Source organism: Pseudanabaena sp. UWO311, assembly GCF_006937785.1.
Taxonomy (GTDB): Bacteria; Cyanobacteriota; Cyanobacteriia; order Pseudanabaenales; family Pseudanabaenaceae; genus Pseudanabaena.
The window spans coordinates 1-57,671 of sequence record NZ_SJEE01000004.1 but is presented as its reverse complement, the minus strand read 5'-3'; the positions used below and the strand labels follow the sequence as shown (position 1 = coordinate 57,671).

At 41.0% G+C, this 57,671-nt stretch carries 56 protein-coding genes and 2 pseudogenes (1 of these 58 running past the window's edge); 34 read left to right on the top strand and 24 right to left on the bottom strand.

What is annotated here, in order from left to right; translation table 11 throughout:
• Positions 1–201: the 5' portion of a ribonuclease III family protein gene (locus PseudUWO311_RS04940; protein WP_142654105.1), read on the bottom strand. The gene continues 519 nt to the left of window position 1, outside the view; the window shows 201 of its 720 coding nt (coding positions 1–201); the start codon lies at positions 199–201; its stop codon lies beyond the left edge, outside the window.
• A gap of 59 nt (positions 202–260) precedes the next feature.
• Here PseudUWO311_RS04940 and PseudUWO311_RS04935 point away from each other — a divergent pair, with 59 nt between their 5' ends.
• The 13 genes from PseudUWO311_RS04935 (at position 261) to PseudUWO311_RS04875 (ending at position 13,517) form a co-directional block, all read left to right on the top strand.
• Positions 261–1,580 (top strand): ABC transporter substrate-binding protein, encoded by a 1,320-nt coding sequence (locus PseudUWO311_RS04935; RefSeq protein ID WP_142654104.1) that lies wholly within the window; start codon positions 261–263, stop codon positions 1,578–1,580.
• A 140-nt stretch (positions 1,581–1,720) separates the two neighbouring features.
• On the top strand, positions 1,721–2,113 hold the full coding sequence (ebsA, locus tag PseudUWO311_RS04930; protein WP_142654103.1) for a type IV pilus biogenesis protein EbsA: 393 nt from the start codon (positions 1,721–1,723) through the stop codon (positions 2,111–2,113).
• A 154-nt stretch (positions 2,114–2,267) separates the two neighbouring features.
• Positions 2,268–2,531 carry a hypothetical protein gene (locus PseudUWO311_RS04925; protein WP_142654102.1) on the top strand — a complete coding sequence of 88 codons (264 nt, stop codon included), beginning with the start codon at positions 2,268–2,270 and terminating at the stop codon, positions 2,529–2,531.
• Positions 2,532–2,722: 191 nt separating this feature from the next.
• The gene (locus PseudUWO311_RS04920; RefSeq protein WP_142654101.1) at positions 2,723–3,163 is read left to right on the top strand and encodes a hypothetical protein; all 441 of its coding nucleotides are present in this window, start codon (positions 2,723–2,725) and stop codon (positions 3,161–3,163) included.
• 39 nt (positions 3,164–3,202) lie between these two features.
• Positions 3,203–4,069 (top strand): hypothetical protein, encoded by an 867-nt coding sequence (locus PseudUWO311_RS04915; protein WP_142654100.1) that lies wholly within the window; start codon positions 3,203–3,205, stop codon positions 4,067–4,069.
• Between the two features lie 81 nt (positions 4,070–4,150).
• Entirely contained in the window at positions 4,151–5,077 is a 927-nt protein-coding gene (locus PseudUWO311_RS04910; RefSeq protein ID WP_142654099.1) for a hypothetical protein, read from the top strand.
• 37 nt (positions 5,078–5,114) lie between these two features.
• Complete coding sequence (locus PseudUWO311_RS04905; RefSeq protein ID WP_142654098.1) at positions 5,115–6,380, top strand: glycoside hydrolase family 19 protein; 1,266 nt, start codon at positions 5,115–5,117, stop codon at positions 6,378–6,380.
• Between the two features lie 96 nt (positions 6,381–6,476).
• Positions 6,477–7,256, top strand: coding sequence for a Uma2 family endonuclease (locus PseudUWO311_RS04900; RefSeq protein ID WP_142654267.1), 780 nt, complete (start codon positions 6,477–6,479; stop codon positions 7,254–7,256).
• Entirely contained in the window at positions 7,249–7,830 is a 582-nt protein-coding gene (locus tag PseudUWO311_RS04895; protein ID WP_142654097.1) for an AAA family ATPase, read from the top strand. The genes PseudUWO311_RS04900 and PseudUWO311_RS04895 overlap by 8 nt, the downstream gene beginning before the upstream one ends.
• Positions 7,831–7,898: 68 nt before the next feature.
• Positions 7,899–8,465: a type IV pilin-like G/H family protein gene (locus PseudUWO311_RS04890; RefSeq protein WP_142654096.1), complete on the top strand. Its 567-nt coding sequence runs from the start codon at positions 7,899–7,901 to the stop codon at positions 8,463–8,465.
• A 172-nt stretch (positions 8,466–8,637) separates the two neighbouring features.
• On the top strand, positions 8,638–9,294 hold the full coding sequence (locus tag PseudUWO311_RS04885; protein ID WP_142654095.1) for a type IV pilin-like G/H family protein: 657 nt from the start codon (positions 8,638–8,640) through the stop codon (positions 9,292–9,294).
• A gap of 175 nt (positions 9,295–9,469) precedes the next feature.
• Entirely contained in the window at positions 9,470–11,674 is a 2,205-nt protein-coding gene (locus PseudUWO311_RS04880; RefSeq protein WP_142654094.1) for an O-linked N-acetylglucosamine transferase, SPINDLY family protein, read from the top strand.
• A complete protein-coding gene (locus tag PseudUWO311_RS04875; RefSeq protein ID WP_142654093.1) occupies positions 11,667–13,517 on the top strand; it encodes an O-linked N-acetylglucosamine transferase, SPINDLY family protein in 1,851 nt (616 codons plus the stop codon). Before PseudUWO311_RS04880 ends, PseudUWO311_RS04875 begins: the two co-directional genes overlap by 8 nt.
• Positions 13,518–13,562: 45 nt before the next feature.
• On the opposite strand, the gene PseudUWO311_RS04870 is transcribed toward PseudUWO311_RS04875, so the two are convergent.
• The 4 genes from PseudUWO311_RS04870 to PseudUWO311_RS04855 all read right to left on the bottom strand — a co-directional run bounded on the left by PseudUWO311_RS04870 (position 13,563) and on the right by PseudUWO311_RS04855 (position 18,477).
• A complete protein-coding gene (locus PseudUWO311_RS04870) occupies positions 13,563–14,537 on the bottom strand; it encodes an FkbM family methyltransferase (protein WP_142654092.1) in 975 nt (324 codons plus the stop codon).
• A gap of 49 nt (positions 14,538–14,586) precedes the next feature.
• Entirely contained in the window at positions 14,587–15,420 is an 834-nt protein-coding gene (locus PseudUWO311_RS04865) for an FkbM family methyltransferase (protein ID WP_142654091.1), read from the bottom strand.
• 102 nt (positions 15,421–15,522) lie between these two features.
• Positions 15,523–17,103, bottom strand: a complete 1,581-nt coding sequence (locus PseudUWO311_RS04860) for an FkbM family methyltransferase (protein WP_142654090.1) — start codon at positions 17,101–17,103, stop codon at positions 15,523–15,525.
• 42 nt (positions 17,104–17,145) lie between these two features.
• Positions 17,146–18,477, bottom strand: a complete 1,332-nt coding sequence (locus PseudUWO311_RS04855) for a class I SAM-dependent methyltransferase (protein WP_142654089.1) — start codon at positions 18,475–18,477, stop codon at positions 17,146–17,148.
• A gap of 127 nt (positions 18,478–18,604) precedes the next feature.
• Between PseudUWO311_RS04855 and lnt the strand changes: the two genes are divergently transcribed.
• Positions 18,605–20,143 carry an apolipoprotein N-acyltransferase gene (lnt, locus tag PseudUWO311_RS04850; protein WP_142654088.1) on the top strand — a complete coding sequence of 513 codons (1,539 nt, stop codon included), beginning with the start codon at positions 18,605–18,607 and terminating at the stop codon, positions 20,141–20,143.
• On the opposite strand, the gene PseudUWO311_RS23915 is transcribed toward lnt, so the two are convergent.
• From PseudUWO311_RS23915 to PseudUWO311_RS23910, 4 genes are all read right to left on the bottom strand, one after another.
• Positions 20,144–21,772: a TPM domain-containing protein gene (locus PseudUWO311_RS23915; protein WP_223807442.1), complete on the bottom strand. Its 1,629-nt coding sequence runs from the start codon at positions 21,770–21,772 to the stop codon at positions 20,144–20,146.
• A 46-nt stretch (positions 21,773–21,818) separates the two neighbouring features.
• Entirely contained in the window at positions 21,819–23,069 is a 1,251-nt protein-coding gene (locus PseudUWO311_RS04835) for a family 3 adenylate cyclase (RefSeq protein ID WP_142654087.1), read from the bottom strand.
• Between the two features lie 104 nt (positions 23,070–23,173).
• The gene (locus tag PseudUWO311_RS04830) at positions 23,174–23,863 is read right to left on the bottom strand and encodes a response regulator (protein WP_142654086.1); all 690 of its coding nucleotides are present in this window, start codon (positions 23,861–23,863) and stop codon (positions 23,174–23,176) included.
• Positions 23,864–24,108: 245 nt separating this feature from the next.
• Positions 24,109–25,677: a hypothetical protein gene (locus tag PseudUWO311_RS23910; protein WP_190303395.1), complete on the bottom strand. Its 1,569-nt coding sequence runs from the start codon at positions 25,675–25,677 to the stop codon at positions 24,109–24,111.
• Positions 25,678–25,796: 119 nt separating this feature from the next.
• Here PseudUWO311_RS23910 and PseudUWO311_RS04815 point away from each other — a divergent pair, with 119 nt between their 5' ends.
• The 5 genes from PseudUWO311_RS04815 to PseudUWO311_RS04795 all read left to right on the top strand — a co-directional run bounded on the left by PseudUWO311_RS04815 (position 25,797) and on the right by PseudUWO311_RS04795 (position 28,463).
• Positions 25,797–26,096 carry a hypothetical protein gene (locus tag PseudUWO311_RS04815; protein WP_142654083.1) on the top strand — a complete coding sequence of 100 codons (300 nt, stop codon included), beginning with the start codon at positions 25,797–25,799 and terminating at the stop codon, positions 26,094–26,096.
• Positions 26,097–26,168: 72 nt separating this feature from the next.
• Positions 26,169–27,503: an ATP-binding protein gene (locus PseudUWO311_RS04810; RefSeq protein WP_142654081.1), complete on the top strand. Its 1,335-nt coding sequence runs from the start codon at positions 26,169–26,171 to the stop codon at positions 27,501–27,503.
• A 93-nt stretch (positions 27,504–27,596) separates the two neighbouring features.
• A complete protein-coding gene (locus tag PseudUWO311_RS04805; protein WP_142654080.1) occupies positions 27,597–27,848 on the top strand; it encodes a hypothetical protein in 252 nt (83 codons plus the stop codon).
• Positions 27,849–27,862: 14 nt separating this feature from the next.
• Entirely contained in the window at positions 27,863–28,222 is a 360-nt protein-coding gene (locus PseudUWO311_RS04800) for a DUF6972 family protein (RefSeq protein WP_142654078.1), read from the top strand.
• Positions 28,185–28,463, top strand: a complete 279-nt coding sequence (locus PseudUWO311_RS04795; RefSeq protein ID WP_142654076.1) for a hypothetical protein — start codon at positions 28,185–28,187, stop codon at positions 28,461–28,463. Before PseudUWO311_RS04800 ends, PseudUWO311_RS04795 begins: the two co-directional genes overlap by 38 nt.
• Positions 28,464–28,507: 44 nt before the next feature.
• Here the strand turns inward: PseudUWO311_RS04795 and PseudUWO311_RS04790 are convergent.
• Both PseudUWO311_RS04790 and PseudUWO311_RS04785 read right to left on the bottom strand, forming a co-directional pair.
• Positions 28,508–28,784, bottom strand: a pseudogene (locus PseudUWO311_RS04790) (type II toxin-antitoxin system RelE family toxin).
• A complete protein-coding gene (locus tag PseudUWO311_RS04785; RefSeq protein ID WP_142654072.1) occupies positions 28,781–29,002 on the bottom strand; it encodes a hypothetical protein in 222 nt (73 codons plus the stop codon). Before PseudUWO311_RS04785 ends, PseudUWO311_RS04790 begins: the two are co-directional and overlap by 4 nt.
• A gap of 129 nt (positions 29,003–29,131) precedes the next feature.
• Between PseudUWO311_RS04785 and PseudUWO311_RS04780 the strand changes: the two genes are divergently transcribed.
• A complete protein-coding gene (locus tag PseudUWO311_RS04780; protein WP_142654070.1) occupies positions 29,132–30,958 on the top strand; it encodes an HNH endonuclease in 1,827 nt (608 codons plus the stop codon).
• 114 nt (positions 30,959–31,072) lie between these two features.
• On the opposite strand, the gene PseudUWO311_RS04775 is transcribed toward PseudUWO311_RS04780, so the two are convergent.
• From PseudUWO311_RS04775 to PseudUWO311_RS04750, 6 genes are all read right to left on the bottom strand, one after another.
• Positions 31,073–31,357, bottom strand: a complete 285-nt coding sequence (locus PseudUWO311_RS04775) for a type II toxin-antitoxin system YafQ family toxin (protein ID WP_142598197.1) — start codon at positions 31,355–31,357, stop codon at positions 31,073–31,075.
• Entirely contained in the window at positions 31,354–31,578 is a 225-nt protein-coding gene (locus PseudUWO311_RS04770; RefSeq protein ID WP_103667283.1) for a hypothetical protein, read from the bottom strand. Before PseudUWO311_RS04770 ends, PseudUWO311_RS04775 begins: the two co-directional genes overlap by 4 nt.
• 106 nt (positions 31,579–31,684) lie before the next feature.
• Entirely contained in the window at positions 31,685–31,882 is a 198-nt protein-coding gene (locus PseudUWO311_RS04765) for a type II toxin-antitoxin system Phd/YefM family antitoxin (RefSeq protein ID WP_142654068.1), read from the bottom strand.
• A gap of 7 nt (positions 31,883–31,889) precedes the next feature.
• A complete protein-coding gene (locus PseudUWO311_RS04760; RefSeq protein WP_142654066.1) occupies positions 31,890–32,138 on the bottom strand; it encodes a type II toxin-antitoxin system RelE family toxin in 249 nt (82 codons plus the stop codon).
• Between the two features lie 419 nt (positions 32,139–32,557).
• Complete coding sequence (locus PseudUWO311_RS04755) at positions 32,558–33,832, bottom strand: cation:proton antiporter (RefSeq protein ID WP_142654064.1); 1,275 nt, start codon at positions 33,830–33,832, stop codon at positions 32,558–32,560.
• A 30-nt stretch (positions 33,833–33,862) separates the two neighbouring features.
• Entirely contained in the window at positions 33,863–34,747 is an 885-nt protein-coding gene (locus tag PseudUWO311_RS04750) for a bifunctional helix-turn-helix domain-containing protein/methylated-DNA--[protein]-cysteine S-methyltransferase (RefSeq protein WP_142654062.1), read from the bottom strand.
• Between the two features lie 366 nt (positions 34,748–35,113).
• Between PseudUWO311_RS04750 and PseudUWO311_RS04745 the strand changes: the two genes are divergently transcribed.
• On the top strand, positions 35,114–35,740 hold the full coding sequence (locus tag PseudUWO311_RS04745; RefSeq protein ID WP_142654060.1) for a Uma2 family endonuclease: 627 nt from the start codon (positions 35,114–35,116) through the stop codon (positions 35,738–35,740).
• Positions 35,741–35,791: 51 nt separating this feature from the next.
• On the opposite strand, the gene glnT is transcribed toward PseudUWO311_RS04745, so the two are convergent.
• Both glnT and PseudUWO311_RS04735 read right to left on the bottom strand, forming a co-directional pair.
• Positions 35,792–37,099 carry a type III glutamate--ammonia ligase gene (gene glnT, locus PseudUWO311_RS04740; RefSeq protein WP_142654058.1) on the bottom strand — a complete coding sequence of 436 codons (1,308 nt, stop codon included), beginning with the start codon at positions 37,097–37,099 and terminating at the stop codon, positions 35,792–35,794.
• A gap of 100 nt (positions 37,100–37,199) precedes the next feature.
• Positions 37,200–37,793: a DUF3782 domain-containing protein gene (locus PseudUWO311_RS04735; RefSeq protein ID WP_142654056.1), complete on the bottom strand. Its 594-nt coding sequence runs from the start codon at positions 37,791–37,793 to the stop codon at positions 37,200–37,202.
• Between the two features lie 144 nt (positions 37,794–37,937).
• On the opposite strand from PseudUWO311_RS04735, the gene PseudUWO311_RS04730 reads away from it, so the two are divergent.
• The 3 genes from PseudUWO311_RS04730 (at position 37,938) to PseudUWO311_RS04720 (ending at position 42,631) form a co-directional block, all read left to right on the top strand.
• Complete coding sequence (locus tag PseudUWO311_RS04730) at positions 37,938–38,582, top strand: Uma2 family endonuclease (protein WP_142654054.1); 645 nt, start codon at positions 37,938–37,940, stop codon at positions 38,580–38,582.
• Between the two features lie 125 nt (positions 38,583–38,707).
• Entirely contained in the window at positions 38,708–40,567 is a 1,860-nt protein-coding gene (locus tag PseudUWO311_RS04725; RefSeq protein ID WP_142654052.1) for an AAA family ATPase, read from the top strand.
• Positions 40,568–40,573: 6 nt separating this feature from the next.
• Positions 40,574–42,631, top strand: a complete 2,058-nt coding sequence (locus PseudUWO311_RS04720; RefSeq protein ID WP_142654050.1) for a nuclease domain-containing protein — start codon at positions 40,574–40,576, stop codon at positions 42,629–42,631.
• A gap of 143 nt (positions 42,632–42,774) precedes the next feature.
• Here PseudUWO311_RS04720 and PseudUWO311_RS04715 read toward each other — a convergent pair whose 3' ends face one another.
• Together PseudUWO311_RS04715 and PseudUWO311_RS04710 are read right to left on the bottom strand one after the other, a co-directional pair.
• On the bottom strand, positions 42,775–43,779 hold the full coding sequence (locus tag PseudUWO311_RS04715; protein ID WP_142654048.1) for an alpha/beta fold hydrolase: 1,005 nt from the start codon (positions 43,777–43,779) through the stop codon (positions 42,775–42,777).
• The gene (locus PseudUWO311_RS04710; RefSeq protein ID WP_142654046.1) at positions 43,776–44,801 is read right to left on the bottom strand and encodes a fatty acid desaturase family protein; all 1,026 of its coding nucleotides are present in this window, start codon (positions 44,799–44,801) and stop codon (positions 43,776–43,778) included. The genes PseudUWO311_RS04715 and PseudUWO311_RS04710 overlap by 4 nt, the downstream gene beginning before the upstream one ends.
• Positions 44,802–45,089: 288 nt before the next feature.
• Between PseudUWO311_RS04710 and PseudUWO311_RS04705 the strand changes: the two genes are divergently transcribed.
• From PseudUWO311_RS04705 to PseudUWO311_RS04685, 5 genes are all read left to right on the top strand, one after another.
• The gene (locus PseudUWO311_RS04705) at positions 45,090–45,602 is read left to right on the top strand and encodes a HAMP domain-containing protein (protein ID WP_142654044.1); all 513 of its coding nucleotides are present in this window, start codon (positions 45,090–45,092) and stop codon (positions 45,600–45,602) included.
• Positions 45,572–47,050, top strand: a complete 1,479-nt coding sequence (locus PseudUWO311_RS04700) for an ATP-binding protein (RefSeq protein ID WP_190303394.1) — start codon at positions 45,572–45,574, stop codon at positions 47,048–47,050. The genes PseudUWO311_RS04705 and PseudUWO311_RS04700 overlap by 31 nt, the downstream gene beginning before the upstream one ends.
• Positions 47,047–49,305, top strand: a complete 2,259-nt coding sequence (locus PseudUWO311_RS04695) for an EAL domain-containing protein (RefSeq protein ID WP_142654040.1) — start codon at positions 47,047–47,049, stop codon at positions 49,303–49,305. Before PseudUWO311_RS04700 ends, PseudUWO311_RS04695 begins: the two co-directional genes overlap by 4 nt.
• Positions 49,306–49,444: 139 nt before the next feature.
• Positions 49,445–50,167, top strand: coding sequence for a creatininase family protein (locus tag PseudUWO311_RS04690; protein WP_142654038.1), 723 nt, complete (start codon positions 49,445–49,447; stop codon positions 50,165–50,167).
• 136 nt (positions 50,168–50,303) lie between these two features.
• Positions 50,304–50,858 carry a hypothetical protein gene (locus PseudUWO311_RS04685; protein ID WP_142654036.1) on the top strand — a complete coding sequence of 185 codons (555 nt, stop codon included), beginning with the start codon at positions 50,304–50,306 and terminating at the stop codon, positions 50,856–50,858.
• Positions 50,859–51,016: 158 nt separating this feature from the next.
• Here PseudUWO311_RS04685 and PseudUWO311_RS04680 read toward each other — a convergent pair whose 3' ends face one another.
• Positions 51,017–51,655: an NADPH-dependent F420 reductase gene (locus PseudUWO311_RS04680; protein ID WP_142654034.1), complete on the bottom strand. Its 639-nt coding sequence runs from the start codon at positions 51,653–51,655 to the stop codon at positions 51,017–51,019.
• On the bottom strand, positions 51,652–52,368 hold the full coding sequence (locus PseudUWO311_RS04675) for a type 1 glutamine amidotransferase domain-containing protein (RefSeq protein ID WP_142654032.1): 717 nt from the start codon (positions 52,366–52,368) through the stop codon (positions 51,652–51,654). The genes PseudUWO311_RS04680 and PseudUWO311_RS04675 overlap by 4 nt, the downstream gene beginning before the upstream one ends.
• Positions 52,369–52,502: 134 nt before the next feature.
• On the opposite strand from PseudUWO311_RS04675, the gene PseudUWO311_RS04670 reads away from it, so the two are divergent.
• From PseudUWO311_RS04670 to PseudUWO311_RS04650, 5 genes are all read left to right on the top strand, one after another.
• Positions 52,503–53,414, top strand: coding sequence for a LysR family transcriptional regulator (locus tag PseudUWO311_RS04670; RefSeq protein WP_142654266.1), 912 nt, complete (start codon positions 52,503–52,505; stop codon positions 53,412–53,414).
• A 202-nt stretch (positions 53,415–53,616) separates the two neighbouring features.
• The gene (locus PseudUWO311_RS04665; RefSeq protein ID WP_142654030.1) at positions 53,617–54,972 is read left to right on the top strand and encodes a nicotinate phosphoribosyltransferase; all 1,356 of its coding nucleotides are present in this window, start codon (positions 53,617–53,619) and stop codon (positions 54,970–54,972) included.
• Between the two features lie 2 nt (positions 54,973–54,974).
• Positions 54,975–55,562 (top strand): nicotinate-nucleotide adenylyltransferase, encoded by a 588-nt coding sequence (locus tag PseudUWO311_RS04660; RefSeq protein WP_190303393.1) that lies wholly within the window; start codon positions 54,975–54,977, stop codon positions 55,560–55,562.
• Complete coding sequence (locus PseudUWO311_RS04655; protein ID WP_142654026.1) at positions 55,538–56,281, top strand: NUDIX hydrolase; 744 nt, start codon at positions 55,538–55,540, stop codon at positions 56,279–56,281. Before PseudUWO311_RS04660 ends, PseudUWO311_RS04655 begins: the two co-directional genes overlap by 25 nt.
• A gap of 266 nt (positions 56,282–56,547) precedes the next feature.
• Positions 56,548–57,168, top strand: coding sequence for a hypothetical protein (locus PseudUWO311_RS04650; RefSeq protein ID WP_142654024.1), 621 nt, complete (start codon positions 56,548–56,550; stop codon positions 57,166–57,168).
• A gap of 161 nt (positions 57,169–57,329) precedes the next feature.
• Here the strand turns inward: PseudUWO311_RS04650 and PseudUWO311_RS24830 are convergent.
• Positions 57,330–57,533: pseudogene (locus PseudUWO311_RS24830) on the bottom strand (putative toxin-antitoxin system toxin component, PIN family); the annotation flags it as partial.
• Positions 57,534–57,671 lie beyond the last annotated feature (138 nt).

Genomic DNA, 57,671 nt, shown 5'->3' with positions numbered 1-57,671 from the left:
GCGCAGCACGCTATCGCCTACAAACTCTAATTGATCATTGTTGTAATCATTTGAGAAACTGGGATGTACCAAAGCTTGATCGATTAATAACCAATCAAATCCAGCGGAATTAACTCGTTCTAGGGTTGATTGCTCTAGCCCCATCCGCTCCAACAAGCGGACTAGTTCTCTTTGGCGGCGTGGATCAATGGTAGATGTCATGAGACTTTGCAGATACAATTACAGCAACTTCGTAAATATGATCGTAGTCCATCGTAACCATGACTAAAAGGTTTTTCTCTACACTCTGTCTAGCACTGCTGGCAACAGTGACCACAATTTGGATTGTGGCTTGTCAGCCAAGCACTACAGTTACTGACTCTAAAACCCCATCTACAACTTCACCTGCAACAAGCTCAGGTAGTGGTGGCGTTAAAGACACCTTACGTTTAGGTGCATTGCTTCCGATCACAGGCGATCTATCCTCGATTGGTGCACCAATGATCAAATCGATTGATTTTCTTGTAGAAACAGTCAACAAATGCGGTGGCGTGCTTGGGAAGCCAATCACTTATCTTAAGGAAGATGATCGCACCGATCCACCAGCAGGGGCTGAGGCGATGACTAAACTCGTCAAAGTGGACAATGTTGGTGCTGTTGTTGGTTCATTTGCCAGTAGTGTTTCTACAGCTGCCCTTGCGATCGCAGTGCCAAATAAAGTCGTGATGATCTCACCAGGTAGCACTAGCCCAGTCTTTACCGAACGTGCCAAAAAAGGCGAATTTAATGGCTACTGGTATCGCACTGCCCCACCTGATACATACCAAGCTTTAGCTTTGGCTAACCTTGCCTATAAAAAAGGAGCGCGAAAAGTTGCCACTCTCGTAATTAACAATGACTATGGTGTCGGTTTTGAGAAATCCTTTGTAGATGCCTTTGAAAAACTTGGTGGCACAATTGTTAACAAGAGCAAACCAACACGTTACGATCCAAAGGCTACGACATTTGAGGCAGAGGCTAAGGGGGCATTTGGCAGTAAGCCCGATGCTGTTGCGGCGGTTCTCTATCCTGACTCTGGCGGTGCGGTAATTAAGGCAGCTTTTGAGCAGGGCTTAACCAAAGATGTCAAGATTTTGCTCACCGATGGTGTCAAAACTGAAGACTTTCCTAAGCTAATTGGTAAGACCCCTGAAGGTAAATTGATCTTGGCGGGTGCGCTCGGTACTGTCCCTGGTGCTGATGGCAAGTCTCTTGCAGAATTTACCAAGACCTACAAAGAAAAAACTGGTCAAGATTTGGGTGCTTTTGTGCCCCATTCCTACGACGCAGCAGCTCTAGTTGCGATCGCTGCTGAAGCTGCCAAAGATGGTACTGGCGATGGCATCAAGAGTAAAATTCGTGAAGTAGCTAATGCGCCTGGCAAAGAAGTCAGCGATGTCTGCGAAGCGATCAAGCTAGTCAAAGCTGGCACAGACATTGACTATCAAGGCGCTAGCGGCAATGTTGATTTAGATGAATATGGCGATGTCAAAGGTAGCTATGACGTTTGGGAAGTCCAGCCCGATGGCAAAATTACTGTAATTGATCGCGTTTCCCCTTAATTTATTAGTAGGGTGGGCATTGCTCACCCTACTCTCTTACTCTCAAGCTAGGTTGCACAAACATTTAATTAAGGCAAAAACCTGCTAATCTTTTTTGTAAAAATTCACAGCAACACTTATTAATAAAGGCGCTAACATCTATGGCGATCGAACTTAAAGCTGCTCCACCGCAAGAAGTTTCAATCTACATGCCCTATTATCGAGAGCCTAACAAGCGTCAAGCTCTCCCCTATGCTATTTCCTTGTACAAACAAGGTGAAATTACTGGCGAGCGTCATGTAGAAGGAAGTTCACCTATTTCTTTTATGGCGGTGTGGCGTGTAGCAAATTTGCCTTCTGACCTAGCGTTATGTCGATTGACCTTCGAGGGCGATGCTGACATGAGCTATGAAATGACATTAGAAAATTCAGAATTTGTTGGTTATTTAATCGAAGTTGTCTCGAATATTCGCGACAAGGGCTATGTGGATTTCCCTCAAACCTTCTACAGCAAGCTATTTAGGATTAAACTTGCTAGTGCTGATGGTAATTAAATATTTTGCTAATTTTTACTCATTTCACAGCCCAAAAAATATCAACTCATGTATAATCCTTAGCTCAAATCTTGCTAAAAAAAACAAAGTCAGCTAAAGTCCTGATGCAGCTTTTTATAAGGCAAATAATAGTCAAATTTAAGGGGTTTACATTGTGTCATATGCCGCCCAGCGCCTTGAACAACCAGAGAGACAGCCAGAACCTGTAATCAAAAAAGTCGATCCAATGATTATCAGAGCTGCTAAGCAGATTTATCGCTATTATGCTGATTCCTATGCCGCGCAACTACCTCGACCAATGGGAATAGCGATTAATCGCATAGATATGACTGGCAAACTTATATACTCTCAACTGATTTTGTTGCCACAAGAGAGTTTTGTGCCAATGGAATTAATTGAGCTGTCCGACTATCATTAAGATTGTTTAGTGAAATCATTTAAGTTACTTTTGTCAAAACTAATTTACAAAAGATTTATAGAAAACTTAACTTATAAAAGATTTTAACAAAAGATTTTATTGTGAAAAAGTCTATGTTTAAGTGCTTAAAATAGTAGTCAGTTATCTGTCTTGATCACAATTCATCAGGATTTTTATATTAGGTATTATCTATGACGTACTCAAGTTCTTCGTCGGTATCAGTAACTGCGTCTGTACGTTTTCAAAGCAAGCTCAAAGAAACCAAAAACTTTGGTGATGCTTTGATTGAAATATTCTCTGACCTTGTACAGTTAGAAATTGTGACTTGGGTTGCCCATGAAGGAGATACCACTCATAGAGCAGGTAATCGCTTAAAGACAACGATTAATCTGATTGATGGTGATATCGAAAATGAGCTAGGGGCAGACTTTTTGGCAGGCTCTCCCTATGCAGAGCTACGCGGTTTTCATGAAATTCAAGTTGGGAAGGGTTCAGAGACGATCGCGAATAATCTCAAAACTCTTGTCGATATTGGTCAAAAGGTAACAGGACTTTTAAATGGCGAAAATGAGCCAGAGCCTGAAGAAGACACAGCTAGCTTTAGTAGCGATCGCATATTCAGTCGAGTCTAGTTGCGTCGAGTCTATGCGACCTGTCACTGAGGAATCTGTATGCAAGATCGGGCTACAAACAGTAAAAGTAATGCCGAAGATGATGCTAATCGGGTTAAAGCTAATGGCAACAAACCTGTCAAGAAATCTGCGGAATTAGCGACTACTCCTAGCGCAACAGCACCGAATAAAGATGGTGCTGGAGAAAGTACTACTCTTCATAAATTTCGAGAAACCATCAAAGATGTTTTAGAAGAAATTACGACACTAGAAGTAAATACGCTGATCGTCAGCCATATTCCGATCGCTAGATTTGATGCCAAACAATTCTATGCTGATCTGCTCGAAAATGTTATGTATAAGACCGAAGAGGGCTTACAAGACATCAAGAGAGCACTTCTTGATCGTAGTAGAGAGCTACAAAAGCAAGGATCGGCTGCAAACCAAACCGAGTTGGATCGATACAACAGAGACCTAGAAATTTATAAGCGAGCTGAACGTGTATTTAGTAGTCGTCAAAATTTGAGCGATCCTAGGCAAAAGGAGCAATTTGAGGTTGAACAAGCTTGTTATGAGGAGCTTGCCAAAAAAGTTCTCCAAATGGATCTACCGAAAGATGCTAATGGCGAACTGGTTCCTGACGCGCCAACAATTCGCTATTTCCGTAAGTTATGGGAGTTTGAGCAATCGATGTTGAATGGTGAGCGTATCTATGCTCAGACAAAGTTCCAACTTGATGGAGATCTGAATAACAGATTTCTCGACGATTTGTTTATTTCAAATAGAAGCAAGATTGACCCGAAGATGGCAAAGCTAATTTTTGAGTTGCATCATCAAGCGGTAGAAAATGCTGAAAAGCAGTGGTCAGGATTAATCATGACTTGTGTAAACCTAGTCAAAGATTTGATGCCATTCCGCTCTAAATAATTCTAAATAATAATTAGAGAATATGCTTTGTCTCTTCCCTACTAAAACATTAGGCGTACTTGATTAAAATACGGAGTTAAGGTGGCTACGCCTAATTGGTTGGCTATTGTTGATGACGAAATTAGGCTTTGGCTTAACCCAAGCGTTCTAGTCCAGATGGAGCTAGATGTGAAGGGATTGGCGGCTGAAAACGAGATTATATATCGAGTTAATAGTCAGGAATTATTGCAAGTATTGGCTTCTAGTGTAGGTATATCTGCTCAACGTCAGGGAGCAATTGCAATTTGGACTTATTACACAGACAAGGATGACAACCCACCTGATGAGAATCCAACGTTAATATTGCGGACATTGATAACTATTGATGGCGATCTCAATCAGAAAGTTTGTCAAGATATCTTGGGACATCCTCATGCCGATCGCATTTTAAAGGCGCATAGTTTTTTGGTCAGTCAAATTTCGCGGCAATTTTTAACTGCGATCGCCGATTATGTTGAAGAAAAATTACGTCCCTTTGCGATCGCCACTGTATCTTTTGCCACGACGATCACATGGTGTGACCCATTACAAAATCTTGGTAAACGCCTTGATTTGCCAGAAAGCTTTAGTTTGTTTTTAACTAGTCAATGTTGGCACATGGCGATCGCTGCTCCAATTGTGGTCTTAATGATTTGGTGGATTTCTTCCAAGCTAAATTTGACATTACCCAGCACACCAAAGCTAGTAAAGCGTGTATTTACACGTTTACTTCATCTTTTAGAAAGCCCCATTTTTCAACTAGTGGCAGTTGTGGTGATCGTTATCTTGTTTTTTTGCTGGATAGCACTCAAGTTTACTAGTCCAATAGGTCGCGCCAACATATTAATTGGAAGATTAGAATCTTATATAGAGCCATATTTACCTATTGCAATAATTAGCTTACGCCAATGGATTATCAACTTACTAGGCAGAATTTTTCTGCGCTTTCCCTTCTTTGTAAAATTGATTTTTGGGCGTTTCATAAGATGATGGTGTTACGCAAAGTGGAAATTACCCGATAAGTGCCATGAAACAAGTTGAGATTTGGCGATCGCAAGCTGCTGTAACCCTTGCATTTCTGGTTCCCAAGATTGTCGGCAATACGATCAATGAAAAAGATGGACTAGTAGATGATCTGGTTCGCGTATTAAATAATTTGCCTGCGCGTCCAGAGGCACGACAGCCTTATGCAGGCATTCTTCCTGCCGCCGATTTACCAACATGGCGCAGTCGAGCTGCGTTAACTCTTCAAGCTTCCGTACCAAAAATCCCTGATGTTGAAGGTAGTGTTTTTGACGGAGCGATCGATGATTTGATTCGCTTTTTGCGTAATTTACCAGCTCGTCCAACAGGGCGCTCGCCTTATTCAGGACTTTTCCCTGCGGCAAGTTTGGCAACATGGCGTAAACAAGCCGCTCAGACTTTAGTGGCAGCGATCGGAAATATTACAGATACGAAGACCAATAGTGCTGATGGCAGAATTGATGACTTGATTAGGGTGATGAGTGGTTTGACTTTACGACCAGTTTTACGAAAACCCTATGAAGGACTTTACCAAGCACCGAATTTGACTGAGCATCGCAAATTAGCAGCGCGACGATTAGATCAATTGATTACAGGATTGAAAGATGATTTCAACCCCAAGGATGTGCTAGTTGATAGCACGATTAGAATTCTCAATAATTTGCCACCTCGCCAAATTGCTCAAGAACCCTATGAGGGGCTATATCCGCGTACCGCCGCAGTTGATTTAGATAAAAACTCTGGGTTGATTACCCAAGAGCAACTGAGCGCGATTGCTCCCTATTCCCGCCGCGATCGCCTTGAGAGATTGCTGCCCCACTTAAATAAAACAATGCAGCGTTATGCAATTACTACACCATTACGCAAAGCACATTTCCTAGCTCAGTTGGGGCATGAGAGCGATGGGTTTAACACGAACGAAGAATATGCCTCTGGCGCGGACTACGAAGGACGACGAGATCTCGGTAATACTCAATCGGGTGATGGTGTGCGATTTAAGGGGCGTGGCTTAATCCAAGTTACAGGAAGAGCAAACTATGCTGATTGTGGTCGAGCCTTGGGCGTGGACTTGATTAATAATCCTCAGCGCCTAGGAGATTTCGATCTTGCTTGCCTCAGTGCAGGTTGGTATTGGGACACTCGCAAACTTAATAATCATGCCGATCGCGACGATATCCTCACAATCACAAAAATCATCAATGGCGGCACTAATGGCTTAGCTGATCGCGAGTCCTATCTCGCTAGAGCTAAGCGGGTATTAGGAGCCTAATGAAAAATATGGAAAGCTGTAAAAGCACCACTTTTCATGTTTGATGATTATGTTTTAATGGATGAATTATGCTTAGGTTTCGGTGAGGGCAAATCCATGACTCTGCAACCTCTAATATCTGAAGAAGCAATCGCTCCAGAGATCGACTATCCTGACAGTGACGGTAATCCTATGGCAGACAATACCGAACAATATCGCTGGATCGTGATCATCAAAGAAAATTTAGAGATCATGTTTGCCGATGATCCTAATGTATTTATTGCAGGGGATTTGCTTTGGTATCCAGTGCGTCGCACTCAAAAAAGGGTTGCGCCTGATGTGATGGTGGCACTAGGTCGTCCCAAAGGTCGAAGGGGATCTTATAAGCAATGGTTAGAAGATAACATTGCGCCACAGGTAGTTTTTGAGATCCTGTCACCCAGTAATAAAGATCGGCGTGGGCAAGATTCCCTTGAAGATAAGTTTGATTTTTACCAAACCTATGGCGTTCATGAATATTACATTTACGATCCCGATGATTTGATTTTAGAAGGCTGGCAGAGAGTGGGCGATCGCCTCGTCCAAATTCCATCAATGCTCAATTGGGTCAGTCCATTGTTAGGAATTAGATTTGATTGGGCGTTCGGACAGGAGTTAATTATCTCGCGTCCCGATGGTCAAAGATTTTTGTCGCCAGTGGAAATAAGCCAACGTCTACAGCAATCAGAAATCCAAGTGTGGCAAGAACAACAACGCACCGCTCAAGAACGGAGACGTGCCGAAGCACAGCAACAACGAGCTGAGCAAGAAAGCCAACGTGCTGAGCAGGAAAGCATACGTGCTAATCGCCTTGCGGAGCGGTTACGAGCTTTAGGTATCGATCCAGACGATGTTTAAGCTTAATGCCAATCTGGGACTCTGCGGCGCACATCGTACTGGCAAAACAACATTAGCGATCGCCCTCTCATCTCACCTAAATATCCCTTTTGTCCGCACCACAACTAGTCAAGTTTTTGCAGATTTGGGCTTAGATCCTGCGGAACCAATGGACTTTAGGACGAGGCTATTTGTGCAGAATCATGTTTTGGATGCTGCCGAACAGGTTTGGCAAAGCTCGGCGACACCATTTGTTAGCGATCGCACGCCGATTGACATGATTGCTTATACCCTCGGCGATATTCAAGGAAAGACTGAGGTTGACTTTGATTTGCTTAGTCAATATATAAATCGCTGTTTTACCAGTACCAATCAATTTTTTCAAAATCTTGCCATCATTCAACCAGGGATTCCACTTGTATATGAAGAAGGTAAGGCGGCACTGAATGCTGCATATATTGAGCATATTAATATCTTAGTGATTGGGTTATGTAGTGATTCGCAGCTTAAAGCCAATGTATTTTGTAATCTGAGGGATGCGATCAATCTAGAAGCGAGAATTCTTAATATTCTGGAATATTTTAGAGAGGTTTAAATCTTAGAAAAATGGGTAACTTGATCTGAGGGGAATTAAGGATACAAGTTAGTATTAGGTAAGGGACAGTGGACTTCAGAAATTTAGAATTTATCGTTGGTTTATGGCTTCACGATCGCCGTTTTAGTAAAGCTCAAACCCAAGAAGAACAAGGTTTTACATTAATTGAGTTATTGGTAGTAATCGTTATTATTGGTTTGCTAGCTGCGATCGCGCTGCCCTCATTTATCAATCAAGCCAACAAGGCACGATTTGCTGAAGCTAAATCATTTATTGGAACGATGAGCCGCCTGCAACAAGCCTACTATCTGGAAAAAAAGACGTTTGCTGGCAATATAACTACACTGAATGTGGGAGCAAATATATCCTCAGCTAATTTCACTTATTCTGTGATTACAGGCGATGTTAATGGAAATACCACCCCAGTCCAGATCGATCAAATTGTTACTAATGTTGCAACGCCTACATCCCCCAATTTAAAGGCTTTTGTTGGTGTTGTTGGGATACCTGGAGTAGTCAGAATAGATACCATTTTTTGCGTTGCCAATGCTCCTAATATTGCTATCCCTCCTGGATCGCTTAACGCCGTTTCGCAAACCATGGTATGCCCTCTCAACTTTTCTCTAGACGAATAAAAACTTAAAAAATAAAAAGCTAGATCAGTTCTTTGCGATGATCTAGTTTTTTTGACTTTTGCAATCAAAAAATATTTTTTTCTCTGAGTGATATCATCCTGTTTTTTTGTGGGTAAGTTACTTTCACAACCCAACAAGTTAACTTACTCGGCATTAACGGGAATAAAGAATTATGAAATCTGAATTCAAGACCAAGCTCATTCAACACATCCTCAACAAGAAGAATGGCGAAAAGGGCTTCACCCTGATTGAACTACTCGTAGTTATCATCATCATCGGTATCTTGGCTGCGATCGCGCTTCCTTCTTTCCTTAACCAAGCTTCCAAAGCTCGTCAGTCTGAAGCCAAAACCTACACTGGCTCCATGAACCGCTCTCAGCAAGCTTATTACCTAGAGAAACAACAATTTGCACCTAACCTAGGATCTCTTGGTGTAGGTATTGCTTTCACTACAGAAAACTATGGCTATGGAATTGCCAGAAATGGAGGCAAGACTGTTAGTGGAACTTCTCAATCTGCCAATGTTTTTGGTGTAGCAACTCCAACTGGTGCTGTTTCTGGTACTGGTACTACTGCTGATGCCATGACAGGCGGTGCTAGCTCACCTTTGAAGTCCTACACAGGTCAAGTTAGTGTCTCGACTCCAACAGGTAGTAATGAAGCTACTACACTAGCTACACTTTGTGAAGCTAATTTACCTGCTGTTAATGGAGGAAGCCAACTAGCTGTCCAGACTGGTACTCTATACATTCTTCCATCTATAAATGCAGCTCCAGCTTGTAACACAACTATTGGTACTACAACATTAGGTTACACTGCTATTCAGTAGTCTTCGACTGTTTTGCCTGAATAGAACAATCTCTCTGCGACTACAAGTAAAGTTGACCTTAAATATAAAGGGTCAACTTATATATTACCTAAGTGCAAAACTGATTGCAAAAGACTTCTCGTTTTTTGCAATCAGTTTTGTGGTATCTAAACTACATAATTACCTAGTAATACTAATGACTAACTGGCAAGACCTTCTATTACAAAAGGATTACGACCAAATTATCAGCTATAGCAAACAAGGGGTTGAGCTATATCCAAATGTTGGCGAAGGTTATTATTATTTGGGATTAGCTTTTTTATTGCAATCAAAAGATGAAGAAGCTGACAATATATGGACTCTAGGATTAAAAAATTCTAGTGATGCTGACCTATATACTAAAGAGCTTTATGAAATCTTAAGGCAAGAGGCTGATCGTCAGGAAGAATTAAAAGAATATCAAGTGTCTTTAACAATTCGTCAATATATACGCCGAATAATTCCCCAAAATTTTGAGAACTTGGTGCAAATCGTATACTTATATCTTCAGCTTCAAATATTTAACATTCAAACTTTACAAGAGCTTGGCTTAATTAATCTAATCCAATCAGGTATAGACATTAATGATAATGCTCTACTACAACTAATTGAAAATATTTCATTTACGCCAATTTCTCAATCAAAATCTGAAGAAGATGTGACCTTTTATTTAGGATTTATATCTTCCTGTATACCTTATGTTCAAAACAAAGAAGTTGGGACGAGTAAGCTAATTTATGCTGCTTTTAGCCAAAAATTGAGACTAGATATATCTCTGAAATTTGTTGATATGTGTCTGCAACTTTGCCCTGATAGCATTATGGTTTTGGGGTTCTTAGTACAGCTTTATATTAAGCACGATTATTATAATGAAGCTCTTGAAGTTGCTCGGAATATTATCGCCAAATTCCCAGAGAGTTTAGATCAAACTATTGCTTATCACCTACTTTTGAGCGCACTTATGAGTGCAGGAGGTAATTGGCAAGAAATAAAGGTGATTTTTGCTAAATATCAATCTTTGTTGTCTGATTTAGTTCAGCAAAATCCTGTTGACATGAATCGGTTTTACGTAACTTATATCTGCATGTCTTGTTTCTTTGCCCCTTATATTCAGGATATACCTCAAGATAACAGAGCCATTCAAAATAAGGTTATGAGCTTGGTTCAATCAAATATGCAACATTATCAGCCTGAAATTACCCAAAGATTTCAAAATAATCAACGCTCAAGAAGAGAAAGTCCAAGAAGTCGAAAAAGCTCCAAGCTCAGAATTGGATATCTTGCAACTAGTTTAAGACAGCATTCGGTTGGATGGCTAGCTCGATCGCTGTTTCAACACTTCGATCGAGACTCTTTTGAAATTTATGGATATTTCCCCGAATACAGTCAATGTAAAGATTTTTTGCAAGAATGGTATGTACGCCAAATGCATAAATCCTTTAGGGAAGGCGTAGATTATTGGGGTGATAACTTTTTAGTTGCTGAACAAATAGATCGCGATCAGATTGATTTGTTAGTCGATCTTGAAAGTATGACTTCAGGAAATTGCTGTGATATTCTTGCGCTTAAGCCAGCCCCTTTACAAGTTAGTTGGTTAGGGTGGGATGCTTCGGGGTTACCAGCAATTGACTACTACATAGCCGATCCATATGTTCTACCAGAAAATGCTCAAGAATATTATTCAGAAAAAATTTGGCGCTTACCTAAAACTTACATAGCTGTTGATGGCTTTGAAACTTCAATAGCCACTTTACGCCGATCCGATCTGGATATTCCTGCTGATGCAATTGTTTATTTTAGTTCTCAAAAAAGTTATAAACGTCATCCTGATATAGTTCGAGCGCAACTGCAAATTATTCGGAAAGTTCCTAATAGTTACTTCATAATTAAAGGGCTAGCAGATGAGACCTCTATGCAAAACTTCTTTTATGAAATTGCTGATTCGGAAGGGGTTGAACGAGATTATCTTAAATTCTTACCATTTGCCAAGTTTGAAGCCGAACATCGAGCTAATATGGCGATCGCCGATATTGTGCTAGACACATATCCTTATAATGGAGCAACCACAACCATGGAAACCTTATGGATGGGGATACCTATGGTTACACAGGTCGGAGAGCAGTTTGTTGCCCGCAATAGCTATACGATGATGATGAATGCTGGTATAACTGAAGGAATTGCTTGGAATATTCAAGAATATGTGGAATGGGGCGTAAAGTTCGGTATGGATCCACAATTAAGGCAAACTGTTGCTTGGAAGCTCCGTCAATCTCGTAAAACTTCACCGCTTTGGGATGGTAGACAGTTTGCTAAAGAGATGGAAAATGCCTATAGACAAATGTGGGAGATTCACAATGGATAACGATAATTTGATCAGTAGTGCTTACAAATTGTTTGTTGAGAGTCAATATCCTGAAGCCGCTGAGCTTTATGAAAAAGCGACTGAGCTAGAACCTGATATCAAATCTCACTATTGGTACTTGGGTTTATGTCTTTTGTTTCAGGGACTAATAGAAGAGGCACAAATAACTTGGTGGATAACTATTGATGAGAGTGAGTCTAGTAAAAATGAATTTGTGCGATTTCTCCAAGATATTTCTAGAAAATTTGGGCTGAATCTTAATAGATATGATATGGCTATAAGTATTCTAGAAGCAGGGGTGGGTCTAGAATTAGAAAATATCTATTTGTTGGCTGAATTAGCCCGCTTTTATAGTCTGAGTTTGGAACATAAAAAATGTATAGAAGTTGCCAAACAATGTCGCAAACTAGTGCAAGATTTGCCAAATCAGATCTATGTAAATCATATAATATTAAATTCTTTGCTTTGTTTAGGAAGTCAATGGCAAGAAATTTTTGCGTTGGCTGATAGCCAATTAGATTTGCTTGAATCCTTAATTCAAGAACTCCCTGTCAATACTAATTCTACTGATATATCTCGTCTACTTGTTTCTACTTTCTTTTTGCCTTATCTCAAAGATGATCCCAATAGAAATCGAACTTTACAAAATGAATTGGCGAAAATTTATCAGGATAGTTTACCAAGCTTTCCGATTCCTCTAACTAGAAATACTGACAAACGACCACTTAAAATTGGCTATTTGTCCCATTGCTTAAGTAAACATTCCGTTGGGTGGTTGGCAAGATGGATTTTCAGGCATCACGATCTTAAGGAATTCAATATTCATGCTTATTTCGTGTTCGACAAGCCTAATGCATCTGATTCAGTCAGAGAATTTATTGCTGATTATTGCCATAAGTCCTACAAATTTGGATCTGATGCAACCGCGATCGCTAAACAAATAGCGGAAGATGAAATTGATATTCTCGTCGATCTTGACAGCATCACTTTAGACATATCCTGTCAGGTAATGGCCCTTAAACCTGCGCCAGTACAAGTAACTTGGCTAGGATTAGATGCTTCGGGCTTACCTGCGATTGATTACTTTATTGCCGATCCTTATGTATTGCCAGAAAATGCTCAGAAATATTACTCAGAGAAGATTTGGCGTTTACCAAATACTTACATTGCCGTTGATAGCTTTGAAGTGCTTTTCCCCACGATACACCGCAATCAGTTTAATATCCCGCTCGATGCGATCGTTTATCTAAGTTCTCAATCAGGATATAAACGACATCCTGACAACGTCAGACTGCAAATGCAGATAATTAAATCTGTGCCTAATAGTTATCTATTAGTTAAGGGGTTATCCGATCAACAAGGCCTGAAAAACTTTTTTGTGGAAATTGCTAAATCAGAAGGCATAAGTGATGATCGCCTCATATTTTTGCCACAGGTAACTACCGAAGCCGAACACCGTGCTAATTTAGACATTGCTGACGTGATCTTAGATACTTATCCCTATAATGGCGCAACTACCACAATGGAAGCTTTGTGGATGTGTATTCCCATGGTTACAAAAGTTGGCGAGCAATTTGCTGCTCGCAATAGTTACACGATGATGATCAATGCAGGAGTTGCGGAGGGAATCGCTTGGAGTGATCAAGAGTATGTTGATTGGGGTATTAGACTGGGTATAGATGAGGCTTTGCGAAAGCAGGTTTTTTGGAAACTAAAAGAATCTCGTAAAACTTCGCCTTTATGGAATGCTGAGAAGTTTACTAGAGATATGGAATCTGCCTATGAAAAAATGTGGGAGATATATACCGATAATCGGTTAGCAGCAAGTAGTGATAATTTGTGAATTACCACCACTGAGATTTCCACTACCTGAGTTCTATCTATATTATTAACTGCTAGCGTATTCTTGGATTTTGGCTACAACAGCTAAAGAGTCTAGTCCCTGAGCAACTAGATCTGGAAACTGAGCTAAACCTTCGATTATATTGTCAGCGAAGTTGTAATTTGAGTCTTTACTGCCATATTGCAATGTTAGATATTCCAATATTTCTAATGTATAGTCAGGGAAATTCAAGATGTCCGCAATACAAGCCAACTTCAACATCCGATCAGGTGATTTTAGATGTCCGTCCATATCTTCACGAATTAGATCGCGAAAATAGTAAGCATCACCCCAAAGTAATTGCCCTGCTCTTACTGTTGAGCGAATTGGCGATCGCGCACGAAGCCCATATGCTCGAGTTAAATCGAACAAAGTAAAGTCATTCTTTCTCAAGAAAGTATCGACATCGGCGAATAGTGGTTGATTTTTATATAAATGCGAAAATATTACTTCAACTTGTATAGCCAAAGTGCCACTATTCAAAATCTTATTCGCCCCCTCTAAAACATCAAGATCTGCACCCTGAACATCAATTTGTAGAAAATCAATTTCATTAATTTCTTCGTCTTGGCAGAACTGATCTAAAGTTGTTGTGTCGATTTTAATACTAAAATCTAAATTGGCTACTTCCGATAGCCCAGCTAGGCGTTCTAAATATGCTTCGTTTGGCGGATATAAAGAAATGCACATGGGATCTTTTGTAATGTAAAGAGTTCTCTGTTCAATAGCTTTGCCAATCGCTAAAGGAAAGTGTATTTCTTTCCAGTTAATTCCTCTGGTCTCAAGTTCTGCATTAGCTTCGTCACAAGTATTCCCATCAGCATCAAATCCATAGATACTTAGGTTTGGTGCAAATATTTGCCATCCTTGGCTAGCATAGTCATCTTGACTGCTTAATTTGCGCGATCCGACATTACAAACAGTCATTTGAATGTGGTCTAAACGACCATTTCTCTTTAAAATTGGAAGAAATACTGACATATAAAGAATCCTTGGCTTTTTATAAATGATTGATTAGTATCATTTTAATCTAGTTATTCAACATAACATTAAATAGATAGTCAACCAGAAAATCAGGCTGCGCATCTGCAATTTCAACTCTAGTTAGAGGAATAAATTCCTGAAATACGGGTTCAATAGAAGGGTTAGATGCAAAGATAAAGCCATCACAAGAAGTAGTACCATTATCAAAATCAGATGATATTTCAATTCGATAATTGAAACTCTCAAGTAGACTGATAACATCAAGATGTAGTTTTTGAGAATGAGTTGAAATAAAGAGATAGTCTATCGCTTGACTTTTTAATGATTGGGTACAATCTTCCAACATTTCAATTTCATATCCTTGAACATCAGAATGAAGTATGGTGAGCTTCTCTATGCTTTTTTCTGCCAAATATTGATCGACTCCAAATTGATTTTTCCCTACGAAAGCCTGTATAAATTCACCGTTAAATCCATTAAGCTGGAAATTATGCTTGCCCGCGTTAATATTTTGCAATTCTGGTTCTACTAGATGAACAGTAGAATTTGGGTGAACTAGTTTTAGCCACATCGAGTAATGTCCCCAGTAAGCTCCAAGTTCAAGCATTAGTGGCGCAGTCGGAAGGCGCTTGATAACTTCTTGGAATACAAATTCTTCCAGAGGTTCATGGACTCCACGATTTATGACAAGAATTGAGCTAAATTGTCCATAATAGGCGTAAGAACCAAGTACTGGAACTCTTAATCCGTTATGAAGATAAACAAAATCACCATCTACAAAGCCAGCGCGAGGGTCTCTCTGAATCGCTAAGTTAAGCGGATCTGATACGATTTCTCTAAATCGTCCTAAAAAATCATGATCATTAGCTTTTGTTTGCATGTGTATTGACTCTTAGAAATGTGTATATTTTGTAATTGCGCTATTCTTCAAGACAGCTTCAGCCATTAGTATGTAGGCTGGCAGTATAGCAAAATAGTTAATTCAAAGATAGTTTTTAGGTAAAGCAATTACATTTAGGCTATCTCCAAAATCAGCATTAACATCAACAGGAATCAGCTTTTGTAAATAGGGCTGATAGCGAAATAGGTTGTAACCAATACTTCTTAGGAAATCTGCAACAGGTAAGTTACTTCCTTGATCTGCTGCAATATTTTCATAGAGGATGATTGGAGCAAAGTCAGTAAGAAGTCGATCGCTTCCTTTCAAAACTTGGAGTTCATGCCCCTCCGCATCAATCTTGAGAAAGTCAACTCGACTTACCTTATATTTTTCAATTAGGCTATCCAACGTAAAACACTCAACTTCTTCAAAGCTACCCGCATCTCTAGATTTATCATCATCTTCAGCAATCAGTTCATTCAGCTCACTCGCCGCACTTAGCGATAGTTTTGCTTTGCCATTGCGATCGCTAGCCGCACCTGCACAAACTTTTACCCAATCAATTTGATTAACTTGACAAGTTTCATTGAGATAACCCACACATTGCGAAAATGGTTCAACTGCCAAGACCAAACCTGTCTCTCCCACTCTTTGCGCCGCACTAAATGTGTACACACCAGCATTTGCTCCTACATCAATCACTGTCATGCCTTCTCGAATCCAGTTGCGCCAAAACTCAATCTCGCTCTCAAACCAGTCGCCTTGAGCGACTAACACGCCCGTAACAATACTGCGAAAGGTTGGCTCAACGGCAAGTACCAAATCTTGATCGAAAGCAACATAGGTGATTTTGCTGTCTATTGCCAATTTTGTCCATTGCCACTCAGCAGCATCACTATTTTGATTTAGACAAAAGTCATTGGCTGTCTCTAGCCAATATGCAGCGGTTTTAAAATCGCCAATACTACGATAGCCAAGATAAAGTGCTTGCAAAATTGGCGCGTAAAGCGGGAGTAGTTGTTGCGAGTGATGTAAGTACACAATTCCTTCAAGTTGCCCAGTCATTAGTTCGGCAATACCCAGCATTAAACAAATAGTGGGACTGCCCGAAAAAAGCTGATTAGCTATTCTTAAAAATCGTATTCCTGAAGGATTGTAAAATACAAATTGCGATCGCCACAATGTCTCCGCTAGAAGCATTAACGACTGAGTGTAACCATTGTCTGCATTTAAAATAAGCTCAAATTCAATTGAAGGTCGAGCAGATGGAGGTAGGTAAACCAATCCTAGTAAAGCATTTTGAGTATATAAATGTGCAGATTGGAATGTGGTAATCGTGGTATTTAAAGCTAGATTAGTTGCCTTAGTGTTTTCTCTTAACATACTTTGAATAAGCAGATAATGAGCAGCACAATACGGGCTTGTATCTAGGCTAAATCCTTTCTCCAGTTTTCCCATTGCCATCTGGATTAGTTTTGTTTTCTCATCTAAATCTTCAAGTTGCTCAGCTTCAATCAAATCTATGACAGCTAGGTTATTCCAATCTAGAGAAGTCTCAGGACTATCCCAGTTAGTGCTTTCAAAGATTGCTTCGACTGATGACAAAATGTCTGCGTCAATGTCAGGATAGTGGCTGAAAATATATTCAAGATAGAGATCGCTAGAGATAGAGGCTAATTCCATGACTAAATCCATTGTGAAAAATTTAAGATAAACAGATAAACATTAGTGAGCTTGAAGTTCTAGCATAAGGTAATCTAGACTTTCCAGAGACCTTACTGTATTTTGGACTAGCTGAAAAGCTTTCTCATGATCTATAGGCTGCAAAGTCACAGGATCTACAGGTCTAAATCGCTTCCAACGTTCAACGAGAGAGAGCATAGGCTGTGGTGCATCCAATAAAGGTAGTAGACAAGTTGCCATTGAGCTATCAAGAGTTACAACTTGCTTATGTGTTGACAGATAGTTATTAAGATTAAGAATCCCACAGCCTGTCACGTTAGTTATTAAATCTTGTCTAAACTTAGAAGTATTGAGTTGGGGATGTAGATAAACTTTTGCGGTCTGCCAATCGACATCGCTCCATTCCATAAAAGGAACAAAGGTTTGAGATTGCTGTGGATGACCACACCAAAAATCTAATAATCGATGAATTGGATGGATTAGTTCATACATTTGCAATCGATCCTCAATTGATAGATCTGGCAAGCTCATCCCTAAAAAGACAGGTAAATTATCTCCATCTTTAAATAAATCCCGAAAATCCCAGTCGCGCCAATTTACCATACTAATAAACTCTAGATCAGCTAATCTTAAAGCTTCAAAAAGGTCAGCGATCGTATAGCCTTTATCACCTTGAAATAAGTGATTCATCAAGATATCTTGCTTATTTTCTTGTGCTGTATATTTTGTGTCCCAAGTTTGAGCTTTTAGCAAAACATTGTCTTTTAAAGCTTGCATTGTCTCCACAACAATTTCGACCTCTAGATCTTCTGGGTTTTCATCCAATAAACCCATCATTCTAAACATTTTTTGAGCACGAAAAAAATTAGTTCTCTGAATGGAACTATGCAAGTTGCTGCGAATTATGCCGTTAGGTTTTAAGACTGACTGCATCGATTTTAGAGCGATCGCAGGTTCTGGGAAAAGGTATAACAGTTCATCACAATTTATATAATCAAATTGATAGCCTAAAGATGGCAACTCTTCGATTGATGTGGTAAAAAATTCCACATTATCAAAACCATGATGTTTTAAACGTTGTTCCGCCAACTTAATTGATTCTGCGGATATATCTACTCCAACTATTTTTGCTCCAGGATTTGCTTCAGCTAAAATTAGAGATTTATAACCAGAACCACATCCTGCGTCTAAAATCACTTTCCCTTTAGTATCTATAACTTTTTGATCTCTTAAGTAGAAAGAAGTTACTAGGTTGTGAATATATAGTTCATTCGGATCGTTTTTGGGGGATTTGTCAAGAGGGATTCTAGGATATGGACTACTATCAAATTGCTGGCGTATTTTATCTAGTAGGTCAGATTGAGGATCAGTCATGTAAAGCTAGCCCGAAATCTACTAATGATTGTCGTTTAATAAATGCGATCGCATTGTAGCAGAGTGCTATTCAGGAATAAATGAGAAAATTGTAGAATTACAATACTCAAGATTATTTGGCTTTTCTATGCGAAATTTGCAAAATCTCCTGTTTGCCGCTTTAGGTGGGGTACTGATGGGCCTCACCCCTGACCCGTTTAGTCAATGGGGGCTAGCATGGATTGCTTTGATTCCTCTTTGGATGCTGGCGCAAAAGCTGAAAGTCAAAGCGGCGATCGCAATGGGGGCGATGTGGGGATTTTGCTATCACGGGATGGCGTTATTTTGGATTACGAGCGTGCATCCGATGGAATGGATGGGTGTGCCTTGGTGGACAAGTTTTTGGATTGCCACATTGGTTTGGTTGTTGATTACGGGGTGGGGTGCGGTATTGTCGGGCTTATGGGCTGGGGGAATGTCATTGTTCACTCAGAAGCTCAATGTAACTAGTCGGATAATTATTGCTTGTGCGATGTTTAGCGGACTGGAAATTGTGTGGAGTTGGGGACCACTTTACTGGACGTCGCTGGGCTATACGCAGAGTCCCCATGATTTGCTATTACTACAAATTAGCCGTATCTCTGGACAGCAGACTATGACTGCGGCAATTGTGGCAATTAATGGATTATTTGCCGAAATTCTTTTGCATAGAACTTGGGCGGAAAGACGACGCTATGCGATCGCGGCGATTGCTTTGTTAATTGCGATCGCGGGTTATGGCGCATGGTCAATGCAAGACGATCGCATGGCAAGTAGCAATGGGCAAGCGATCAAAGCAGGAATCATTCAGGGAAATTTCCCCAATGCTTTGACAGTCAAGCCTAATGGGTGGGAAATTGCAGTGAATAATTACACCAAGGGTTATGAAAAGCTAGCTCAGTCAGGAGCAGAGATGATCGTCACTCCTGAAACTGCAATTTCTTTTCTCTATCCAAATTATGATGCCCGTCGCGAACCGTTTGATCTCGCTGTGAAGAAATATCGCGTTCCAGTCTGGTTGGGCGGTTTTGGCACAACTCGCAATCCCAATGCCGAAGATCCAAATAATTATACTAATAGTCTATTTCTGATTGATGGCTCTGATAAGATTCTCGGTCAATATGACAAAGTACGGCTTGTGCCAGTGGGAGAATATATTCCCTTTAAGCCAATATTAGGAAGTCTGATTAAACGCCTATCGCCGCTCAGAGGTGAGGTCGATGCAGGATCGAGCGAACAACTTGTGGATACGCCTTGGGGACGTTTCATTGTCGGCATTTGCTATGAGTCGGCTTATCCAGCAACTTTCCGTTTTCAAACCGCCGCAGGTGGCAGATTAATTTTATCGGCTTCAAATAATTCCCATTTTGCTTCCTATATGTCGGCGCAACACCATGCTCAAGATGTGGCAAGAGCGATCGAAAGCGATCGCTGGGCAGTTAGAGCAACTAATACTGGCTATTCTGGCTTTGTTGACCCTAACGGACGCACGATTTGGCTCTCTGATATAAACACTTACGAAACTCATCTGGAAACGGTTTATTTAAGAGACTCAAAAACTCTATATGTACTGTGGGGTGATTGGTTGACACCTTTGCTTTGTATTAGCAGTATTGCCATTTATGCTAAGCACCGCCTTACCGTATAATCACCAATCGCCCCCAGCTCCGCCACCATCGCTGCTGCCGCCGCCAAAGTCACTGCTAGAGGAAGAGCTTCCATAGTCATAGGAATCATAGCTACTAGAACTACTACTGTAACTATCACTAGAACTGGAATAATCTGAACTGCTAGCATAACTAACTGGTTTAGGAATAAAGGGATAAACTGGCTCCTCATAAAAGCAGTTTTGACATTGGCGCATACTGATCGCATTTTTGGAAGCTTTTTTGGGGAATTTCTTAGTTTTACGAGATTGGGCTAGTTCTGCATCTATCAAAGTTGGATAGCTACATTTAGGGCAAACTGCTTCTTCATTTAAAATGTTGGGCTGGCAATAAACATGTTGGCGATCGCGAGTTTGAGGATAACAGCGATCGCAAGAATATACTGTATAAGTGGCATTCCCTAACTCAATAGCCTTTAACTCTGGCTTGGTCAAGTACTGATTAGTTATATCTGAGGCTAGATGCTGAATTAGATTTCGGCAGTTTTGACAAAAACGCTGTTCCTTCGCTAAACGCATGTCAAGGTATAGTTTGTTAACTAGATGCAGCCATATAAATTGATATCCCATCGCCATAACTAAGTTCATCCCCGCAAATAACAAGTGACTAGGAATTGTCAGCAAAATTGAAGTACTTGTAATTAGCCATAGCACAACTAAAGCGGGTAAATGCAAAACAATGATCAAGCTAGAACGTTCAAATCCAAATCGAGTTCCTCCATAGCGCTGTATTGGAGTTTGGAAAATGACAGTTAACTGAGCCAACCAAAATTTTTCAATACTCAACCACAACTGAAGAGAAGCAAAGGCAACTATCAAGTTAATCAATACTGTAACTAAAAGTTGATTAATGGGCTGAATAAATAAGTTAGTTAATATTTCTTGAGATAGTACCCATGCATTAATGCTAACGGCGATCGCAGCAAGTCCAAACACCATTAACAACATTCCTAAACTAGTAAATTCTGTCAATTTAGGAATAAGTAACTGAAAAACAACAGAATTTTGGAGTTCTAAACTTGCTGTAGGTAATGTTTGTCGCCATTCTCGAATTTTGATAATAATCAATATCACGCCACTAACTGCGATCGCTATGCCCATCAGTCCGATGCTGCTGTAAATCGGGGTAAAGGGAAAAGGATAAAAATTAATTTTCTCTAAACGTCCTGCGATTTCCTCCACGCCATTAATAAGCCCGCGATCGTAGTTCTGACGCTTAAACTCAGGAGTGATCATCTCTTCGATAATTTGCTTGACTTGGCGATCGCTGATATAGGGAGAAATACCACGCCCAGTTTCTATTTCAATGCGTCGTTCCTTAACTGCGACTAGAAATAGCACGCCATTATCCAATCCCCGTTTCCCGATTCCCCAAGTGTTAAACAATTCCGTGGCATATGCTTTGACTGTGCTGGCTGGAGTCGTATCTGGTACTGTCACCACTGCGATTTCTGAACCGTTATTTGCAGCTAGTTGCGAAATTCGTTTATTGAGACGTGCTTCGGTATCAGCGCTCAGAATATTGGCGACATCGCTAACCCAAGTTCCATTCACTCTTCTGGGATTCGGAATATCACTAATGGGGCTTGCATGGAGAGGAGCGATAGGCAAGAGGATTGCCCATAGTAAACATATTACACAGAAGATTTTGATTAAATTACCCTTCATAGGACGTTATCTCTATTCCAGAAATACTGTACTTAATTTCGTGAAATCCACTCACATCTACTAGATCCCGCATCGATGCACTCAAATATAGTTTACCAAATTCGCCTTTGTCTTGAGCCATTTTGGAAGCTACATTAACAGGGCTTCCTGCTATATCTCTAGTGCCAAATGGTAGATTAAAAATAAGAACTTCACCTCGATCAATTCCAATCCGACAAGTGATATTTTGTTTTGCTAACTCTTGGCGAAATGTTTGGGCAAAGTTTACTGCCGCGATCCCATCATCAAAAGCATAAATCCCCAATGAGCTAAGTACTTTGATTTCCGCAACAGATTTTTTGTCTAGCAGTCGCAAGCCGATATCTTTCATTAAAGCTGAGAATGAGAGCTGATTAAACATGGAAACTTCATGGGTTTCCACTACTTCATTTTTACTCTCGATCAGTACTACTACTTTATTCTGAATGTATTTATCTAACAAGAGATGAGCAAAATCTTGGTCGGTTAGTCTGGTTTCATATTCCAACAAATCGTCATAAAAATCCTCAGAATAGGGAATTGGATAACGTTGATCGATTGGCTGTAATCCTGATAATCTTATGCCATCTAATACTCGATAAATATTACCAATTGTCGGATTTAAATCATTGCGTTTTTCTATAGTAAAATTATGATTTGGAGTCAAGCGATCGCATATCGCTTGACTAATTAAGATCTCTCCACCACAGGTATGATTCTCTGCAATTTCTTCGATCTCATCTGCTTCTGCTCCATACAAACCACCACTAATCGAATAGAAATTACCATAATGAGCACCAATACCAATTTTGATTTGACAACTGTTTGCGATCTCATCTTGGATCGTTAGCAGTGTGGAAACAAGGGTAGATGCACTAAGAGAATCTGGATAGAACATTTGTGAATTGTCTGCTGCCCAAATTCCTACACTTTCTCCCCCGATCGCTTTCCCATAACCATGTAAAATCTTTTTCGGCTGGTTAATGATAGCCAGAATCTCTAATAATCCCTTTTGCTGAGTCAGTTTAGTTAGTCCCACTGAGTCAGAAGATACATTATAGCCCTGTACTTTGTGGCTCTCTAGTAGTTGTAACGCATCATCTTGGGTTTGTTCGCTGCTCAACCATTGCTCAACCAATTTCAGTGGCAGCGCACCAATAATGTCCTGCGTGATATCAAACAGGTTCGTAGAATAGCGTTTTTTACTGAGCTTTTCTATCATTGAGGTTTCTCGGTTTGCAGAGATTGAGAGCCCCGACTTTCACCTTGATATTGGCAAAAGCCAAAAGATAAAGCGGCACAAATCGCCGCCTTATCTCTTATCTTTTATTTAACTAATCCTGCTCTGAGAGCACGGACTGCTGCTTGAGTGCGATCATCAGCGCAAAGCTTGTTCAAAATATTGCGCACATGGGTTTTGACAGTGCCCACTGTGATGTAAAGGCGCTCAGCAATTTCGGCATTGCTATTGCCATTGACAATCTCAGATAGCACTTCTAGCTCGCGCTCAGTTAATGGCGTAGCGGCAAGGACTTGCTTGTAGTCTGCCTCAGCAGCATCAATTTCTACGGTTGCTTCACGACGGCGTACCTGCTGCAAGACAATACTTGCGATCGCAGGATCGATCCATGAGTTTCCTTCGGCAGTTAGCTTCAGCGCTTGTACTAGATTTTCGGAACTAATATCTTTGATGCAGTAGGAATCTGCTCCAGCGGCAAAAGCGGCTAACACGGTTTCTTGACTATCGGTCAGCGTCAAAATTAAAACTTTAGTGGCACGTCCTGCATCAGTAGCCGCTGCCTTGATTTGGCGAGTTACTTCTACGCCATCCATATCAGGCAAGCCCAAATCAACGATCGCTACATCTGGAAGCTGGCTATTTACCAAAGCCACGCCTTCTGCACCCGTGGCAGCTTCGCCAACAAACACAAGCTCACCCTGCTGTTGCAAGGCGATCTTCATGCCCATGCGGGTCAGGTCATGGTCTTCAATCAGGACAACACGAATCGAACTCATAAGCATTTTTGCAGATTGTGCATAGTCTGTATTGATACCAGAATCTCATAGAAGGGGCATTAAAACTACTCAACTTAAGATTAACAGGGCTATAGGCAATGTTAAATCGTTCAAACTATGAATCGCATCTATAGCAACGTAAGAGATAGCTAGGACAAATCAAAACCCAAAAGATGAGTAGCGGCGCGAAGCGCCGCTACTCATCTTTTGGGTTTATTGCTATATAATTTCTGCACTAACAACCATTAGTTTTTTCCAACGACAAAAGCAGAGTCGATACTTTGATTATATTTTGCGCCGCTCTTGGTGGTTTGATTGATCACAATTCCATAGGCTGCATTGTAATCAGCTTTCAGCCAAGGAGAGCAATAACGACCAACGGGCAAAGTGTAGGTATTGCCACCAACTTTCGCTCCCTCGCTAGGCTCTAGTTTTGGTGGGATTTTGAAAGTAACTTTGCGCCGTTTTACATAATCGCCAGCGACTACACCCGTTGCCGATTGCTTACTAAAACATTCCACTTCGATTTGTGTCTCTTTGAGCAATTCGCGCACATTGCCGCGATCGCTAAGGATTAACAGATTGTCAGTGCCAACACCTGAGATGGTTTGCAATTGGAATGATCTAACACGATCTGGATTAAACCCGCCTGTAATCTTTACCACTTGAAGATTATTCTCAGAAGTAACTTGATATTCCAATGTTCCTGGTAGTTGGTATTCAAGCTCTGCATTCTCATTGCGGACATTTACCTTTGCCCCAATTTCGACTCGATCAACTCCTAACGCGACAGGAGTTTCTTTGGCTGCCCAATCAAATCGGTAAAAAAGTCGGGCTGTATCTTTGAGATAGGTGTATGTATCTGGCACGTCAGAGCTTGCACGTAGTAACCGTGTCAAGCCACTTCTCTCAACCCAAATGTTTTTGATTAGTCCCACTTTTTTGCCGATCGCTACTCCTAGTGCGGTGCGATCGCTTGTAATTTCCGCAGGGATATCTAAACGTGGTACAAGTGTAATTTTTCCATAGGAGCCAGTTTTTCCTTCAAGTCCGTTGTTACTTGTCAGTCCATCGCGACCACTCTGACAAGTATAAGAAGCACTACTTGATTGTTCCTTTTTACTGCGATAGACCCAATTGCTATCATCTCTAGGAGTTTTTGAGGATGAAAAAGTATTTTGCAAAATATTCCCCAAAACATCACTTACGAATTCGCCGCCTGATGTTGAGCAAACTCTCGAATGACTAGAATAATATTGCCAAGCAGCGTTTGGATCCTTGGCTGGTCTGCGTTCAATTTCCGCAGTACAGGTCGTAATTGTCCAAGAAGTCTCTTGGCATTCACAACCCTTTCCACCAAGAGCGCCGCGCCCATTACGACCACCTCTTCCACCATTATTACGAATTTCGAGCATCTGGAGCGCTGCAATATCAGTATAAAAAATAGTGGCATTGCCCCCACGCCCACCATTACCGCCATTACCACCGACACCTCCACTACCACCAGATGCGCCAATTAGGGAGAATTGAGTCCGCCGAGGCTGCTCACAACTACTAGCCGATCGCCCTGCAATTCCATCTTCTGCATCTTCCCCCACTGTCCCCGTGAGATTATAAGCAGCAGGTTTACCGTCACCAACAATTTTGATGTCTTGACCATCTCGCCCATTACGTCCATCTCGACCACGATTGCCATCTTCTCCAGAACGCCCAAAGTTGCTTTGGGCGATCGTTGAAAAGCTTACTAAAGGTAAGGTCAGAATGGCGATCGGTAAAGCATGGATCACAAATTTGGGAGATCGACGTTTCCACATATGCTAAAAACTTTGAAATTACTTTATTTTGTTGACAGTATCACTACAGGCTGAGTTCCTAATATATTCTAGAAATCTGCACCGCCTAACCTAAACTTAAAATAAAAATCATTTGTACTATGCCTGCAAATCAAGGTCAACAATTAGAAATATATAGTAGTAACCATCCTCAAGAAGTTTTACTGGTCAAGCTAAAAATTGATGATGAACTTGATGAAGTAATGATTTTTAAAGGTTTTTCAAGCTCCTTGATGCGATCAACAGCATTTGATCCTGATGTGCCAGTAATTAGCGATCGCGCCGAAATATTGAGCATCGATCGTCTCGCCGCACCCTATAAACCAAATCAGCCTAACTATCTCCAACAAGGGATAACATGGGAAGAGTTTCAAGATTATGCTGAAATATCTAGAGACTAGCAGTAAAAGTTTTTTGGTGGTGTGGCGAAGCCACACCACCAAAAATCGGCTCTTTATTAACTTGATGTAGATATGCTTGAAGAGACGCGGCAATCGATTTATACAAAGCAAGTGAGAATCGCCTCACTACTGCTTTACCAAAATGTTTTGGAGCAAGAAGCATGGGAAGCCTATGTGAAGTTATTGCATAGCCTCGCCAACTTCGCTTTAGATGGTCATGAGAATAGCTCACGGCGACTTAGCTATTTATTTGCCTATGGCAAATGGTTTCGCGCGATCGCATCAACAGGTTACAACTGGCGAGACTATCTAATTTCGCAAATTTTGACTTCTGACAATCCCTTTAGTCAGCAAGCTCAAACCACAGAATTTAAGTTGTTATCTCAATCATTGGTCGCTGCCGCCAAGCATGATCTCCAAGTTCTAGAAGAGATTAGTCTTTGGGGCGGAGATAAGCTAGTTGATTGTATAGAATCTTTTGGCGATCGCCCTGTGACCTTGCAATTGTCAGAAAGTAATATATCGAGGCTTTCAGAAGCTAAGCGATCGCTGATTCTCAAATTTCAATCTACTGATGACTGGACTCAACTTTTGCCAGAGTTAGCCAGTTTTTACAGGCAGTCAGGAACGGGCATTTTTACCGATTACGATGCATTCCGTTGGTGCAAAGGTCATCTAGAGGGCATCGCCTATCCCGATTTGGTGCAGCTATCCGATCTAATCGGCTACGAGTCGCAAAGACAGACTCTATACAAGAATACAGAAGCTTTTTTGGCGGGCTATCATGGGTTGCATACTTTGCTCTATGGCAGTCGCGGTACTGGCAAGTCTTCGATGGTTAAGTCATTGATGTATGCCTATTCCGATCGCGGGTTACGTCTAGTCGAAGTCGCCAAAAACGATCTGAAAGATTTGCCCATCATTGCCGAGATTCTGCGTCAAGTTCCACAGAAATTTATTATTTTTGTCGATGACTTGTCCTTTGAGGAAGAAAGCGAAGACTATAAGGCTCTCAAGGTAGTTCTAGAAGGGAATCTTTCCGCACAACCCAATAATATTTTGGTTTACGCTACTTCCAATCGCCGTCATTTATTGCGCGAATATTTTAGCGATCGCCCTAGCCTGAGAGATATTAGTGATGGTAAAGAAGTCAATCCTTGGGACACAATGCAGGAGAAGTTATCTTTAAGCGATCGCTTTGGCTTAACTCTGACATTCCTGCAAGCCGACCAAGAAATCTATCTCAAAATCGTGCATCACCTTGCGAAGCGTGCAGGTATTGAATTGCTAGATGATGATCTCAATTTTCGCGCCTTGCAATGGGCTACTCGCCATAATGGTCAATCGGGACGTACAGCCCAGCAATTTGTCGATTTTTTGCATGCGGACTTAGACCTTAAGGGTTGAGATGTAATGCGATCGCATCTTTAATCTCTATGAAAGTAAAGTGCGATCGCTAGCGAGTAAAATAAAGTAAGCAGTTATTCTGAGTTTACAATTATGACCTTCACCGAGTTGTTGCCGAATCTGCAAAAACTAAACCCTTCCGATAAGCTTAGGGCTATTCAGTTTCTAGCGACTGAGTTATCAAAAACAGAAAATTTTGCCCCAAATGATCTAGAGTCTCAATCTTGGTTAGATGCAGATTTAGGCGGTAATTTGCCTGAGTATGATTGGGGCGAGGGTGGAATGCCCAGTATGAAGCCTGTAGAATATATTTCTGGTATTGGTTTAGTGGCAAAAGCAGGTTAGAGATTTTAAAATTTATGCCGCTAGAGGATGGTGACAAACGTAAACCACCGAGAGGACTCAATTTAGCAGAAAGACATGTTCAGAAGCATTTGCCTGATACACCGCAGATGCTAAAGCTACTAAAGGAAGATGGTAAAGCTCATGTATTTAACGATCTCCAAACATTACTTGAGGTTACAGAGGCTTTGTTTGAGTCGGGTGAGTTTGTTGGCACGGTGAGAGGTCATGAGCGTTATGGGATGTATTTCGATCGAGCAATTGGCTATAGAATTGATTTAGAAGGGACTCGATTGCCGTTGTATTTTGCAGAGATGAAAATTATTAAGGGTGAATATCATGTCATTCCACGCACAAAACCAAGCGAAGTTATCTAGTTGGAAGTTTATTGAAATGTGGGTCGATCCTAGCTCTGATCTGCCCTATGTTTTGATGTTGATTGGTGATATGGATGGAAGCTATACACTTTATGACCCAACTGAGGGGTATCAGGTGGTTTATTCGGCGCGTGACTATGAGAAGGTGAAAGATTTTCTGTTGGAAGATGAGTATGTGCAGATTAGCGGCAGGTATCAAGAAAATACTGAAGCACAAAAATCTGAGCCTGTATTTGTTTAGGTGCGATCGCTTCTTTAATCTCGGTGAAGGTAAAGTGCGAGACTTTATAGTTCTTTAAGCAAATTATCATATTCGCCATGAGAGCCAATCCAAAACCAAATGATGGTTTGACTATCTTGTTTAACTAACTCCTAATGCACGCCAGCCAATGCCAACTCTGATTGAATAAATTGGTTGTTTTGTATTCACCCTTTTAAACTCTAAACTGGGATGGGTAGGATCTTGCTGCCAAAGTTGATAGTTTTTACGAGCAGCTTTTTGGACTCGTTCGGGTAGTTTGGCAAAAAGTTTGATAAATTCTTCGTCTAACTCCGATCTCATAGTTGGTCAAAACCTAAAATCTTGGTTTTGCTATTTGCGGAGTTATTTAAAGCTTTAGTAGCAAGTTGATCTAGCTTAGCTGGCTGTGGTTGAGATAGAGTTTGTACCCAACGCATTTCGCTTTCTATGTCTTCGAGAAATTGGACAGCAAATTCGTCTTGTAGATATTCTGGTAAGGATTGCGCTTTTTCAAATGCTTGTAATAGTAAGCTAGTCATAACTTCAACCTTTTACAGTTCTATATCCAAGTATATCTTCACTGTAACCGATCGCATCAAACACAACATACCTAGCAGCGCGATCGCCTCTTTAATCTCTATGAAAGTAAAGCGAGAACAACTTCAAATATGGCTACTTATCTCTTTACATATAATCCTAATAAATGGGAATGGAATTTTCAAGACGATATTGCTGAAATAAACCTAAATAAATTTTGTAATGCTACTTGGAGTGCAGGTGTCACAAAGAAAATTAAGCCTGATGATCGCTTTTTTTTAATGAGATTAGGTAAATCTCCTCGTGGAATTATGGCTTCAGGTCGTGTAACAAGTGATGTTTTTCAGGATGTTCATTGGGCAGATGAGTCAAAAGCTGCTTTATATGTAGACGTTCATTTTGACACCATCATTGACATAGATAGATTGGCTATATTCCCCATTGAACTGCTTCAATCTGGTGAAATTTATAGCGAAGTAAATTGGACACCACAGGCATCAGGGATGAGTATTCCAGATGATGTTGCAAAACACCTTGAGGAAGATTGGGCGAAGTTTCTAAATAGTCCTAAACCTTTACTTCAAGTCGAATATACTGACAAAATTGATGACGGGAAAACTTCATCCGAAAATAAAGTTAAACCAGTTGATGTTAGAGACATAAGGTTTGATAAGCAAGATTTAGAGGTGTTTAAAATTCCTGATGTTAACGAACGTATTGACACTCTTCAAAAGCATTTCTTTCCTCGTTTAGAACTACTTATAAAAGATAGTCTAGAACTTGTAGAAGAAGTTTATGGGATTGATCCATATGTAGGAATGATTAATGTTTATAGACCAAATAATAGAAAGAAAGCTGTTATAAAAACGCAATCTGGAGGTATTTATGTTGGTAGATCAGGGAAAAGACGTAACTCAAGGAAAGATACACCACTTGCAATTAAAAATGCTACTGGTAAATCAATATATATTCATACAGTTTACCTTACCTTTGATGTTTTCCCAGAGGGCTGTATAGGAGTTTATTTTGTACCATTTAGCAACTCAATTGATGCAGCTTTTGTAGAGATAGTTAGGAAAGAGATGCAGTTAAATCTTGATTTACTTAGTACAATTTTTTCAAGTTTGGGAATCCGTTACAACTCAAGCATTTCTAAAAATGCTAAAGATTTCCATAAATTAATAAACACAAACCATTTTGACTTATCGGAAGGTAATGATATAAATAGTCTGTGTTTCTATACTGAATCTTACTTTTTTCCTGCAAATTTTAAAGATGAGTTGTGGAATCTTAAAACAGCATTTGTTGGACTTTATCCGCTATTAGATTTATTTGTATCGATCGGAGAAGATAGAGAAAACCACTTTGCTGAAATGCTTAACAAATTTCATGACTGGTATTATAAAAAAGAGCTAGGTCAACTAGAAAAAATATCAGATATTTTAGAAAATATTGAAGAGAAATCCAGTGATTTATCAATAGAAAGCCTAGAAAATATTGAAGCTGATAGAGAGGATATTGAGTCTAAATTAGACTTTAATCCAGAGAACTTAGAAGATGCTAGGGAGCGCACCAATAGAGCGATTGTACAGCGTCAGGGACAGTCAAAATTTCGTTCTGAGCTATTAAAAGCCTATGGCGAACAATGTGCAATTACTGACTGTGATGCAGAAGCAGCCCTAGAAGCAGCACATATATTTCCCTATCTTGGCACTGACACAAATCACGTTAAAAATGGTTTACTACTTCGTGCTGATATTCATACCCTGTTTGACCTTTACCTAATTTCGATTAATCCAGATACTAGCAAAGTTGTTGTTTCATCTACTCTACTCAATACCTGTTACAAGGAGCTAAACGGCAAATCCCTAAAACCTCCCCAAGATTACGCTGCGAGTCCATCGCCGCAAGCATTAGCCCGTCACTATGAAACATTTTTACTTAAACAAAATGAGTAGCGATCGTCTTGCGATTTAGCTAAAATCTCATAAACCAAGCATTTGTTTAACATCATTTAAAGCGATCATCATTGATTGTTTATGGCATACAGCTTGGATAGGCGATCGCTAAATTTAATAAACCTCATCATGAGAGCCTATGTTTAACAATAAAATCGCATCCAGTTCGGATTCAGCTTTTTGCACAAACTCAAACAAAATGCGATGGTTATAGTCTACAGAACAAGCCCAAATATCTGAAAGATCGCCAACCAGTTTATGAGTTCTCAAACTTGGATGATAAGGATCTTCCGCTAGTTGCCGCAACGTCTTTTCAATTAAAGGGCGTAGTTGTGGACTTTTGCGAATTAGACGTTTAAAAGCTCGCTGAGATTTAGCAGTCCAATCAATATTTCTCAACTATCCAACTCCGCCAAAAAATCATCAACAGAACCAGATTTGAATTTACCTTCTCGATACTCCTGCTGAACCTCTCGAACTTCTTTAACAACTTGCTGCCGTTGACGCAACTTTAAACGATTATTCAACACGTCAATTAAAGCAGCTTGATCGTCTAAAGACAAAGCATCTATGGCATTTAGAGCTTCTTGAAATAGAGATGTTTTTAAGGCTTGACTCATAGGATTATTTATGAAAGTTTACTCTATAACCTCGGTTGTCATTATACTTCAGAAAAAAGCGATCGCCTTTTACTGCACTTATTCAAAGAGCGATTTAGCTAAAATCTCATAAACCAAGCATTTGTTTAACATCATTTAAAGCGATCGCGGGTTGATTATATTCTTCTTGCTTAGCGGCTCTCAAATCTTGCAAATCTTGAAAGTCTTCCAACATCTCCTTAATTGCCAAAAACTGCTCGTATGGAATTACCGCAAACATCGGCTTGCCATCTTTAGTAATCAATTCTGGATTTAGGTTAAACATAATAAATTTATTGGTAGGCTTTGTCTCTGGGTTTAACGCGATAATTCACAATATTTGTATCTTCTATCTCAAAGAGTACGCGATAGTTTCCAACCCTTAGTCGATATTCAGTCGTAAAATTGGTTAGCTTTTTCACATCGCCAGCTAAGTCATTTTCCATTAACTGAATCTTTTCTAATATTTTACCCTGTATTAGTTTAGGTAGATCCCGCAAATCCTTAACTGCTTTTGGCTTAAATGCAATACCATATTTCATTTTTGATAATTTTAGTTTTCATTGTACTTCAAGCAAATAGCGATTTATCTAAAATCTCATAAACCGAGCATTTGTTTAACATCATTTAAAGCGATCGCGGGGTTACTTTCAGCAAATAGCGATCGCCTTGTCTTGAGATTACTTGAGATGCGATCGCCCCAAACTATTCAAGATACTCCCTTCCCACTAAAGAAATACACATTTAGACTAAGGTGAAAATGTGTTCTAAAGTTTTAGATATTTGTTCTGAATTCATCAAGATTTTAACATCCTTTTGCCGACGGTAGTGAAAGTGAGTCATTTGTAATTGACTATTGACTTCTGCAAAAAATCTAGATGATCTGAACCTATTCTATTAATTTGCACTAGTTTAGCTAAACAGAAAGAGAGTGAGCTTTGCTCGCTCTCTTTCTGTTTAATTATGCTTTAGATGGAACTACTAAAAAGTTAATTAATGGTGAACACATTAAAGTCGTGACGATCGCCATAATTACCATAATTGTGAATAGAGTTGGCGTAATTAATCCCTGTTCCAAACCGATATTTAAAATAATTAATTCCATCATTCCGCGTGTATTCATCAAAGCGCCAACTGTCATTGAATCACGCCAATCTTCCCCCGACCACCGAGCGGCTAGAGTACATGCAATGCCTTTGCCGAGAACAGCGATCGCAATAATTAGTAAAGTGAGTGCCCATAACTGCGGAGTATTCAGTAAGCCTAATTGTGTATTTAGTCCCGAAAAGACAAAGAAAATGGGGACAAGTAACGAAGTTGTTAGATATTCCAGATGGCGATGCACTGACTCGGCAAAATGTCCGCGTGGCATAACTGTTCCTAAAACAAATGCGCCAAATATGGCGTGAACTCCGATAAAATCGGTGTAATAAGCACATAACATCATGATGATGAATACAAAGGTTAGGGTCTGGATTGTGACTTCACCATCACGACGTGTCCAATAACTAAATATCCGTAGTATGCGCCGCCCCACAAACCACATAAACAAGACATAAGCCAATGTGCCACCGATCGCAATAATGGCAACATTAATTGAGCTTTTGATGCTAGCCAGAACTAGTGCTAAGAGACACCATGCGATCGCATCATCTAGTGAACCTGCGGCTAAAACTAAAGTACCAAGTTTGGTTTTGATCAATCCGCGCTCATGCAAGATTCTTGCCAACATCGGAAATGCGGTTATCGACATTGATGCGCCCATATAGAGTGCAGCCGCCCAAGGTGTAATCGTGGGACTAAATAAACCACTTCCACCATACAAATTAAAAGCAGCGATCGCCCCTAGTATAAATGGGGAAATGATGCCTGCGATCGATACTAGTCCTGCACTTCTTGCCCGATTTCTTAATAGATCTGTATTTAGTTCTAAGCCAACTAAAAACATATAGATCATTAGTCCAATTTGGCTCAGAGTATACAAAATCGACATCGAAGGGTTGGGCAGTAAATGGGTCACACCAACAATAACTGGTGCTTTAGGAAATAGCCACTGTTGGAGTTCTGGGGCAATCAACCCAAATAGTGAGGGCCCAAGCATAATCCCAGCGAGCATTTCACCCACGACATCAGTTTGTCCGAAATAACGTTTACCGATATAAGAAACTAATCGGCAAACCGACAAAATTACAGTCAATTGCAACAGCAGCTCAAGCAATAGTTCCGAATTTGTCATAAATCTCTGCGTTTTTGTATAGCTCTAATTCTATCTCTGATAGCTAGCCTCCCAACCCAATATTGCTGTCTTACGTTCCAATCCCCAGCGATAGCCTCCTAACTCTCCAGATTCTCTAATCACACGATGACAGGGAATGATGTAACTAATGGGATTACTACCAACGGCATTACCGATCGCCCTTGCAGCTTTAGGACGACCAAGCGATCGCCCTAAACCCTGATAAGTGGTAATCCCACCAAAAGGAATTCGCAACAAAGCTCGCCAGACTTGGATTTGAAAGTTAGTGCCTTTGACGTAGAGAGTAAGGGGCGGTTGCTTAGCAGTATTCAAATTAGGAAGATGGCTAAATAGGCGATCGCAAATTGGTTGCGTAATTTCGCGATCGCTAATAATCTCTGCTTTTGACCATTCCTCTCGCAGCATTAATGCGGCAGCTTGCTCATCCATTCCATCGAGAAAATACAAATTACAAATACCTCGCTCTGTCGTGGCAATCAGGCAATCACCAAACATGGTTTCATGGATGCCATACCAAATCTGTAAACCCGCACCACCAGTCTTAAACTCTTGCGGTGACATTGCTTCGATGTTCACAAATAGGTCATGCAATCGCCCTGAACTAGATAAACCGACATCTCCCGTCAATTCCAATAAGTTCCTAGTTTCCGCAATCTTGGACTTAGCATATTCCACCGTCAGGTATTGCAAAAAACGCTTAGGGCTAATCCCTGCCCATTTGGTAAACAAGCGCTGAAAGTGATATTCGCTCAGATGAACATGTTGGGCGATCGCAGCGAGGTCTGGCTGTTGTCGATGGTTTTGACGAATAAAGGCGATCGCTTTTGCCATCAGTTCATAGGTTGCGCGATCACCGATGTTCTCATCTAAAAATTTGTCCATCGGGGAGTTCATGCTCAGCAATACGAGGGTTTACTCTCAATTTAGCAATGATTTGATATTTAAGCTAACCGTTTCTTGCGATCGCCTAAAATTCTAGTAAACTAGTCAGCAATGCGATCGCTTGGTTTTTATGAATGGTTAGGACTTACGCAAATCAACCAAGAACTAAAGTTCTTGGCTCAAAGCTCAAGTCAGTTAAAGCTGACTAAAGAAAGCCTCAACCCAACCTGTTTCAATAGGTTTAAGCTTTTAGCCCGCAATTTATTGCAGGGCAGATGCGTAAGTCCTAATGGTAATGGGTTAACCTCTATAAAGTGTCTATTTTCTCGCATGGAAGATTGTGAAATATTAGAAAAGGAAAAAGAGGGAATTTGAACCATGAAAGTCACCCTTGATATACCTCAAGTTGAACTTGAAAAATTAATTGCTCCTGCGATCGCTGAACCGCGTATTGCTCTCTATGACATAAATTGGCAGCAATACCAAACCTTTATCGATCTATTTTCTGGACATCAAAACCTCCATCTAACCTATCTCAAAGGAGCATTAGAAATCGTGACGCTTTCGCCAGAGCATGAAATGTTAAAAACTCTGATTGCGAGATTGCTATATGTCTATGCCGATGTCATGAATATTGACCTCTTTAGTTGCGGCTCCGCTACTTGCAAATCAGAATTTACGGCGAGGGGATTAGAACCCGATGAAAGCTTCTGTATTGGTCAGCGTCAAGAATTGCCTGACTTAGCGATCGAGATAACGGTCACTAGTGGCGGTATTGATAAGTTGGAGGTTTATCAGGGATTAGGAATTACCGAAGTTTGGTTTTATCAAAATGGGAAGTTTAATCTTTATCGTATCAATAGCGATCGCAGTGGATATAATGCGATCGCTCAAAGCCAATTCTTTCCCAATCTCGATCTAAACCTAATGGTTGAATACATCCAACCCGATCAAGAACCTGCAATGGTTAGAGCATGGCGTAAATTTTTAAGTGCGAATGATTAAAACCAAAAAAGCTCTAGCGCATGCACAGCGTGCGCTAGGGCTTTTTTGGTTTTAACAATCTAAAGTATGTTCTAATTCCCAAGGACTAATGCGAGTGCTGTAATCATTCCATTCGCGTTGCTTTAACTTAATATAGGACTGCACGAATTCTGAGCCTAAAGCATCGGGCAAAATCGTATTTGCATCCAAACATCGCAGCGCATCCAAAAGATTTGCTGGCAATTGTTTCACTGTGCCAAAGGGAAGCGGATCGGTGTAGGAATTATTGTCATAACGTTGACCTGCTTCGCGTTGGTGTTTGATGCCATCGAGACCACTGGCGATCAGGGCAGCAGGGAGGAGATAGGGATTTGCGGCTCCATCGGCGAGACGGAACTCAAAGCGTCCTGCTTCGGGAATGCGGATCATGTGGGTGCGGTTGTTGCCTGTGTAGCTGATGGTGTTGGGCGACCATGTTGCTCCAGAGTTGGTGACAGGTGCATTAATCCGTTTGTAGGAATTGACGGTGGGATTGGTGAAAGCACAGACGGATTCGGCGGAATGCAATACGCCGCCGATAAATTGATAGGCTAAGCTCGATAGACCGAGTTCTCCTTTTGCATCATCAAAGAGATTCGCATTTCCCTCTAAATCCCAAACGGAGAGATGGGTATGACAGCCGTTGCCCGTTAGATGTGGGAATGGTTTGGGCATAAAGGTGGCGCGGAAGCCGTGCTTTTCGGCGATCGCTTTGACCATATATTTAAAAAAGGCATGGCGATCGGCTGTAACCAGTGCATCGGCGTAAGTCCAGTTCATTTCAAATTGACCATTCGCATCTTCATGGTCGTTCTGATAGGCTCCCCACCCCATCGCTAACATGGCATCGCAGATTTCGGCAATGATATCGAATCGACGCATCAGGGCTTGTTGGTCGTAGCAGGGCTTACTAGCGCGATCGCTTAAATCAGAAATATCCGTACCATCAGCAGAGAGCAGAAAATATTCGCATTCCACACCAGTTTTAACGCGATAGCCGAGGGCTTTAGCTTGGCTGAGGGCTTGTTTGAGAACATAGCGTGGGGCTTGTTTGACAGGTTCGCCATTCATGTAGAGATCGGCGGGCATCCAGCCAATTTCGGGTTGCCAAGGTAAGGGGAAGAGACTATTGCGATCGGGAATAGCGAAGATGTCAGGATCGGCGGGTGTCATGTCCAGCCATGTGGCAAATCCTGCGAACCCTGCACCGTTAGCTTCCATGGAGTCGATCGCTGCGGTTGGCACTAATTTAGCGCGTTGCACGCCAAATAGGTCAGTGAAGGAAATGAGAAAGTAACGAATCCCTTTTTCTTGAGCAATTTCCGATAAAGACTTAGTCATAATCCCGTTGTCACAATGTTTATCTCTCAGCAAACGGGATTATCGCGCAAATTAAAATGCAGTCTCGTATCAATCTTGTCAATATTTACCAAATCTTTATTTACCAAGTCTTTGCCACAAAATTCCGATCGTTAACGATCGCCACCGTATCCCCCGAAGGCTTAATCAGAAATAGCCCTTCCTGCGTGGCATATTCATCGGCTCTCTCATCGTCCTTAATCCCAGCGATCGCGCCATAGAGCTTATAACTTTGATACTTGAGCAAAGCCTGTTTAAACCGATCTAAAGTGATTAAAAATCGCTTCACATCGCGAACTTCTAAATGAGACTTGACCTCAATCGCCACCACTTCATTAGTATTTTCGGCTAGAACATCAATTTCAATTGAACCCTTTTCATCCTGAGCTTCCACTCGCAAGGCTGTAAAATGCACTTCAATCCCCTTCTCGCGAAACATCCGCACTGCCGCAGGTCTAACTAAATTTTCGACAAACTCACCCCATCGACTCGTAATCCCACCGACTTGCTTATTTGTCTGCGCGACAATTTTTTTGAGTTCAGCCATTTCTTGCTCAGAGGTCTTTCTATATTCTTGCAAAGACTGCTCAAACTCTCGTTGTTGTTCTTTGCGTTGGCGTTCGCTTTCACGAAACAACTCGAAAATATCATCTATGGTTACAGGGCGTTGAGACATAGTTTTTAGCGATCGCGTTAGATGTTAATAATGATTATAAACTCTTCCAAAACTCAAAAGATGAGTAGCGCCGCTAATCATCTTTTCTAATAGCGTAAACTGTAAATAGCGATCGCTGGATGAGTAAAGCTAGGAGATATGCAAATGACCACCCTATTACGAATCTCACAGATTGAGACCTTAGCAGGACAAAGCACAGTCCTCCATGAAATCGACTGGCAACAATTTGAATCGATTCTCCAAGACCTTGGCGACAGGCGTAGATCAAGAATTGCTTATTTAAACGGTGTATTAGAAATTGCTTTGTCCCTACCTGAAAGCGAAAAAATTAAAGTTTTGATTAGAGATTTTGTACAAGTTCTGATGGACGAAATGGGAATTGATTTTGAAGAGTTTGGATCTACAACTTTCAAGCGCATTGATAAACTCGCAGGACTAGAACCCGATGACTGTTTCTACATTCAGAACAATGTCGCTATGCGTGGTATCCGCAAACTAGACATGACCATCGATCCTCCACCTGATCTAGCGATCGAGGTAGATGTAACTTCCAAAACTAAGTTTGATGTTTATCGCGTCCTCGGTGTACCTGAACTCTGGCTATACGATGAGACATTGAAAATTTATATCTTGCGTGATGGCGAGTATGTCGAATCGGAATTAAGCCCTATTTTTGGAGATATTCCGATTCGTGATGTCATACCGCAGTTTTTAGAGATCAGTCTTAGCCAAGGACGCAGTAAAGCGATGAAGGCTTTTCGGTTATGGATGCAAGAGAACTTATCATAACTAAATATCTAAAACTATGCTCCATACGACAGGCGATCTAGATCGGGTGTTTGAGCTATTGCAAGCCATTTTTCAAAAATATCAGCAAAATTTGCTAAAATCTAAGGGTTATTAAAACCTTAGTTATGACTGAATTAAATCAAGATCCTTTTGATGCGAGATGGCTTAATTGCCTATACGGGGGGAAATTAGCAGGACGAGCAAAAGTTGTTACAGATGTTTTCATTTTCATTGAACCCTTACTAGAAATAACTTTGCAAGATGGTTCTAAAACAAGAAAGTTTTTTGGATTAAAAAGAAACTGCAAAACTGCATCAATAGCCAAAGATGACTTTGTGATTTTTGAATGGCAGAGGGTTGGTGAGCGCAGTTATGATCGCAAACGCGATGGAGAGGGAGATCCTGAAGCCATTGAAATTGAGGTTACTAGTAAAGAAGTTGCAGAAGAATTAACGAAAAAATTCAAGGGATTATTACCTAGCGAGTTAAGAGAAATATGGATTAAACATCTGAAAAGAATTGTGGATAGAGAAAATTCATTAGATTCTCTAATAGAAGAAGAAGCCACAAATCGTACTAAAAACATCAAGACTGAATATGATAGAAAATTTCAAGAGCTTTCTAAATCAGAAGAGTATATATATGAAGAAATGGGGAGAATTGATCAGAGCCTACAAAAATCAGAGCAGAGAGAACTAAAAATAAAAGAGCTGTTTAAGGAAATCGAGCCTTATCGTCTTGCAGTCCCTGTAAAAATTGAGAACTTATCAGTTTCCGAAGCATTACCACTACCTGAGAAAGTAGGAACTAAATGGCATAGTCAATTACAAACAGGAGATTTTTGTGTATCTCGAAATATCGCCAATAGCTTCCTGCTGTCTATGCTATCAGGATTTTACTCAGGGGGCATTGTGTTACTCAATGGCTCAGTGGGCGTGGGTAAGACTAGCATTGTTAAACATTCAGCCAAATTGATCGGAGGCTCCTGTGCGATTATTCCTGTGCGTCCTGCATGGATTGAGCCTGCGGATTTATTGGGATTCTTTGATCCAATTCATGAGATATTTCGCCCTACCAGCTTTCTCACAGCTTTAAAAAACGCCGAAACAGATCGAGAAAGATTAAACTTAATTTGTCTGGACGAGTTGAATCTAGCTAAAATTGAGAACTATGCTTCAGATTTGTTGTCAAAGCTAGAGTATTCCCGCGAAATCCGTGAATCTGATGATTTAGATGGGGCAGGAGATGCTAATTCCTTATTGCTGTTTTCTGGTGATATCGAAACAGAATTGTGGCAAGTGGTGAAATATCTGGAGGAGCAGCAATCTCTCGAATCAAATCAAAAAGCGAGACAACAAAGATTACAGATGTTTTTGCAGAAATGGCGATCGCATCAACCTGTACCACAAAATATGATTTTACTGGGTACGTTAAATTCCGATGAAACCACCTATGATCTCAGTCCCAAGGTAATCGATCGCTCCTATACAATTACCTATCCGATCGCTGATTTTAATCAATTACCGAAACAAGTCACCAATCAAGTAGCAAACCAAATCAATTCCATCTCTAGCTCCAAACTTAGGCAAGTTCTCCACGATGGATATAAGAAAAATTGGGATTTGGTTGTCAATGGAAAATCTCAGGACTGGGTAAAAATTCAGCAATGGCAAAGTTCTTATTTTGCTGGAGTAGCAGAGTTAGGTACACCTTTGGGGTATCGGACGATGAAAGATTATGCCGTATTTTGTGCGATCGCTGATTGGCTAGAATTGAATCCAAAAGAAGCTTTTGGTCATTTTCTCTTTACCAAAATATTGCCTAGAATCAAGTTCTTTAAGGATAATCAAACTAATGGTCTATTTCAAGAATGGCTCAAGGAACTCAAACAAAATTACAAAACCTACGATCCCGCCAATATTCTCGATCGCCTAGAACGTCAACTTAACGATGAGCGCCGTCAAATCGTGCGCTATTGGGGTTAATCAACTATGCCTAAATATCCCAGCATACAATTTGTGGACGATCGCGGTAATGTCCTACCCAGTGACGAAGATGGACTGCAACATATCCAACAATTTAGGCAATCTTGGCAAATTTATCTAAGCGATCGCTGGCTAGGTAAAGTTAGGCTGCAAGGTAATCCGAGTAATGACTTGTTGAATGTAACAAAAACTAACTACTGGCAGTTTAAAAACAATCAAACTCCACCTTCAATTATCAGTAGTGCAGGAATTGTGACAGTGATTCTCATTGATGAGAAAGGCGACCAAATTGAAGCAACAAAAACTAGATTAGCTGTCCATCCTGCGAGCTTAACTGATAGTCAATTGGATCGGATGATTGCTGATATTGGCACACTTGCACTATCAGTATCTAGTTGTGTGAATCGGGAAATTAAGATTCCTACTGCCATAGGATCAGGGGAAACTGACTACGGACAAAAATGGTCGCCCTATCAAGGAATGCTCACAACCGCAGATGCTCTAATTGAACTTACATTGGTTATGCAGCAAAATTGGGGCGCTCTCGAAAAGCGATCGCTCAAAGATATTGAAACCACCATCGGCAAGGTCAGCCGATCACGGGTTTACACATCACCCAAATTATTAATCAGAGCCTATAGCCAACCCGCAAAGCAAAATTTTATGGGCATGGTTCGGATAGAAACCACTAACTGTTCCGAAAATCAATTTCTCTGTTACCTGCTAGATATTTATTTACAGGATGTCGTTAAAGGAGTTATCTCTGGTCTAAAAGCACTAACCATTGATAATGTGGAAAAACGATTAATTCCTAGTCGCCGTAACGATCCTCAGCTTACTAAATTTTGGGAAGACACTCAAAAAAAAATCGATCAACGCACCCAAAAAATCAATCAATTTGAAGCATCAGTCAAGGAAAAAATCAAGCAACTGCAAGAATGTCTAATCTGGGCAAAATATGCTCGCAATTCACCATTTTTAAGAAATATTTCCACACCTCACACTTTACCAAACCATTCTTTAAGATTAACGGGATCACCTGCCTATGGATCGATCTACGCTTGTTACAGCAGTTCTCAAGGACATTTACTAGAAAACCTGCAACAGCAAATTCTTTCCTTTGAAAATCTCGCTCCCAAAAATATCAAACCAGTTTGGGAAATCTATGAAATATGGTGCTTTGTTAGTATTTATAGTGCCTTTATTCTCTATGCAGGAATGCAATACGATCGGTCAGAAGGTTTATTTGAGAACTTAACAGTATCGATGGGAACTATCCAAATTCCTAAAAATAGACCGTTTCGATTAAGCAAAGAATTAAGCGATCGCCGCCAACTCAAAGTCACACTCACCTACGAATCCGAGCAGTACAATCTCTATGATGAACTGCGAAAACCAGATATCTTAATTGAAATTTCGATCAAGGGATCTCCAACAGCTAAATTTGGATTTGATGCGAAATACCGCAACTATCAAAATCAAGGCTATGCCCGTTTTCAAAAAGATGTGATCGACATTGCGAAATCTCGATATCAAGAAGAATTAAAACTACAAGCTTGCTTTGTTCTCCATACTGATGGAAATTATGACTATTGGGGTGAAGTACCATTTAGTCGCTTTGCTCAAGAGAAATTTCGAGTTGGTCAAAATAAGAATGATTATGTTGGACATCAATATGGGGCGATCTCACTCTTTCCTGATACTGATCCTGAGAAAGCTAATCAACAACTCAAAAAAATTATTCGCCTATTACTGCAATATCATCTCCATGAATCTCTAATTTCAACCTGTATATCCTGTGGCTATTCTCTTGACCCCAAACAAAATATTTTTGCACAAGGATTAAGCACATATTACGGCTGTCCAGAATGCGGTGACTTTTGGGTAGTGAATAGCTGTTATGGCAATCATCATCATTTGCTTAAATTTAGTAACTACTTTCATCGCAAATCCGATCATCCCAAACATAGTGACAGATGGATGTTTATCTGTCCAGAATGCGGCAGCGATCCTTCTCCAGAAGAATTGAGAAGTTCAGGAAGTTACCGAAAAAGTTATCGTTAGGGTAGTTAATATGGCTCCCGCGATCGCAATTTTGATATTAGTCGATAGTATTATCAAGCTATTTTTGACAGCATCCTAACGAAATCGCTACTTTCAAGCCTTGATACAATATAGTTGCTGTAGCTTTGCTTAGCTGTTTCTTCTTACCCACTTAGCAATTCCCCAACTGCTTGACGAATGAACTGCTCATCTTCAGGATTTTGATAGGGATTACCCGCACGATGTCCCCAGATCGAAGGGATGGGAAGATAGGAACTAAGGGGGATTAGCGCCGACTCGCGATCGCAATCTTCGGGGGTGAAGTACAAATCCGTAGTGCTAGGCATGACTAGAGTTTTCGCTTGAATAGATCGCATGGCAAGCTCATAATCATTTTGATAAATGGGATTATCGCTGACATCACACCTGAGCCAAGTATCAAGCATCGCCATCAAATTTCGCGGATCGCGCTTGCGATAGCCTGCTTCCCAACCACGCAAGAGATAATCTTCGAGAGATGCGTAACCGAATTGATAATACAAACCTTCGCGATAAAAGGCTTGGGATGCTGCCCAACTGGCGTATATTCTGGCAAAGGTGCGAAATCCGCGATCGGGAATACCATCAAAACTAGTTCCATTCCAAGATGGATCGGCTGTGAGGGAACAGCGTAAACTCTCTAAGAAAATGCGATTATGATCAGTGGTTTTCGCCGTGCCACAAATGGCGGCGATACGTTCGACGCGATCTCTATACAATGCGCCCCAATGATAGGCTTGCTGTGCGCCCATCGACCAACCATAAACTAGGGCTAAGCGCTTAATCCCAAAGACTTCTCGCAGCAATTGCTCTTGAGCCGTGACATTATCTAGATGGGTAAACCAGAAACCTTGCTCAGCTAAGCCACATTCCGCGCAATTACTGGGCGAACTCGATAGCCCATTCCCAAACATATTGATGATAATCACGAACCACTTTGTCGGGTCGAGAATGCCATCAGGTTGCACTAGCCACTCAATATCAGGATGTTGCGCTCCGTAGGAGGTGGGATAGAGAATTACATTGGAGCGATCGCTATTTAGTTCGCCGTAGGTCTGACACACCAGTTGAGCTTGTGGCAAAGTTGCACCGCACTGAAGCTGAAAGTCCTTAATCTCAAAAACATTCATGCTGCGGAGTTCCCAGTCTTGCTGAAATTAGCGATGATTTGGCGATGGACATTGAAGTAGCCATTTTCGACGCATTCAAAATGGCTACTTAATTTTGCATGGGCAGCGCCTAATTGATGGAAGGGAATGGAAGCATAGAGATGATGCTCGGCATGGTAGGAGATATTCCAAATTAAGAAGCGCAAGGGCGCAAGAGTGAGCGTGGTGCGGGTATTGGCGAGCATATTGTCGGTATTGGGGCGATCGGTATGCTCGGCTAGGAGTAGAAAGCGTAAAATAGGCTGACCAACTGCGAGAGGTAGCATCCAATAGGTGATAAACCAAGGCTGTTGGAAATATATTGAAATAGCGATCGCAACAGCATAAACCAATAGCTGTAAACGGTTAGAGCGAATCACTTCTGCACGAGAGCTTTCAGGAATAAATGGACAATTTTCTAAGTTACCGATCGCTGTGAGGAAATGTCTCCGAAACTTGCCGATCCACCAAGTAATCCCGCTAATTTCGATGATATATTCCTTGAGATTGGTCGGCTTGCGATCGCTAAGTTCAGGATCTTTATCAAGAATTTGGGTATAGCGATGATGCCACTTGTGATAGAGACGATAGAAGGTGCTGTTATAAAAAGATAAAAGTCCTGCAAACCAACATAGGACATCATTGGCGCGATTATTCGTAAAAACGGTGCGGTGGGATGCCTCATGCAATGGCGCAAACATAATCGCAAAACTAAATCCGTAAAGCACTAAGGCAGGTAAGGCGATGTACCAGCGATCGCTAAAACTAGATATATTCGTTGCCCATAAATATCCACTTCCAGCCATTACCGCTAGATGCCCAGCCAGCTGCAAAGTTCCTTTGAGATCAGACTTGGCATTCAATATATTTAATTCTTGAGCGGAGAGAATTTGCTTAGAGCTTTGAATCGCTTTTGCCGATTTAACTTTAGTCTCATCTTTAACTGTAGATAGCGAAGTTAAAGTTGCTTCACTATCTACAGCATCAAAATCGCTTGAATACATAACTTAAAACTCACTGTTTACTTGTTTAGAACTTAGGATGCATAGCATGAATCTCTATTCATACTAACCTTACAAATAAATTATCAGGTCAAAGCCGCTCTTAATAAGTCAAAGTTAATACCAAATCTGATCCCAATTAAGAGTCGTCAGTGCTGGGCTTCGCATTTTAATTTGCTGTGATGGATTGCTCTATCAGATATTTGAATTAATTGAATATTTATCAAATAAATGCGTTAGAGTGATTTCCTTGATAAAAACTAATTTAAGTCGTCATTATAGATTTATTTTATGTCGTTAATGCTAAAGGACAGCCAACTGAATCCACAAAAACAAGGTATATCTTTGCGGCTTTTGTTAGTTGTTCCATTTATTATGCAAATTGTTGCCGCAGTGAGTATCACTGGATATGTCTCATTGCGCAATGGTCAGCAATCTGTCCAAGATCTGACTGGTCAACTACGTGAAACTACCACAAAACAAATTTCTTACTATCTTCAGGGCTATTTATCAGCTCCCCATCAAATTAATCAGATTAACAAGATGGAACAGATTACTGCCAATACTCGCACCACGATTTTGCTATGTCTTGTGGCTTTAGCGATCGCGATTTTAGTTGGACTAATCACCTCTCGCTGGATTGCTAAGCCAATTCAAAGGTTAAGCCAAGCGGCGGCGGCAATCGCTGATGGGGATCTGGAAACTCGCGTGCATATTTCCTATCAACTTCCTTTAATAAAATGGCTTCGGAGCTACAAGAATCCTTTGAAAACATGGAAACTAAAGTTGCTGATCGTACGATAGAACTACAAAAAGCCAAGGAACAAGCCGAAGTTGCCAATGTTGCCAAAAGTGAATTTCTCGCTAATATGAGTCATGAACTAAGAACACCATTAAATGCGATCTTAGGCTTTACCCAAGTTATGAAACGCGATCGCAGTCTCAACAAATCACAAGTTGAGAATCTCAGTATCATCGGTCGCAGCGGTGAGCACCTACTAGCTTTGATCAATGATGTTCTTGATATGTCCAAAATTGAGTCAGGACTGATTATGCTGCATGAGATAGATTTTGATCTATGGGAATCTCTAGATTTAGTCATCGAGATGTTTCAAATGCGAGCTGAAACTAAGAACTTATATCTCAATCTGGAGAAATCCGACGATCTTCCTCAATTTATCCGTACCGATGAACAAAAGTTACGTCAAGTTTTAATTAATCTAATTAGCAATGCTCTCAAATTTACCAAAACTGGCGGCATTACTCTCAATGTTAAGCTTGACTCTTTAAAAACTGATGTATCATTAAGTTCCAACCAGATCAATATTAATTTCTTAGTTACTGATACTGGTGATGGAATTGCTGCCGACGAAACTGATAAAGTATTTGATCCATTCATGCAGACTGAAACGGGGCGTAAATCTGAGCAAGGTACTGGTTTGGGGTTACCGATAAGCCGTAAGTTTGTACAGCTTATGGGCGGTGATATCGCCTTTAAGAGTGAAGCTGGAGTTGGTACAGTATTTGAGTTTAACGTCCTAGTGGGATTGAGTAAATCTGCCAAGATAAGTGCTACATCTACCTCCAGTCGAGTCATTAGGCTAGCCCCCAACCAAAGAACTTATCGCATTCTAGTTGTTGACGATCGCTGGGAAAATAGACAAATCTTAATCAAATTATTAACTCCGATTGGCTTGGAAGTCGAAGAAGCCGAAAATGGGCAGGTTGCCGTCACAATTTGGGAGCAATGGCAACCAGATCTAATTTGGATGGATATGCGGATGCCCGTCATGAATGGCTATGAAGCTACTACCCAGATCAGATCCCAACTAAAAGGGCAAGCAACGACGATTATTGCGCTCACAGCTAGTACTTTAGAGGAAGAACGTGCCATCATCTTATCGAAAGGTTGTGATGATTTTGTGCGTAAACCTTTTCTAGAAGATATAATCTTTGAGAAAATGTCCGAATATCTCGGTGTGCAGTACATCTATGAGGAGATCGCAACCTGTGAGCATGCAACTAATCAATCTCTAGTCAAATTTACGGCTGAATCTCTGTTGGTGATGTCAAAACAATGGCTAGTGCAACTTGAGAAATCAGCTTCACAGTTAGATAGTATTGCGATCACCCAATTATTAACCCAAGTACCGCAGGAGCATTTTCTGATCACTAAAGAGATCGAAGATCATGTTACTGATTTTAACTTTGATCGGATTATCACTTTGGCGCAAGAGGCAATTTCTCTATGAATGAATCTATCAACCTACCTCAAAATCCATCTTTAGATATTATAACTAGTTTCACAAAAACAGAAAGAGTGATTTTGATTGTTGATGACTTACCTGACAATCTCCGCGTTTTGTCCGCCGCCTTGTCAGGTCAAGGATTCCAAATTCGTTGTGCTAAGAGTGGTGCGATCGCACTAATGGCGGTTGAGACCACATCGCCAGATTTGATTTTGCTAGACATCAAAATGCCCGATATGGATGGATACGAAGTTTGTCAGAGACTCAAATCATCTGCGGCGACTTGTGATATTCCTATCATCTTTTTAAGCGCTTTAGATGATGTATTCGATAAGATAAAAGCTTTTAATATGGGCGGTGCGGACTATATTACTAAACCATTTCAAGTAGAAGAAGTTCTCATTCGCGTCAAATATCAACTCGCATTAAAAGCTTCTCAATTAGAAATTCGGCAACTTAATGAAGAACTCGAATTGCGCGTCGAGCAGCGAACAGAAGAATTAGCAAGAATCAATGAAGAATTAGCGTTAGAGATTATTGAGCGTAAGCATACGGCAGAATGTTTGAGGGTTAGCGAAGAACGTTTAGAAAGCATTTTAGCTTCTATTGAAGATGTTGTCTGGTCAATGCATCCAACAGCCTCACAGTTTATCTATTTTAACGCAGCCGTAGAAAAGATCTATGGTTATCCAACCTCTAAGTTTTTTGAAGATCCTGAATTCTGGTTAAAAGTCATTCATTTGGAGGATCGCGAACGCATTGAGATTGCTAATCGCAGCATTATGGCGACTGGGACTGTAAGCGAAGAATATCGAATTTTACGCCCTGATCAAGAGGTTCGCTGGGTAAGCGATCGCCGATATCTTGTTTATGATCGTGATGGTAACGTCATACGGATCGATGGAATTGTTCGAGATATTACTGATCACAAAAGAGCGCAAGACCAATTAGTCCATGATGCTCTCCATGACTCACTTACAGGGCTACCAAATCGCAATCTGTTTATGGATCGTGTTGAGCAAGCTCTCAAATATAGTAACCGACATTCTCAATATATGTTTGCGGTGATGTTCATCGATCTAGATCGCTTTAAAATGGTCAATGATATACATGGTCATATGATCGGCGATCAGTTTTTGCAAGCGATCGCTAAGCTGTTAGGAAGTTGTTTGCGATCGGTTGGGGATACTGTGGCTCGTCTCGGTGGTGACGAATTCACGATTTTGGTTGATGATATTCAAGAAGTCAGCGAAGCTCTGATGATTGCTGATCGCATTCTTTCTAAGCTTTTACTTCCGATTAATTTACCAACTCAAACAATTTTTGCAAGTGCCAGTATTGGTATCGTCATCAGTAATCGAGACTATGTGAATAGTACTGATTTACTCAGAGATGCAGATATTGCGATGTACCGAGCTAAATCTCTTGGCAAAGGAAGATACATTCTCTTTGATAAGGAAATGTATGAACAGAATCTGAAGGCGAGTCAACTTGATAGTGATCTCCATTACGCTTTAGAGCGTCAGGAGTTTGAGCTGTATTATCAACCGATTATATCTTTGACATCAGATCAGCTCGCAGGATTTGAAGCATTGATTCGCTGGCATCACCCCGAACGTGGATTAGTATCACCCAGTGAGTTTATTCCCATCGCCGAAGAAACAGGCTTAATTATTGCGATCGGTGATTGGGTGCTAAACCAAGCCTGTCAGCAGATATCTACATGGCAAAGCAAATTTCTAGAAGCAAAGTCTCTGAAAATGAGCATTAACCTTACTTGTCAACAAATACGCGAAAAGAATCTTTTAGAGAAACTAGATCGGGTGTTAGCCACAACAGGAATAGATGGCAGCACGATCCGATTAGAAATTACCGAAAGCTCAATGATGGATCAAGGTGAAGAAACGATCGCGAAACTAGAGGAATTATGCGCCCGTAATATTCAACTGAGTATTGATGACTTTGGACAGGGTTACTCTTCTCTCAGTTATTTACATCGGTTTCCCATAAATACGCTCAAAATTGATCGCACCTTTGTTGAACAGATGAGCCTTGGTGGACAAAATCTCGAAATTATCCGCACGATTATTATTCTTGCCCATGCTCTAGATATGAATGTAGTTGCCGAAGGCGTGGAAACCCATGAGCAAATGTCCATATTGAAGCAATTGGGCTGTGAGTATGCCCAAGGCTATTTTTTCTCCCGTCCGATCATCGCTGCTGCTGCTGAGCAAATGATAAGAAGTCAAACAACATAGGCTGTAAAGGTACTGCCTATAACGAACCAAAAGAGATTATTGGAAATTGTTGCTTCGCAACAATTTCCAATAATCTCTTGGCTCGGGTTTGAGCGCAAAGCGCTGTAATAATTAGATTCAGAACTAAAATATAAAATCTATGCTGTTACAACTATCCACATGGCAAGAAGTCGAGACTTATTTGCAGCGATCGCAGGCTGTAATTATTCCCATCGGCTCCACTGAGCAGCATGGACCCACAGGGTTAATCGGTACAGATTTTATTTGTGCCGAAGCGATCGCCCGTTCCGTTGGCGAAAAAGCCGATGCTTTGGTTACTTCCACTCTTACGCTTGGTATGGCCGAGCATCACACAGGCTTTGCAGGCACAATTAGCTTAAAACCCTCTACGCTTACTTTAGTAATTCATGATGTCGTGCGATCGCTTGCCAAGCATGGATTTAAACGTTTTTTCTTTCTGAATGGTCATGGCGGCAATATTGCCGTTCTCAAAACTGCCTTCACAGAGATTTATAACGAGCTGCCTGATGTGCGTTGTCGCCTTGGTAACTGGTGGGCAAGTAATGACATGTATAAACTGGTTAGAGAGCTTTATGGAAATCAAGAAGGCTATCATGCTACGCCCAGTGAAGTCGCTGTCACGATGTATCTCTATCCTGACTCGATCAAAAACTTCCCTCTTAGCGAATCCGTCAACAAAGATAGCCGTATTTACAGCCCCGAAGAATTTCGTAAACGTTATCCTGATGGACGCATGGGCTCAAATCCTGCTTTAGCAACTGTTGAGCATGGGCAACAACTTTTTGAACTTTCCGTCAAAGAGCTAGTCAGCCAATACAACGATTTTCTTGCTGAAATTTAAAGTTAAGCAAAATTGCTAATTTTCTCTCTAAATCCACAAATTTGGAACAAGATTAAGTCATTTGCAGCAACACGCAAATTCAAGAATCGTTGTATGCTGATCAGCTTAAACATCAAAAGTACTAGCATTTTCACTCATGCTTGATCGAGCAGCGATAACCGTAGCGATTTCCCTATGCCCCGAAGAAGCAGTTTGTTACTTAGCGAGGGTTTACACAACCTTAGTTGTTTTCAATCCGCCTGAGTTTATCAAAACTTCTATCGGGAGTAGAGTGTTGATTCATTCCCTTGGTTATCCCGATAATCCCGAATCTGCCCATATGTGTAGGCAACTCATGGATGAGTTTGGCTTTGACACTGATACTTTTCCTGCTTTTGCGATCCAAGGACTAGCCACGATCGCTTCTATTTTTCCCTGCGATCGCCAAAATTTGGATGTAGATTTTGAGCTAGATCAACATCTTGATATTGCGCCTACCAGCTTGATCGATCTCCAATCAAGGGTAGAAGATAGAGGGCAAGCCGCATGGTTAGTTCAATTAAAAGAAACTTATTTTTTGCAGGAGCCAATTTATGATGTTCTACCACCTATGAATACAGAGACGAGCCATGTATGGCTCCCACAACATACGTCCCATTTAGAAAGTTTTCAAAATGCTCTAAGACGAGATATTTTAAGCAGCAAAGTTTAAGAAAGTGGCACTTTGTGCTGCTTTTTCCACTTCCAAAAATCCCTTGCCCTGTCTTCACCTTCCCCATTGACTATTGCGGTTTGCAAATGAGTGCGTCTTCATTTGCAAACCAAAAACCATCCTATTTTTGTACCTTGGTCATCTGAAAACCGCTATACCTAACGCTGTAACATAGCCCAAACAAATCCCGCGCCTTTACCCTGAACTCTCGCTATTTTAATCCATAGCAAAGTCATATGTTCTAAATGCAAGCTCATCGTCAGATTGCCTGTATCCACAGGTTCCCAACCTAATTCAGTACATAGTGACATTACTGTTTCCTTGGCAGATGTATCATTCCCAGCAATTAGCATCGCAGGTTTGAGATCGCCATAGCCAGTATAAGTACTATCTTCAAAGTTCTCAAACCCATAAATGGTGAAGGCTTTGACCACATGGGCATTGGGTACAAATTCCTGAATGGTTTCACTGCCAGAAATTTGACTTTGCAAACCATGCGACCAATTTGCGCCAACAGGATTAGTGCAGTCCACTAAAATTTTGCCATCTAGTAATGCTTTCACAGGAGCAAGCGCAGTCTCGATCGCACCAAAAGGAGTCGCCAGAAAAACAACTTCTGCTTCTTGGACAGCTTCCATTGGTGATTTGACGATCAGTTCTGCATTACGGTTTGTTGCTTCTTTGACTGACTTAGATTGGGGAGCGCGAGCGGCGATAAATACTTGATGTCCGAGTTTTTGAAGGCGATCGGCTAGAGGTGCGCCGACATTACCAGTACCAATGAATGCAATCTTCATAGGGTGATTCCTAATGCTTCTAACACTAATTTTGCAGTCTCTAGACCAGAGTTTTGCTGCTGACCTGTAATTAAATTACCATCACGGAGCGCATGAGGTGAAAACGGTGCTTCAGTTACAAAATTAGCTCCTAATTGTTTGGCTTCATCTTCAATCCGAAAGGGCATCACTTTCTGCCCAACGACTTGATCGGCATAGTCTTCTTCGCTATTGGCAAAACCTGTAATTGATTTACCTTGAATTAGATATTCGCCATGAGATAACTTGATTTCCAATAATAGACAAGTGCCATGACAGAGAGCAGCCGTAGGTTTGCCAGTTTCGTAGAAATTTGTGAACAATTGCACGAGACTTTGATCTTGACGGAAAGTAAACATCGGTGATTGACCACCACAAACGACGATCGCATCAAAATTAGGCATATCTAGATCATCGATCGCAGGTGTTTTTTCCAGCAACTGCATAAAATCTGGTTGATTGATATATTGCAACGATAGGACATCATCTTTGGAATAACCCGACGCATCACGGGGATCGCTCAAGCTATCAAATTCCACTTTGCCACCCTTGGGACTAGCGATCGTCACCTGACAGCCTGCTTTGATAAACGCATCGTAGGGATGAATCAATTCCGCAGCCCAAAATCCTACGGGAATTCCTAACGTAGTCGAGGTGGAAGGATTGGCAACAATTAAGAGAATTTGTTTGCTCATGGAGAATTTGACTTGGTAAGAAGTTTTTTATGATTTTTGATTTGCCTTTGGCAAATCAAAAATCACTACCTAAAGTGTGGATCGAGTATTATGCATTTGTCCAATGGATATTTTATATAAAAATCATTCATGCTATGAATTTTAGTCTGAACCAGATTGACCTCAATTTATTGGTGGTATTTGATGCTCTAATGCGCGATCGCCATGTCACTCGTGCAGGTGAGAGCATTGGTTTAAGCCAACCTGCGACCAGTAACGCTCTGGCTAGATTGCGATATCTGACTAAAGATGAATTATTCATCAGGGCAAAGTCTGGCTTGCAACCCACACCCGTAGCGATCGCCTTAGCCCAACAGATTCAACCCGCATTACAACAGATTCAGATAGCGCTTTCATCGGCAGAGAGTTTCGAGCCAATGACTAGCGATCGCGTATTTGCGATCGGCATGACAGACTATGTGGAATTTGTAATGTTACCGCCTTTATTAGAAAAATTAGAACAGATTGCACCCCATGCCAAAATTCAAATCCGTACAGGCGATCGGCAACAATTATTTGATCTATTGGATAACGGCAAAGTCGATCTAATTTGTGGCGTATTTCCTGAACAGATTCCTTGGCATCAAGAACAATTGCTTTTCCAAGAACAGTTTGTCTGTGTCTGTCGTCAAAATCATTCCCTAATTAAAGATTCTTTATCTTTGGAAGAATATCTGGCGACTTCTCATCTCTTAATTTCCATAAAAGAAGATATGGTCGGACGAGTAGATACTCTTTTAGCGAAACAAACACTTAGCCGCAATATTACTATTTCTATTCCCCATTTTCTCGTCGCTCCTTCCATCCTTGCCCGTAGCGATCTGATCGCCACCTTAGCCAAACGTGTAGCCAATAGCTTTGCTCAAGATTTGCATTTAAAAGTTTTCCCTTGCCCTATAACGATTGACGGCTTTTCTGTATTTATGCGCTGGCATCAAAGTACCCGCAACCATACGACTCACAAATGGTTACGTAATATTCTTGCTGCCACAGCAATTAGTATTTAAAGTTGTATTTACTATAACTATTGCAGATTTTAAGCATATAGCTTTGATAGCTAATGTCTTGCATCTATAGGAAATAGCTTTAAGACATTGAAAGTTTATGGTTTTACTATAAATATTTTAAGTATTGCCAAATAAAAAACGCTTGCAATTTTGGTAAAAAGTACTATAATAAAAATATACCAGCCTCTACCCAATCAAAGTCATGAGCGCTATAACCGTTAATCCTGCCGTGAGCCTGAAGTCCGATACGCTGAACATCGCCACCGATGAATATGGATTGCTCACTGACCTATATCAACTGACGATGGGCGCTTGTTATGTCCGAGAAGGATGCGATCGCAAACGCGCTAGTTTTGAGTTATTCGTGCGTCGATTGCCTGAGGGATTTGGCTATCTGATCGCGATGGGACTCGCTCAGGCAGTGGAATATCTGCAAAATCTGCATTTCACCTCAGAGCAAATCGAAGCTCTACAAGCTACAGGTATCTTTGCCAAGGCCGATCGCCATTTTTGGGAATTATTAAGAAATTTTCGTTTTGAAGGCGATCTCTGGGCAGTGCCAGAAGGAACCGCCATGTTTGCCAATGAGCCTTTTCTGAGAATCGAAGCACCACTCTGGCAAGCACAATTAGTGGAAACCTATCTTCTAAATACCATTAACTATCAAACACTGATTGCGACTAGAGCCGCAAGAATGCGTGATGCAGCAGGCGATCGCATTACCCTTTTAGAATTTGGCACAAGACGAGCCTTCAGTCCTCAAGCTTCACTCTGGGCTGCAAGAGCAGCTCTCGCCGCAGGAATGAATGCTACGTCTAATGTATTAGCTGCGCTAAAGCTTGGCAGAAAGCCAAGCGGCACGATGGCTCATGCTTTAGTGATGGCATTGAATGCAACTGAAGGAAGTGAAGCTCAAGCTTTTAGCGCTTTCCACCAAGTTTTCCCTCATAGTCCGTTATTAATCGATACCTTCGATACGATCACTGCTGCTCGAAATCTTGCCGAAAAAGTCAAATCTGGCGAGATGCAATTAAAAGGAATTCGCATTGATTCAGGCGATATTGCCGCAGTTTCTAAAGAAGTGCGATCGCTTCTTCCTGATGCTGCTATATTCGCCAGTGGCGATATTGACGAAGCCGAGATTCTCCGTCTCAAAGCATTAGGAGCACCCATTGATGGCTACGGCATCGGTACAAAGTTGGTAACAGGTGCACCCGTAAATGGAGTTTATAAGCTAGTGGAAATTGATAATATTCCTGTTTCTAAAAAATCAAGCGGGAAGCAATCGATCGCAGGTCGCAAGCAAATCTGGCGGAGTTGCGAGAATGGCGTGATCACAGGCGATCGCCTCACTCATATATCTGATATTCCACAACCCAACGAGCAACCTTTACTAGAACTAATCATGCATGATGGAGAACTATTGAAATCATTGGATGATTTGGATGCGATCGCGCAACGCACCCGTAAATCTGTTCAGTCATTACCGCTGACTGTACGCGCCATTACTGCACCAATATCTATTCCTGTTACGATCGCAGCAAGCTTGCAAGGGTAATCATGAATATCGCTCTTTTTGGAACTAGCGCCGATCCGCCGAGCATTGGACATCAACAGATCTTGCAATGGCTCGATAATCATTACGATCGCACTGTTGTTTGGGTGTCAGATAACCCATTCAAAACGCATCAAGCAAGCCTACGCGATCGCATCGCCATGATGGAGCTAACCATTGCCGCGATCCAACCACCAGCCCAAACGATTGGCTTGCATCCTGAAATCAGCAATCCACGCACGATTAACACCGTCGAGCAAGCCAAACAAATCTGGCAAGATACAAACTTCACCCTCGTTATCGGTGGTGACCTTGTGCCGCAGTTGCCAACTTGGTATCGCGCTCAAGATCTACTCAATCAAGTAAATTTACTAGTTGTCCCCCGTCAAGGCGTAACCATTTTAGGAGACGATATCAATCGCCTTGTGAATATGGGTACTGAAGTTGCGATCGCGCCTGACTCCACATCGATACCTAACGTTTCTTCGTCAGACTATCGCAACAATGGCAACAGTTCAGTCATAATACCCACAGTCGCAGCATATATCCAACGAGAGTCGCTTTACGCATGGCAGACAAGTCCCGCACAATAGCCCATATTCCAAACCAGAAGCCCCTAGCAGACTTCAAGGTCGGTGTCGATAACGTGATTTTTTCCGTAGATACCGAGCAAAATCGTCTATTGGTACTACTTGTGATGCGTCAACATGAACCATATCGCGATCGCTGGTGTTTGCCAGGAACTCTCGTCCGTCAAGGCGAATCTCTCGAAGAATCGGCTTATCGCATCCTCTCAGAAAAAATCCGCGCTAAAAATCTCTATCTCGAACAACTCTTCACCTTTGGCGATATCGGACGCGATCCTCGCGAGGCTCCCGACAGTTTTGCTGTGCGCTATCTATCTGTCAGTTATTTTGCCCTAGTTCCTTTCTCTCAAGCAGAACTCATCGCCGATGGAGTAAGCGGCATTGCATGGTATCCCGTCAAGCAAGTTCCGCAACTCGCTTTCGATCACAATCGCATTCTCGAATATGGACATCGCCGCCTCCGCAACAAACTCGAATATAGCCCTGTTGCCTTTGATGTTCTACCTGAAGCTTTCACTCTCAGCGATCTCTATCAACTTTACACAACTGTTCTCGGTGAGAATTTCTCTGACTATTCCAATTTCCGTACCCGATTATTAAAGTTAGGCTTTTTAAGCGATACTGGTATCAAAACTTCACGGGGAGCAGGTCGTCCCGCTAGTCTCTACCGCTTTGATGCGGAAGCTTTCGCTCCATTTAAGAATAAACCGATGGTGTTTATTTAATTAACTGATGTTACGATAAACCCCAAAAGATAAGTTGCGGCGCTTCGCGCCGCAACTTATCTTTTGGGGTTTATTCTGTCCTAGTATCTCTTGTCTTGCTATGTAACAATGAAAGTCTTGCTTAGGACATAAACCCAAATAAATGAAGGCGGCGCGAAGCGCCGCCTTCATTTATTTGGGTTTTGATTTGTGCTGGCTATCTCTTGTCCTGCTATACAATAAAGCTCTCGAAGCTATATACTGCGAGGGTCGAACTTCAGAGCCCTATGAGACAGCAAAATAATTCTAGACAGAATACAAACCCCGCTAGGCAACTTAAGCAAACTAAAGTACCTAGGGGGATTTCGTTTCTCTATTACAGCCTTGCCCTCACTATTTTAAGTGTAATTATTCTCATTATTACGCCCTTTGCTGGAAGCCTAGTGTTTCTTTTTATCGGAGTGATTGGTACTATAATTGCATCTGTGGTCGCACAGATTATGGCTATTGTGGGCAAATTATTTTGCTTAACAGCACCAGAGAGAATGACGGGAAAAGAAACTATTTATATATCTGTCATGTTTGATTTAATTTCAATAATTATTGCTTATTTCCAGGGCATCGGAGCATTTCCCCAAAATGGTGCAGGGCTACAAACGATTATTTCAGTGATTGCTTATGTCTCTTTTTTAATATTTCTTAAACAGGTTGCAGAATTCATCCATAAAAACAACCTTGCAAAAGATGCAGAAGGGGTTTTGCTCATTGGCATAGGACTGGTTGTATCGTTGGGATTAGCTACGATTTTCCCCATCATAGCTTTATTGTCTTTACTTCTTTTTCTGATATGGGTGATTCGCTATTACAAGCTATTAATGAACTTAAGCGAAGCGATGCGAAGCCTCTAGACTTCTCTTTTTAGCGATCGCTTTTCCCTGTCTTGCGTGTTTAGGTCATTGGATTCTCAAATTAAATCAATCTATAAAAGCGTAGATTTTCATGGGAATGCTCTTCCCTACGACGATCGCAACTAATTCGATACTTACTCGCACGATCGCACTTAATGAGGTCAAGGATATAGCGCGATCGCAGTTAAAAATCTAGCTGCTTTAATGATAGAAATATTTTGAAATGGATGTAAGTCTAAAAGATCAGCATCGCCTGTAATGATGTAGTTGGCATCACCGCAGACAGCTAATTCTAAGAACTTATCATCTTTGGGATCGCGACAGGCTCGGATTTGCTGGTTGATTGTGACTCTCTCGACCTGCTGGCTTAACTCAGTTACAGCAAATACCGATCAAACCCGCCACAAAAGAAGCTAACTAAAAGGGTCGAAGCAGAGACCACAATGATGAAACCAATTAAGAGCATCTTCATCAGTAATAGAATTAATAGCCATAGTAATTGC

What these genes read in the sequence shown, in the direction of transcription:
- PseudUWO311_RS04710 (WP_142654046.1), bottom strand. Translation starts at nt 44,801, where the DNA reads ATGTATTCAAGCGATTTTGATGCTGTAGATAGTGAAGCAACTTTAACT.
- PseudUWO311_RS04855 (WP_142654089.1), bottom strand. Translation starts at nt 18,477, where the DNA reads ATGACTGATCCTCAATCTGACCTACTAGATAAAATACGCCAGCAATTT.
- PseudUWO311_RS04745 (WP_142654060.1), top strand. Translation starts at nt 35,114, where the DNA reads ATGAAAGTCACCCTTGATATACCTCAAGTTGAACTTGAAAAATTAATT.
- PseudUWO311_RS04875 (WP_142654093.1), top strand. Translation starts at nt 11,667, where the DNA reads ATGGATAACGATAATTTGATCAGTAGTGCTTACAAATTGTTTGTTGAG.
- PseudUWO311_RS04735 (WP_142654056.1), bottom strand. Translation starts at nt 37,793, where the DNA reads ATGTCTCAACGCCCTGTAACCATAGATGATATTTTCGAGTTGTTTCGT.
- PseudUWO311_RS04865 (WP_142654091.1), bottom strand. Translation starts at nt 15,420, where the DNA reads ATGCAAACAAAAGCTAATGATCATGATTTTTTAGGACGATTTAGAGAA.
- PseudUWO311_RS23910 (WP_190303395.1), bottom strand. Translation starts at nt 25,677, where the DNA reads ATGTGGAAACGTCGATCTCCCAAATTTGTGATCCATGCTTTACCGATC.
- PseudUWO311_RS04680 (WP_142654034.1), bottom strand. Translation starts at nt 51,655, where the DNA reads ATGAAGATTGCATTCATTGGTACTGGTAATGTCGGCGCACCTCTAGCC.
- PseudUWO311_RS04860 (WP_142654090.1), bottom strand. Translation starts at nt 17,103, where the DNA reads ATGGAATTAGCCTCTATCTCTAGCGATCTCTATCTTGAATATATTTTC.
- PseudUWO311_RS04815 (WP_142654083.1), top strand. Translation starts at nt 25,797, where the DNA reads ATGCCTGCAAATCAAGGTCAACAATTAGAAATATATAGTAGTAACCAT.
- PseudUWO311_RS04655 (WP_142654026.1), top strand. Translation starts at nt 55,538, where the DNA reads ATGGCAGACAAGTCCCGCACAATAGCCCATATTCCAAACCAGAAGCCC.
- PseudUWO311_RS04690 (WP_142654038.1), top strand. Translation starts at nt 49,445, where the DNA reads ATGCTGTTACAACTATCCACATGGCAAGAAGTCGAGACTTATTTGCAG.
- PseudUWO311_RS04795 (WP_142654076.1), top strand. Translation starts at nt 28,185, where the DNA reads ATGTCATTCCACGCACAAAACCAAGCGAAGTTATCTAGTTGGAAGTTT.
- PseudUWO311_RS04780 (WP_142654070.1), top strand. Translation starts at nt 29,132, where the DNA reads ATGGCTACTTATCTCTTTACATATAATCCTAATAAATGGGAATGGAAT.
- PseudUWO311_RS04755 (WP_142654064.1), bottom strand. Translation starts at nt 33,832, where the DNA reads ATGACAAATTCGGAACTATTGCTTGAGCTGCTGTTGCAATTGACTGTA.
- PseudUWO311_RS04800 (WP_142654078.1), top strand. Translation starts at nt 27,863, where the DNA reads ATGCCGCTAGAGGATGGTGACAAACGTAAACCACCGAGAGGACTCAAT.
- PseudUWO311_RS04705 (WP_142654044.1), top strand. Translation starts at nt 45,090, where the DNA reads ATGTCGTTAATGCTAAAGGACAGCCAACTGAATCCACAAAAACAAGGT.
- PseudUWO311_RS04830 (WP_142654086.1), bottom strand. Translation starts at nt 23,863, where the DNA reads ATGAGTTCGATTCGTGTTGTCCTGATTGAAGACCATGACCTGACCCGC.
- PseudUWO311_RS04695 (WP_142654040.1), top strand. Translation starts at nt 47,047, where the DNA reads ATGAATGAATCTATCAACCTACCTCAAAATCCATCTTTAGATATTATA.
- PseudUWO311_RS04835 (WP_142654087.1), bottom strand. Translation starts at nt 23,069, where the DNA reads ATGATAGAAAAGCTCAGTAAAAAACGCTATTCTACGAACCTGTTTGAT.
- PseudUWO311_RS04785 (WP_142654072.1), bottom strand. Translation starts at nt 29,002, where the DNA reads ATGACTAGCTTACTATTACAAGCATTTGAAAAAGCGCAATCCTTACCA.
- PseudUWO311_RS04810 (WP_142654081.1), top strand. Translation starts at nt 26,169, where the DNA reads ATGCTTGAAGAGACGCGGCAATCGATTTATACAAAGCAAGTGAGAATC.
- PseudUWO311_RS04715 (WP_142654048.1), bottom strand. Translation starts at nt 43,779, where the DNA reads ATGAATGTTTTTGAGATTAAGGACTTTCAGCTTCAGTGCGGTGCAACT.
- PseudUWO311_RS04730 (WP_142654054.1), top strand. Translation starts at nt 37,938, where the DNA reads ATGACCACCCTATTACGAATCTCACAGATTGAGACCTTAGCAGGACAA.
- PseudUWO311_RS04920 (WP_142654101.1), top strand. Translation starts at nt 2,723, where the DNA reads ATGACGTACTCAAGTTCTTCGTCGGTATCAGTAACTGCGTCTGTACGT.
- PseudUWO311_RS04765 (WP_142654068.1), bottom strand. Translation starts at nt 31,882, where the DNA reads ATGTTTAACCTAAATCCAGAATTGATTACTAAAGATGGCAAGCCGATG.
- PseudUWO311_RS04900 (WP_142654267.1), top strand. Translation starts at nt 6,477, where the DNA reads ATGACTCTGCAACCTCTAATATCTGAAGAAGCAATCGCTCCAGAGATC.
- PseudUWO311_RS04675 (WP_142654032.1), bottom strand. Translation starts at nt 52,368, where the DNA reads ATGAGCAAACAAATTCTCTTAATTGTTGCCAATCCTTCCACCTCGACT.
- PseudUWO311_RS04935 (WP_142654104.1), top strand. Translation starts at nt 261, where the DNA reads ATGACTAAAAGGTTTTTCTCTACACTCTGTCTAGCACTGCTGGCAACA.
- PseudUWO311_RS04750 (WP_142654062.1), bottom strand. Translation starts at nt 34,747, where the DNA reads ATGAACTCCCCGATGGACAAATTTTTAGATGAGAACATCGGTGATCGC.
- PseudUWO311_RS04870 (WP_142654092.1), bottom strand. Translation starts at nt 14,537, where the DNA reads ATGTCAGTATTTCTTCCAATTTTAAAGAGAAATGGTCGTTTAGACCAC.
- glnT (WP_142654058.1), bottom strand. Translation starts at nt 37,099, where the DNA reads ATGACTAAGTCTTTATCGGAAATTGCTCAAGAAAAAGGGATTCGTTAC.
- PseudUWO311_RS04915 (WP_142654100.1), top strand. Translation starts at nt 3,203, where the DNA reads ATGCAAGATCGGGCTACAAACAGTAAAAGTAATGCCGAAGATGATGCT.
- PseudUWO311_RS04880 (WP_142654094.1), top strand. Translation starts at nt 9,470, where the DNA reads ATGACTAACTGGCAAGACCTTCTATTACAAAAGGATTACGACCAAATT.
- lnt (WP_142654088.1), top strand. Translation starts at nt 18,605, where the DNA reads ATGCGAAATTTGCAAAATCTCCTGTTTGCCGCTTTAGGTGGGGTACTG.
- PseudUWO311_RS04885 (WP_142654095.1), top strand. Translation starts at nt 8,638, where the DNA reads ATGAAATCTGAATTCAAGACCAAGCTCATTCAACACATCCTCAACAAG.
- PseudUWO311_RS04685 (WP_142654036.1), top strand. Translation starts at nt 50,304, where the DNA reads ATGCTTGATCGAGCAGCGATAACCGTAGCGATTTCCCTATGCCCCGAA.
- PseudUWO311_RS04760 (WP_142654066.1), bottom strand. Translation starts at nt 32,138, where the DNA reads ATGAAATATGGTATTGCATTTAAGCCAAAAGCAGTTAAGGATTTGCGG.
- PseudUWO311_RS04770 (WP_103667283.1), bottom strand. Translation starts at nt 31,578, where the DNA reads ATGAGTCAAGCCTTAAAAACATCTCTATTTCAAGAAGCTCTAAATGCC.
- PseudUWO311_RS04805 (WP_142654080.1), top strand. Translation starts at nt 27,597, where the DNA reads ATGACCTTCACCGAGTTGTTGCCGAATCTGCAAAAACTAAACCCTTCC.
- PseudUWO311_RS04700 (WP_190303394.1), top strand. Translation starts at nt 45,572, where the DNA reads ATGGAAACTAAAGTTGCTGATCGTACGATAGAACTACAAAAAGCCAAG.
- PseudUWO311_RS04650 (WP_142654024.1), top strand. Translation starts at nt 56,548, where the DNA reads ATGAGACAGCAAAATAATTCTAGACAGAATACAAACCCCGCTAGGCAA.
- PseudUWO311_RS04720 (WP_142654050.1), top strand. Translation starts at nt 40,574, where the DNA reads ATGCCTAAATATCCCAGCATACAATTTGTGGACGATCGCGGTAATGTC.
- PseudUWO311_RS04665 (WP_142654030.1), top strand. Translation starts at nt 53,617, where the DNA reads ATGAGCGCTATAACCGTTAATCCTGCCGTGAGCCTGAAGTCCGATACG.
- PseudUWO311_RS04660 (WP_190303393.1), top strand. Translation starts at nt 54,975, where the DNA reads ATGAATATCGCTCTTTTTGGAACTAGCGCCGATCCGCCGAGCATTGGA.
- ebsA (WP_142654103.1), top strand. Translation starts at nt 1,721, where the DNA reads ATGGCGATCGAACTTAAAGCTGCTCCACCGCAAGAAGTTTCAATCTAC.
- PseudUWO311_RS04725 (WP_142654052.1), top strand. Translation starts at nt 38,708, where the DNA reads ATGACTGAATTAAATCAAGATCCTTTTGATGCGAGATGGCTTAATTGC.
- PseudUWO311_RS04905 (WP_142654098.1), top strand. Translation starts at nt 5,115, where the DNA reads ATGAAACAAGTTGAGATTTGGCGATCGCAAGCTGCTGTAACCCTTGCA.
- PseudUWO311_RS04670 (WP_142654266.1), top strand. Translation starts at nt 52,503, where the DNA reads ATGAATTTTAGTCTGAACCAGATTGACCTCAATTTATTGGTGGTATTT.
- PseudUWO311_RS04895 (WP_142654097.1), top strand. Translation starts at nt 7,249, where the DNA reads ATGTTTAAGCTTAATGCCAATCTGGGACTCTGCGGCGCACATCGTACT.